Here is a 55,348-nt window from a genome sequence, read left to right on the forward strand (position 1 = left end):
GCCCGCCTGGCCGGCTCACCCTGCGTGGTTGGCGGCGTTTTTGAAGGTGTTGGGCACCCGTATCCTCTGACTCATCAGGCCGGCCAGTCCATGGGTCAGCCGACTTGCTCGACCCAATCGTTGAGGTTGTAGTAGTTGGTTACGCGGGCGATCTTGCCGCAATGGATATAGAAGAACGCGCCGGCCGGCAGGACATAGGTCTGGCCGGTGGCCGCAGGCAGGCCTTCGTCATCGGCCACATATTGCCCGTGCACGGTGAATTCCGCCGCCGCGCGACTGCCGTCGGCATTCTGCATCACCACGATGTCGGCCAGGCGCTCGCGGTAGCAGCGGTTCATCTTGTCCATGAAGGCGGCGAACCTGGCCTTGCCCATCTGCCGCTCACCCTGATTGATGTCGTGAATCACATCTTCGCTGAGCAGGGCCAGAAACCCTGGCATGTCACCTGCGTTGAACGCGGCGTAGTAAGCGTTTACCAATTCGGTAGCGGTCATGGAACATTACCTGTCGTGTAGGGAAAAGGCGTGTCGTTGGCCTGGATGATAGGGTTTCCCCTCAAGCCCGGCTTAGCCGAGCGCGTCATCCACATCGACAAAACGACCGCCAAGCATGCAAATACGCCTACTGCACGGCGCCGCCATCGCGCCCTATATCGATGACCTCGCTCGTCTGCGCCTAACTGTGTTCCGCGAGTTCCCCTACCTCTACGATGGCTCGCCCGAGTACGAAGCCGACTACCTGGCCGCCTATGCCCGTTCCGGGCGCAGCCTGGTGGTGCTGGCCATGGATGAGGACAAGGTAGTGGGCGCCTCCACGGGCCTGCCCCTGGTCGACGTTGCGCCCGAGTTCCAGGAGCCGTTCGTGGCCCAGGGCCGCGACCCGGCCAGCGTCTACTATTTCGGCGAGTCTGTGGTTCTGCCGCCATACCGAGGGCAGGGGCTTGGGGTACGTTTTTTCATCGAACGCGAATCCTATGCCCACAAACTGGCCGAGTTCGATTACTGCGCGTTCTGCGCCGTGGAGCGGCCCGGTGTACATCCGCGCCGCCCGGCCGACTACAAGCCTTTGCATGGGTTCTGGCGCAACCGCGGTTTCCTCCATGACCCATCACTGCGTACCCGGTATGCCTGGCGCGACCTGGACGAGCAGGAAAGCTCGGACAAGCTGATGTCGTTCTGGCTCAAGGAACTGCCCCTTTGATCCGTGTCGCGGCCTGCCAATACGCCATTGAGCTGCACGAAACCTGGGAGGCTTATGCCGACCACCTGCAGGGCTTGTGTGCAGAGGCGGTGGAGGCGGGCGCGCGCCTGCTGCTGCTGCCCGAATATGCAGGGCTGGTGCTCAGCGGGCAGCTGACACCCGAGCAGCGGGGGGACCTAAAGGCTTCCATTGCAGGCATCCAGCCTTTGATCGAGCCGTGGAAGGCCCTGTGTGCAGGCCTGGCCAAGCGTTGGGGCATCTACCTGCAACCAGGCACGCTTCCGGTACTGGACAGCGACGGCGCCTACCGCAACCGCGCCTGGCTGTTTGGCCCCAAAGGCGCGCTAGGGCATCAGGACAAGCTGATGATGACCCGCTTCGAGCGGGAACAGTGGGGCATTGCCGCAGGCCAAGGGTTGACCGTGTTCGACACCGATCTGGGGCGTCTTGGCATCCTGGTCTGTTACGACAATGAGTTCCCGCTCTTGGCACGCCGGTTGGCAGAGCGTGGGGCCGACCTGATCCTGGCGCCGAGCTGCACCGACACCGAAGCCGGCTATCACCGTGTACGGATCGGGGCTCAGGCACGCGCCTTGGAGAACCAGTTGGCCGTATTGCAGAGCCCGACCGTAGGGCTGGCACCCTGGTCGCCGGCATTGGACGAGAACCTAGGCCGGGCAGGGCTGTTCGTGCCGCCTGATCGTGGCATGCCGGGGGATGGGGTAATGGCACTGAGCGAATCGCTCGACCCGCAGTGCAGCCGTTGGCTGGTGTGCGATCTGGACCTGGAGGCCGTGCGCCGGGTCAGGCAGCAGGGGCAGGTATTTACCCGCAGGGACTGGCCCGAACAATTCGAACGTCTTTAAACGCAACGGCGGCGGACCCTGGTACCAAGGTCCGCCGCCGCAGGTTGGGCTGCGCATGGCTGCGCACGCGAGCGGCCCGTGAAAGCGCCGCCCGCTGTTGCCATGGGTTACTTCACTTCGACGGCCAGGCTCTGGGCAATCTTGCTCTGCCACAAGGCGGGGCCTGTGATGTGCACCGACTCACCGTTGCTGTCCACGGCCACGGTCACGGGCATGTCCTTGACCTCGAACTCGTAGATGGCTTCCATACCCAGCTCGGCAAAGGCCAGGACCTTGGATTTGCGGATGGCTTGCGCAACCAGATAGGCGGCGCCACCTACAGCCATCAGGTAGACGGCCTTGTTGTCCTTGATCGCTTCGATGGCGGTCGGGCCGCGCTCGGACTTGCCGATCATGCCCAGCAGACCGGTCTGCTCCAGGATCTGGCGGGTGAACTTGTCCATGCGCGTGGCGGTGGTGGGGCCAGCAGGGCCGACCACTTCGTCGCCTACCGGGTCGACCGGGCCGACGTAGTAGATGAAGCGGCCCTTGAGATCCACCGGCAGTGCTTCGCCGCGGTTGAGCATTTCGACCATGCGCTTGTGGGCTGCGTCCCGGCCGGTCAGCATCTTGCCGTTGAGCAGGATGGTTTCACCCGGTTTCCAGCTGGCCACTTCTTCGGGCGTGATGCTGTCGAGGTTGACACGTCGGGCGCTTGGGCCCGCTTCCCAGACGATTTCGGGGTAGGCGTCCAGCGAAGGCGCTTCGAGCTCCGCAGGGCCTGTGCCGTCGAGCACGAAGTGGGCGTGGCGAGTGGCCGCGCAGTTGGGGATCATGCACACCGGCAGCGAGGCGGCGTGGGTCGGGTAGTCCATGATCTTGACGTCGAGCACGGTGGTCAGGCCACCGAGGCCCTGGGCGCCGATGCCCAGTTGGTTGACCTTCTCGAACAGCTCCAGGCGGATTTCTTCAAGGCGGTTCTGCGGGCCGCGTGCCTTGAGCTCATGGATGTCGATGGACTCCATGAGCACTTCCTTGGCCATGACCGCGGCTTTTTCGGCAGTGCCGCCGATACCGATGCCCAGCATGCCAGGCGGGCACCAGCCAGCGCCCATGGTCGGAACGGTCTTGAGTACCCAGTCGACGATGGAGTCGGACGGGTTGAGCATGGCCATTTTGGACTTGTTTTCCGAACCGCCGCCCTTGGCTGCAACATCCACCTCGACCTTGTCGCCGGGGACGATGGAGTAGTGGATAACGGCCGGCGTATTGTCCTTGGTGTTCTTGCGGGCACCGGCCGGGTCGGCCAGGATCGATGCGCGCAGCACGTTTTCAGGCAGGTTGTAGGCGCGGCGCACACCTTCGTTGATCATGTCGTCGACGCTCAGGGTGGCGCCGTCCCAGCGCACATCCATACCCACGCGCACGAATACGGTGACGATGCCGGTGTCCTGGCAGATAGGCCGGTGACCGGTGGCACACATGCGCGAGTTGATCAGGATCTGGGCGATGGAGTCGCGCGCAGCCGGCGACTCTTCGCGCAGGTAGGCCTCGTGCATGGCCTGGATGAAATCGACGGGGTGGTAGTATGAGATGAATTGCAGGGCGTCGGCCACGCTCTGAATCAGGTCGTCTTGCTTGATCACGGTCATGCAGCGCGCTCCTCTTAAAGACGGGAACATTCAGTGAGACGTTCGACGGAGCCGACCAGCCTGTCGAAACGCCTTGCAAAGGCGCGCCGACAGCCTGCCGACGCAAAAAAGGCGCGGCAGTATAGCGCGCCTGCCCCTGTGAAACACCTGCGAGTGGTCAGGACCATGGTCTGGCCGGTAGCCGGCATCCTTTTTGCTGCTAGGCACAGGACAGGGCATTAGAATCGACGGGCGCGCGGTCGCGTCCATCGGCACAAGGGGTTTGAACAGGTGAGTGAACATGCCCGAAATTAGGGTGGGCACGCGTTGTTGGACGGTGCCGACGGGTGCCAACTTGCTCGATGCCCTGAACGAGGCAGGGCTCGGGGTGCCCTACAGCTGCCGCGCAGGGAGCTGCCATGCGTGCCTGGTACGGTGTGAGGACGGGTTGCCCCTCGACGCCCTGCCAGAAGCCCTGGCGCTGGACAGGCATGCCGTGGGCTGGCGCCTGGCTTGCCAGTGCCGCGTGGTCGAAGACCTGCGCGTGGAGGTGTTCGATCCGTTGCGCGACGGTGTAGGTGGCACTGTCAGCGAACTGGACTGGTTCGGTGATGTGCTGCGGTTGCGCCTGCGGACCGAGCGCAGCGTCCGCTACCAGCCGGGCCAGCACGCGGTGCTCTGGTTGGGTGGGGTGGCGCGGCCCTATTCGCTGGCCAGCCTGCCGGGTGAAGATGATTACCTGGAGTTTCATATCAATTGCCAGCACCCCGGTGCATTCTGTGACCGGGCGCGGGCGCTGGAAGTGGGGGATGTGTTGCGCGTTGGCGAGGTGAGGGGCGGGGCATTGCATTACGACCTTGACTGGCAGGACAGACCGTTATGGCTACTGGCTGCCGGTACCGGGCTTGCACCGCTGTGGGGCATCGTGCGCGAAGCCTTGCGCCAAGGCCATCAGGGGGAGATCAGGTTGCTGCACGTGGCCCGCGACCGCGCAGGACACTACTTGGCAGCGCCGTTGCAGCAGTTGCCAGGTGTAAACGTGGAATTGGTGATGATCGCGCAGCTGGAGGAGGCACTGGCTGCGCTGCGGCCTTCATCGAGACAGACTCTGGCCTTGCTGTGCGGCGCGCCCGCCAGCGTCGAACGGTTTGCCCGACGGCTGTTCATCGCTGGGGTGCCGAGGGGGCAGGTGTTTGCAGACAGCTTTGTCGAGCACGCCTGAGCCGACGTATCTGCGGTGCCTGCACAGGGCCGCTTGCGCACGGAGAACGCGCGCGAAGCGACCCTGGCTCGTCAGCCGATCAGCCGATCAGCCGACCAGCGGATCACCGACATGCAGGATCTTCATGCCGTTGGTCCCGCCGATGGTGTGGTAGCTGTCGCCCTTGGTGAGGATCACCCAGTCACCTTGCTCGACCAGCCCACGCTTGAGCAGTTCGTCCACGGCGGCCTGGCTGACCTTGTCGGCCGGCAGTGATGCCGGGTCGAAATCGATCGGGTAAACACCGCGGAACATCGAGGCACGGGCCTGGGTGGCGCGGTGCGGAGACAGGGCGAAGATTGGCACGTGCGAGCGCAGGCGCGACATGATCAGTGGGGTATAACCGCTCTCGGTCAGGGCGATGATCGCCTTCACACCCGGGAAGTGGTTGGCCGTGTACATGGCTGCCAGGGCGATGCTTTCGTCGCAGCGCTCGAACGTGGTGTGCAGGCGGTGGCTGGAGCGCTGGCTGGTCGGGTGCTTCTCGGCACCCAGGCAGATGCGCGCCATGGCCTGGACCGCTTCGATCGGGTATGACCCGGCGGCGCTTTCGGCCGACAGCATCACGGCATCGGTGTTGTCGAGCACGGCGTTGGCCACGTCGGACACTTCGGCACGGGTCGGCATCGGGTTCTGGATCATCGACTCCATCATCTGGGTCGCGACGATCACTGCCTTGTTGTTGCGGCGGGCGTGCTGGATGATCTTCTTCTGGATGGCGATCAGCTCGGCGTCGCCGATTTCCACGCCCAGGTCACCACGGGCAACCATGACGGCGTCGGAGGCTGCAATGAGCTTGTCGAGGGTTTCGTCGTCGGCAACCGCTTCGGCGCGTTCGATCTTGGCCACCAGCCAGGCGCTGCCACCGGACTCGTCACGCAGTTTGCGGGCGTATTCCATGTCGCTGGCGTCACGCGGGAAGGATACGGCCAGGTAGTCCAGGTCCATCTCGGCAGCCAGCTTGATGTCGGCCTTGTCCTTCTCGGTCAGGGCCGGTGCAGTCAGACCGCCTCCTTTGCGGTTGATGCCCTTGTGGTCCGACAGCGGGCCACCGATGATCACCACGCAGTGCAGGGCGTCGGCGGTGGCGGTTTCGACGCGCATGACCACGCGGCCATCGTCGAGCAGCAGTTCGTCGCCAACGCCACAGTCCTTGACCAGGTCGGGATAGTCGATACCGACGATGTCCTGGTTGCCTTCTGTCAGCGGATGAGCGGTCGAGAAGGTGAAGGTGTCACCGACTTTCAGTTCGATGCGCTTGTTGGCGAACTTGGCGATGCGGATCTTCGGACCCTGCAGGTCGCCGAGCAAGGCCACGTGACGGCCATTCTTGGCAGCGATTTCACGGATCAGGCGGGCGCGTGCCTTATGCTCGTCCGGAGTGCCATGAGAGAAGTTCAGGCGAGCCACGTCCAGGCCGGCGAGGATCAACTGTTCGATCACTTCCGGCGAATTGCTGGCGGGGCCAAGGGTGGCGACGATTTTGGTACGGCGGATGGTCATGCACAGACTCCTATAGTGAAGCGCAGCGAGAGGCTACTCCTGAATCGGGCTGTAGTCATCGTTAGGTTGCACTACCTGGCTTTGGAAAACTGTGCAGGTGACAGGGGCACGGGTTTGTTGGCTGGTATGTGTCGGTCAACAAACGCGGTAAGTGCCGATCGTTGAAGAATCCGATGGGTCGGCCGATATGCTGTTCAGCAAAGGAGAGTCCCATGCGCATGCTGATCGTTTTAGCCCTCGCGGCCAGTGCCGTCGGGTGTACCCGCTGGTCCATGGACCACCATCTCAACAATGCCTACCGCGCTTATGATCGGGGTGATTGCCAGCGGGTAATGCTGGAGCTGTCCCAGGTCGATCGTACCAGCCGCGCCCGGCCGTTCATCCACCCGGAAGTCGCGTTGCTGCGTGGGCAGTGCCTGGAGCGGCAAGCGTTGTATGTGGATGCCGCACAGACCTACCAGTACCTGATCCAGCGCTATCCGGGCAATGAATATGCCTACCGTGCCCAGGCGCGCCTGCAAACACTGGAGAAACTCGGCCACTACCGCGGCGGTGAGCCGGCCGTGACCAGGCCAGCGACGAGCGTACCTTGGCGCTAATGCCAAGGTGTGTTGTATTGACAGGGAGATTTGTCGCAGCGTGCGCTAACCTGTCACTCAACTGATACAACAACCGCCAGTACCAGGCATTCCTGGCATCGCGGACGGACTGCCCTTGACGCTATTCAATAAACGACTTATCGACCGCCACCAGCTGCCCTTTGTCCTGAAAGTGTTCAATCGCTTCAACGGCCAGGAGATGGGCCAGCTCGGCAACGCCTCCGAAAACGGCATGATGCTGATCAGCGAACTGCCGGTCATGGTGGGCCCCGATTACGAATTGCAGTTGCGCCTGCCGTTGACGGGGGGTGGGCATCAGTTCGTCAACCTTACGGCCAGTTGCCTGTGGTGCCGCGAGGACCAGACCCCTGGGTATTACGATTCGGGTTTCATGTTGTTGCAGGCCCCTCGCGAATACGATGGCTTTGTACGCTCCCTGCAGGAGTATTTCAGTTTTCGCGCTTCCTCTACCTCGGTTTGACAGGTCGGTATTGCCAACGCTGATGCCTGCCCATGGGACTGGCCCGCGCCAGTAGGGGCTGCATAGCACCCCCTACTGGCCCCAGGTAGCTTCATCGGCTCGACGTCAGGCCCGGCTCAACGCGTTAGAATCAGGGCGACCCTGCAACAGGACGGCCCTGTGACCTCAAGCATCTTCTGGCATGACTACGAAACCACTGGCATCAACCCGCGCTGCGACCGGCCCGTGCAGATGGCAGGGGTACGTACTGACCTTGACCTCAATGAAATCGACGATCCGGTCAACCTCTATTGCCGCCTATCGGACGATATACTGCCGCACCCTGCTGCCTGCCTGGTGACGGGCGTCACGCCGCAACAGTTGGCCGAAAAAGGCCTCGGCGAGGCCGAGTTCATGGCGCGGGTGCACGCCGAGCTGGCACAACCCGGCACCTGTGGCGCCGGCTACAACACGCTGCGTTTCGACGACGAGGTCACCCGCTACAGCCTCTACCGCAACTTCTTCGACCCTTACGCCCGCGAATGGCAGGGCGGCAACAGCCGCTGGGACTTGATCGATGTCGTTAGAGCGGCGTGCGCCTTGCGGCCCGATGGCATCCAATGGCCCCAGCAGGACGGGCGCACCCGTCTGCGCCTTGAGTTGTTGAGCAAGGCCAATGGCATCGAGCATGGCCATGCACACGAAGCGCTGTCCGATGTTCGGGCGACCATTGCCCTTGCTCGGCTGATACGCGAGAAGCAGCCCAAGTTGTACGACTGGTTGTTTCAGCTTCGCAGCAAGCATAAGGTCATGGAGCAAATACGGTTGCTACAGCCGATGGTGCATATTTCCGGGCGTTTCAGTGCCGCGCGTCATTACCTGGGCATTGTGTTGCCATTGGCCTGGCACCCTAAGAACCGCAATGCATTGATTGTTTGCGATCTGCATCAGCAAACCCTGCCGCTGGTTGAGGAAAATGCTGAAACTTTACGCCAGCGGCTCTATACCCGTCGAGAAACACTTGGCGAAGGCGAGCTGCCCGTACCGCTCAAACTCATTCAGATCAACCGCTGTCCGGTGGTCGCGCCCCTTTCTGTAATACGACCGGCCGATCAAGCGCGTCTTGGGATCGACCTGGATACGTTACAACGGCGCGCAGAGGCATTGGCCCGTCAACAGGATCAATGGCAGGAAAAACTGGCGCTTATTTATACACAAGACGGTTTTGCGGCCAATGAAGATCCTGAGCAGCAATTGTATGAGCGGTTTCTCGGCCAGCGTGACCGGCGGCTATGCGATCAAGTGCGTTCGCTGGCGCCCGCGCAGTTGGGCGCCGGGCAGTGGATGTTCGATGATCCACGCCTGCCCGAACTACTCTTTCGCTACCGTGCGCGTAACTTTCCGGACACCTTGAACGATGAAGAGCGCGCGCGATGGCAGGATTTTTGTAGGCAGCGTCTGGCTGACCCCCGCTGGGGTGCGCCCAATACCTTGGGTGATTTCGCCCATGCCTTGGCCGTAGCCTGGCCTGACGCGGATGAAGCAGGACGGCAAGTGCTGACTGCCTGGCAACTGCATGCCAACGCCTTGCAAACGCGGTTCGCCGTCAATTGAAAACCCATAAAAAAACGCCGGTTCTTAACCGGCGTTTTCTTTATGAATATCAAATAGCGGGCAACGGACAATCAGTCCAGCAGGGTTGCCCAGCTTTCTACCTCGTCACCGCCCCATTGAGCTTTCCACTCTTTCAGGGTTTTGTGGTTGCCACCTTTGGTTTCGATGACTTCACCGTTGTGCGGGTTCTTGTATTGCTTGACCTTGCGCGCGCGTTTAGTGCCAGTGGTTTTCACGGCGCCACGCGGCAGTTTGCTCATCTTGGCATCAGGGTCGAGCAGGGCAATGATGTCACGCAGCGATTTGGAATATTCGCCCATCAGGGTGCGCAGTTTGCCTTCGAACTCCAGTTCTTTTTTCAGCTTGTCATCCTGAGACAGGTTGGCCAGGCGGGCCTGAAGTTCCTTGATGGCTTCTTCGGTGGCACGGTACTCGTTGATCAGGGACATGGAGTGTTCCTTAATGCGTGTTCGGGAATGTGTGGAGCAATAGTAAACAGGCAACTCTCGCAAGTAAACATATGATTGATGTATTAACAGTTGGATAAGCTGTGACAGTATTTCTCCAAGTGAACAAAAATTTACCTAGGTTGCCGTTTCATCCATAAATCTTGTCAGAAGATTCCCAACGCGTAGGCCCAACGGCCCTATGCAGCACGTCGCAATCATTACTGCGTTTTTCTCAGCGTGCCGCTAGAATGAGCGCCTTTGCGAGTTCTGGAGTCTTATTCATGCGCACCTACCGTCTGGTGATCGCTTGCCCCGACCGTGTCGGCATCGTGGCGAAAGTCAGTAATTTCCTGGCCTTGTACAACGGCTGGATCACCGAAGCCAGCCATCACTCCGACGAGCAGACTGGCTGGTTCTTCATGCGTCATGAAATTCGCGCCGAGTCGCTGCCCTTCGGCATCGAGGCTTTTCGCGAGGCGTTCGCGCCCATCGCCGAAGAGTTCTCCATGACCTGGCGCGTGACCGATTCTGCCCAGAAGAAGCGGGTCGTGTTGATGGCCAGCCGTGAATCCCATTGCCTGGCTGACCTGCTGCACCGCTGGCACAGCGATGAGCTCGATTGCGACATTCCCTGCGTCATTTCCAACCACAATGACTTGCGCAGCATGGTCGAGTGGCACGGTATTCCGTTTTTCCATGTTCCAGTAGACCCCAAGGACAAGGCCCCGGCGTTTGCCGAAGTGTCACGCCTGGTGCAGGAACATGCAGCCGATGTGGTCGTGCTGGCGCGGTACATGCAAATTCTGCCGCCGCAACTCTGCCAGGACTATGCTGAGAAGGTGATCAACATCCACCATAGCTTCCTGCCATCGTTCGTCGGCGCCAAGCCGTACCACCAGGCGGCGCTGCGTGGCGTGAAACTGATCGGCGCGACTTGCCACTATGTGACCGAAGAGCTGGACGCCGGCCCTATCATCGAGCAGGACGTGGTGCGGGTTACCCACGCCGACAGCATCGAGGACATGGTCCGCTTCGGGCGTGACGTGGAAAAAATGGTCCTGGCCCGCGGCCTGCGCTATCACCTGGAAGATCGGGTTCTGGTGCACGGCAACAAGACAGTGGTGTTCGACTGATCGCAGGGCTACTCCCAGACCTGTCCAGCAACGTGAGGATCGACCCATGGGACGGCGCGGTACCCCTACAGCCTCACCTCCCCCTGTAGTGGGTCAGGGTTGCCTGGCCCGCTACGATCCCGACGCCTTGCAGGACACCGACGGTACCGACTTCCCCGGTGCCGCGGCGCTTTGGCAAGCGCTCAACCCACCTGACGGCGCCAGCGCTCCAGCAGCGGACGCGCCAGCAGGCACACGAACACCGGCCCTCCGGCGAGCAGATACAGGTAGTAAGTGATGGCACGCCAGATCAGGATCGCTGCCGCCGCCGTCGAGCTGCCCACCATGGGTGTCAGCAGGCTGGCCGAGGTCAGCTCGGCAGCGCCTGCGCCCCCGGGCATCATGCTGAACTGACCGGCGCTGAGCGATAGCATCTGGACCAGGAAGCTGGGAATCCAGGCCAGCTCCACGCCCAAGCCCCTGACCACGAGATACAGCACGCTAAAGCGCAGTCCCCAGTGGACGCATGTCAGGCTGAACACCAGAAACAAAGTGCGCTTGGGCAACTGCCAGGTTTGCGCCAAGGCCTGCACGAAACGAAGCAGCTTGCGTGCCCAGCGTCGTTTACGCGGTGCGCTGGTGCCCAGGCGCTGCAACAGCCGGCCGTTCAGACGCATCACCTTGCGCCGGTAGCGCAGCAACATCACCACGCCTGCCAGCGCCGCGCACAGCAGTGCTGCACTGCCCAGCAACATGCTTTCCTGGCTGCGCCCAAGGCTATGAAACAACGCATAGCCTGCGATCGCCAGCATGGCGCAGAAGAAAAACACCAAGTCATTGAGCTGATCCATCGCGAACACCGCGCCGCTGCGGGCTGCACTGATGCCCTCGCGGGCCAGCAAGGCCATCAGGGTAAAGGGGCCGCCGCCGCCACCTGGAGTGGTGCAGATGGCGAACTCGGTGGCCATGACCACACCCAATGTGCGCACCCGCGATACACGCGCTGCCTGATCGCCCAGCAGCAGGCGCATCCGGCAGGCGTTGATCACCCAGCACAGCAGGATCATGCCCACCAACGTCATCAGCAGCTGCGGATCGAAACGGCTCAGCTTGGGCAGCAGTTCGCTGCCGCCCAACAGTGCAGGCACCAACGCTGCGCCCAACAGCGCCAAGCCCAGCAGCAGCCAGCGGTTCACGCTGCCACCTGCCGCTCCAGCCAGGCTGACTTGGTCAAGGGTTCACGCCCGTCTTCGATCAGTTTTTCAAGGGTGCGCAACCAGTAGTCCCGTGAGTAGCGATGGCGCATGTCCACCGGATGCAACCCGAGGCGTAGGGTGTTGGCGCCTTGCCAACGTCGGCATTGCCAGTCACTGAGCACCCGCGACACGCCACGGCGCCAGGCGCTGCGCGCGCTCCAGACCAGGCCGGGTGCATCGATGGCGGTAAAGTCCGGCAGGCGATAGAGGTGCTGCGGGGTGCTGGTGTACTTCAGCGGCAGTTGGCGCAGTGCTTGTCGTGTGCCCTGGCTCATCAACCAGGCGGGGGCCACGAAGCCAGCCACGGGCCAGCCTTGACGGTCGAACAGCGCCAGGCCGTCTTGTAGTCGGGCGATGGCCTGGTGTTCGTCCAGCGCGTAGAACTCGCCTTCATGGGTATAAATCCGCCGCATGAAGTAGTCCAGGGGCGTGCGCGGCGTGGGACCTTCATCGGCATGGGCGTAACCATGCAGGGCCAGCTCGTCACCCGCGGCCAGACGGCGATCGAGCAACTGGCAGAAGCCGGGAGACTGAGTCAGCAGGTTACGTCGATGAAAATCGGGTACCACCAGCCAAGTCATGGGCACGTTACCCAATGCATCGACCGCCTGCACGAACGGCTCGTAGTCTGGCCAGGTCTCTGGGGCTACGTCATGCAGCACCAGCATCACGCTGCGGGAACGGAGAGAGGCCTCAAGCATGTGCCCGCACCTGCTGTTGGTGGCCCAGTACGGCCTGGTAATGCTCAAGCAGGCCGTTGACCACGTTGTCCCATGAGTAATGCTGCTCTACATGCCGCCTGGCCTGTGCACCGAGCTTGCGCGCACCCGCTTCGAACGCCTCGCGCACGGCCAGGGCCATTGCCCTGGCGTCGTTGGGTTGGCACAAGCGACCGCACTGGTCGTTGACGATTTCGCCGAAGGCGCCGGCACGCACTGCAACCACGGGCGTACCACTGGCCATGGCTTCGAGGATGACCAGGCCGAACGTTTCCTGGTCGCCGGCATGCACCAACAGGTCGGCGCTGGCCATCAGGCGAGCCACCTGGTCAGGTGGGCAGAACTGGCCGATCACGCTGACGTTGTCGGGCACATTGGCGGGCATGTTGGACCCCACCAGCAGCAGGTGATAACCGCGCCCCAACTGCCGCATGCACTCAAGCAGAACGGGCAGGTTCTTCTCCCGTGAGCCACGACCTGCATAGATCAGCAGCCGGCAGGTGTCGGCGACGCCCAGTTCGGCTCGCACCTGTGGATCGCGGCGTGCAGGATTGAAGGTTTCCAGGTCTACGCCCAAAGGCTGCACGTGGACATCACGTACTCCCAGGCGACGGAGCTTGTCTGCCATGACCTTGCTCGGTGCGAGCACCCGGTCGAAATTGCCATACAACTTGCTGACATAAGCCTCGACGTTGGGCGTGAACCAATTGCCCATGCGGTTGCTCACCAACAGCGGCAGGTCGGAGTGATAGAAGCCAATGACCGGCACGTCCAGCTGACGGCGAGCTTCCAGCGCCGCCCAGGCGGTCAGATACGGATCGCCGACTTCGATCAGGTCTGGCTTTAGCGTGCGCAGCGTGTTGCACCATGGCGCCAGGCGTACCGGAAAGCGGTAGCCTTTGCCAAAGGGCAGGGGTAGTGCAGGCACATGATAGACACCGCCTTCATGCCGAGCGCTGGCGCCGGGGATCAACAGGCTGTGACGGACACCTTGCACGGCATCCAGGCGGTGGTGTTTGGCATCAAGGTAAGTGCGTACGCCGCCGCTGGCCGGGGCGTAGAACATGGTGATGTCGGCAATGTGCACGATCTGCGTCCCTCCGGGATCGTCTTTCGGGTCTGTCATCGCGCGGTAACGAAACCGGCGTTGACATGCCATGAAGTTGACCTTTCAGAAGGGTAGTTTGTTCGATCAGCTTGTGCGGTTGGCCGCCCGGCAGCCGAGCGCTAGGCAATAGCGCTCGGTGGGTCGGTGCCGGGGCTGGGCCGGCTTCAGATACGGAAGGTGCCGACCAGGTGTTTCAGGCGGCTGGCCTGCTGCTCCAGGTCAGAACAGGCACGCAGCGTCGCCTGCAGGTTTTCCACGCCTTCCTGGTTGAGCATGTTGATTTCGTTGATATCCATGTTGATGGCTTCGACCACGGCCGTCTGCTCTTCGGTGGCCGTGGCCACGGACTGGTTCATGCCATCGATTTCGCCAATGCGCACGGTGACACTTTCCAGCCGCTCACCTGCCTGGTTGGCGATCTGCACGCTGTCCAGGCTGTGACGCTGGCTCTGGTCCATGGTTTCGACCGACTCGCGGGCACCCACTTGCAGCTCCTCGATCATGCCCTGGACCTGCTGCGCGGATTCCTGGGTGCGATGGGCCAGGTTGCGCACCTCGTCGGCCACCACTGCGAAACCACGACCTGCTTCACCGGCGCGCGCGGCCTCGATGGCGGCGTTGAGCGCCAGCAGGTTGGTCTGCTGGGAAATGCTGGTGATCACTTCGAGAATCTGGCCGATGTTGACGGTCTTGCTGTTGAGCGTCTCGATGTGGGCGCTGGACGTCACGATCAGGTCGGAGAGCCGGTTCATCGCGGCGATGTTGCGATCGACGACCTGCTGGCCTTCTTCTGCCAGGCGCCTTGCAGAGCTTGCGTGCTGGGACGCCTGCGCCGCGTTGCCGGCGATCTCCTGGGCGGCAGCGCCCAGCTCGTTGATGGCGGCCGCCACGCTGTTGGTGCGGTTGGACTGTTCGTCGGAATTGGTCATCGACGAGTTGGACGCACTGATGACACGCAACGCGACTTCGTTCACCTGCTCGGTGGCCGAGGACACTTCACGGATCGAGCCGTGGATACGCTCGACGAAGCGGTTGAAGGCGTTGCCCAGGATGCCGAACTCGTCGTGGTGGTGGATGCGCAGGCGCTTGGTAAGGTCGCCTTCACCCTCGGCGATGTCCTCCATGGCCCGTGTCATGGTGTGCAGCGGCTGCATCAGCACACGGATCAGCAGCCCCAGCAGGGCGATGATGATCACCACGGCCACCACGGTGGCAATCACGGCGGAAGTGCGGAATGTGCTGAGCATCGCGAAGGCCTTATCCTTGTCCAACGACAGGCCGATGTACCAGTTGGCCGAAGGCAAGCCGGTCACCGGTGTGAACGTCAGCAGGCGGGCCTGGCCGTCACTTTGCACTTCGGTGAGCTCGGACGTGAGCTTTGGTGTGCGCTCGGGGAACAGGTCTGACAATGATTTCATCACCAGGCCTTGATCCGGATGGACCAGGATCTTGCCTTGGTCATTTACCAGGAACGCATAGCCCATGCCGCCGAAATTCAGCGAGTTGATGATTTGCGCCAGGCCGTCCAGTGCCAGGTCACCCCCGACCACGCCCACCGAATCGGCCACCTTGTCGAGGATGCCGATGACCATCTTGTTGGTGGTCATGTCGATGTAGGGTTCGGTCAGCAGGGTGCCGCTGGCACTCATGCCATCCTTGTACCAAGGGCGTGTGCGGGGGTCGTAGCCGTCAGGCATCTTTGCATCCGGGCGTACGCTGAAGCTGCCATCGACCCTGCCCAGGTAGACGGTTAGGAAACTCGATATCAGCGCCTGCTGGCCCATCAGGGTTTCAGCGTTGGCCGGTTGCTGGGCAATATTCTGCGCCAGGTTTTCGACCAGTTTGATACGCCCCTCGAACAAACTGCGGATGTTGGTCGAAGTGGAAGCGCCCATCTCAGTCAGGTAGTCCTGAAGGTCCTCGCGAATCGCATTACGCTGCAGATAATCGTTGTAGAGGGTGAACAGGCTGAATGCGAGGATCACGATCAGTGATGCTGCCAGCAGAATCTTGTGGCTGAAACGAAGGCTTTTGTTCATGAAATCATCGGGTCCGCTAAGGTTTTGTATCAGGCGTTCGCAGCTGTAGGGCCCAGCCAGTGCAACATCCCGAAAAGTCCTTTTTCGGTTGTTCTCTCTGAGTAAGGCGAATATCACCCAGAGGTATCGGCCGGAGTAAGACAAAGCTTGAGCAGAGGATTAAAGAGATGTCGGAATCTTCATTTATCGTCGTAGGATCAAGCCCTGATGGCCAGCCCGTAGGGCAGGCGATGCGGCTTGTCAACCGGCACGGGCTGGTGGCAGGGGCCACCGGTACCGGCAAGACCGTGACCCTGCAACACTTGGCCGAAGCGTTCAGCGATGCCGGGGTGGCGGTGTTCGCGGCCGACGTCAAGGGCGACCTGTGTGGGCTGGGCGCCAAAGGCGCGCCCGAGGGCAAGGTGGCCGAGCGCATCGCCGGGATGCCTTGGTTGCGCCACCAGCCACAGGCCTATCCGGTGAGCGTGTGGGACATTGCGGGCCAGTCGGGTCATCCGTTGCGTACCACGATCAGCGAAATGGGGCCTTTGCTGCTGGGCAACCTGCTTGAGCTCACCGATAGCCAACAGTCAGCGCTATATGCCAGTTTCAAGGTGGCTGATCGCGAAGGCCTGCTGTTGCTGGACCTCAAGGACCTCAAAGCGCTGCTTGGCCACTTGAAGGACAACCCGCAGGTGTTGGGCGAAGACAGTGCGCTGGTGACCGGCGCGTCCGTTCAGGCGTTGCTGCGCAGGCTGGCCACCCTGGAGCAACAGGGGGCAGAGGCGTTGTTCGGTGAACCGGCATTGCAGCTCGAGGACATTCTACGGCCCGACCCGGATGGGCGAGGGCGCATCCATTTGCTCGACGCCAGCCGACTGGTGCATGAGGCACCCAAGGTCTATGCCACGTTTCTGCTGTGGCTGCTGGCCGAACTGTTCGAGCAACTGCCCGAGCGTGGCGATGCCGAAAAACCGGTGCTGGCGTTGTTCTTCGATGAAGCGCACCTGCTGTTCAAGGACACCCCCAAGGCATTGCAGGACCGCCTGGAGCAGGTGGTGCGGCTGATTCGCTCAAAGGGGGTAGGGGTGTATTTCGTCACCCAGTCCCCAGCGGATCTACCCGATGCAGTCCTGGCCCAACTGGGTTTGCGAATCCAGCATGGCCTGCGGGCTTATACGGCCAAGGAGCAGAAGGCGTTGCGTGCCGTAGCTGAGGGCTTTCGCCCCAACCCTTCATTCGATGCGTTGTCTTCGCTGACCGAACTGGGCATCGGGGAGGCCTTGGTCGGCACGCTTGAGGACAAGGGAACACCTGCCAGGGTGCAGCGGGTGCTGATTGCGCCCCCGCAATCGCGTATCGGCCCGTTGAGTGAGTCTGAACGCAGTGCGCTGATTGCGCGTTCACCCTTGGTTGGCCGTTATGACAAACCCATAGACCGGGACTCGGCTTACGAAAGGCTCAACCAGCGCAAAGGCGAAGCGGTGGAGCCCGCGCCGCAACCCAAGGCCGATGACAGCAGTTTTGCCGAAAAGGCGGGCGAATTCCTGCAAGGCGCGGCCGGGCAGGCGATCAAGTCGGCGGTGCGTCAGGCTGCCAATCAACTGGGGCGGCAGCTGGTGCGCGGGCTGATGGGCTCGTTGCTGGGCGGGAAGAAGAAGTAGCTGCGCGGTGTGAAGCCATCGCCCATAAAAAAGGCGCCCTACGGCGCCTTCTTATACGGGCTGAGGTCAGCCGATTGCCTTGGACGCCAACCAGAACAGGCCGGCTGCAAGACCCATCGAGGCAGGCAGGGTTAGCACCCAAGCCATCAGGATGGTCTTCACCGTGCCGCCCTGCAGGCCGCTTTTGTTGGCGACCATGGTGCCGGCAACGCCGGAAGACAGTACATGCGTGGTGGAAACCGGCAGCGCAAACACGTTGGCCATGCCAATGGCGCAGGCCGCGGTGATCTGCGCCGACATGCCCTGGGCGTAAGTCATGCCCTGCTTGCCGATCTTCTCGCCGACGGTCAACACCACGCGGCGCCAGCCAACCATGGTGCCCAGGCCCAGGGCCAGGGCAACGGCCACGATCACCCAGAACGGGGCGTACTCAGTGGTGGCGGTCAGGTCCTTGCGCAGCTTTTCAAGGTCGGACTTTTCACGCGCGTCCAGGCCTGGCAGCTTGCCAACCTTCTTCGCGGTGTCGTCCAGGCACAGCAGGTAACGGCGTACTTCGACACGCTTGTCCGCGTCCAGGGCCCGGTAGTCGGTCACGCCCTGCAGCGAGGATTGCAGCGCGGCGATGGTCGGCTCGGTCTGCTGCGGATTGCAGCTGAACTGCTCAGGCAGGTCACTGGCCTTGGCCTTGCCCAGCGCCAGGAATTCACCCAGCGTGGCAGCGTTGCGCTCGTAGAACTGGCTCATGTGCAACGTGGCATCACGGGTGCGTTCGATCTGGTAGGTGGTGCTGTTCAGGTCGAGCACGAACTTGGCCGGTACGATGCCGATCAATACCAGCATGATCAGGCCAATGCCTTTCTGACCGTCATTGGAGCCGTGCACGAAGCTCACGCCCATGGCCGAAATCACCAGCACCAGGCGATTCCAGAACGGCGGGTGCTTCTTGTCGTCCAGTTTGCGGCGTTGTTCAGGCGTCTTGTGCATCTTCGACAGCGGGCGCCACCATTTCAGGCCAAGCAGGACCAGCGCAGCCACGGCAAACCCGGCAATCGGCGAAACCACCAGGGACATGGCGATATCGATGGCTTTCTGCCAATTGACGCCGTCACCCAGCGGAATGCCGTTGATGAGCGCGTTGGCCAGGCCCACCCCCAGGATCGAGCCGATCAGGGTGTGCGAGCTGGACGCAGGAATACCGAAGTACCAGGTGCCCAGGTTCCAGGTAATGGCCGCGGCCAGCAGCGAGAAGACCATGGCCAGGCCATGCCCGGTGTTCACATTGATCAGCAACTCTACCGGTAGCAGGTGCACGATGGCGTAAGCCACCCCGACCCCACCCAGCAGAACGCCAAGGAAGTTGAACACGCCGGAGAAGAACACGGCCAGGTGTGGCGGCATGGCTTTGGTGTAGATGACGGTGGCTACCGCGTTGGCGGTGTCATGAAAGCCATTGATGAACTCGAAGGCGAGCACGAAGGTCAAGGCGAGCAGCAGGCTCACCAATACCCAGGCATCCAGTCCGCTGAATAAATCGATCATGAAGGTTGTCTGGCGGTCGTAGGGGGGCCGGATTATGCCAGAAAACGTTGGCAATCGATGCACCCACCGCAGCCGCTGATCATGTCGCGCAGGTCAGAAAACGCCATTCGCAGCCGCAGGTGGGCCGGCATCATCTAAGGCAAATGCATTCAACGTCAGCGAAAAATCAACAAAATACGCGAAAAGGTGATGCCTTTGTCGTTTTAAACGGCTGTATGAAATTTGTGAAATTCCGTTACAACCACTGCGCCAGAGCAGTCAGGCGCTTTGGGCACCCCTTGCGCAACTTGACGACTGGGCAAAGCACTCAGGGTGCGGCGCTGCGCAATTCCTTCTCCATGCGTTCCAGCTCCTGACTGAATGCCTGGTCGCGCATATTGGCACGTTTACGCCATGGTTTGCGTTCCGGTTCCGGCTGCGCCGCATAGGTGGTCACTTCGCCGCCATACACATCCTTGAAACGCTCGGCCTGGCGCTCGAGTTCTGCGCGCAATTCTTCTTTTGTCACATGCAGTACCTGAATTGATTTGAAAAGAGGACCGCCCTGTCGGCGTAACCGTTATGCGGTATCGACACGTTAACATGCCAGCGGGATCTACATCGGCGAGTCGTCCAACAAGACGATCGGAGTATATCAACACGCGAACAAGGCTAGCGCGATGGGATTGGCGCGATGGGCAATCAAACACATGTCGAAATTAAGAAAACCTCAACGTATGAAAGTTCGATACCCAACGATGCGAGTCGCACAAACAAAACGGCCCCACCAATTGGCAGGGCCGTTGCCTGGGACTTCTACGGTGGGTACCTGACCAGTCTCTCCAAAGAAGCCACAAGTGGCACTGGAAAGGTATAAGCAAACGTGTCGCCGGTCAATTGCGATTATCGGCCGGTTGTTCGATAATCGCACAAGTCGGCGATTTTTTTGAGGTGTGCGATGAAGGACGTTAAAACAGCCCGTGACGGTGGCCTGCCCGAAACAGCGCGCAGCCCGGCGCCAGCCCTGGCCCCGCCGATCGTGGCATCACCGGCCAAGCGCATTCAGGCGTTCACCGGCGATCCTGACTTCATGACCTCCTTAGCGCGCGGGCTTGCCGTCATCCAGGCATTTCAGGAACGCAAGCGGCACCTGACCATCGCGCAAATCAGCCACCGCACTGAAATCCCCCGGGCAGCCGTGCGCCGGTGCCTGCATACCCTGATGAAGCTGGGGTACGCGACCACCGACGGGCGTACCTACTCCTTACTGCCCAAAGTGCTTACGCTCGGCCATGCGTACCTGTCATCGACACCCCTGGCCATTTCCGCGCAGCCTTACCTGGACCGAATCAGCGACCAGTTGCACGAAGCGGCCAACATGGCGACCCTCGAAGGGGACGATATTCTGTACATCGCCCGCTCGGCGACAGTAGAGCGCCTGATCTCGGTGGACTTGTCTGTCGGTGGGCGCCTCCCGGCGTATTGCACGTCCATGGGCCGCATCCTCCTGGCGGCCATGGACGACACCAGCCTGCGCGAATACTTCGACCGCGCCGACCTCAAGGCGCGCACCAGCCGTACCCTGCACGACGCCCCGTCGCTGTTCGCCTGCATCGAGCAAGTGCGTAGCCAGGGATGGTGCGTGGTCGACCAGGAACTCGAACAGGGGCTGCGCTCGGTTGCCGTGCCCGTCTACGACGCCTCAGGCCAGGTGCTGGCGGCGTTGAACGTCAGTACTCACGTCGGGCGTGTGCCGCGCAGTGAACTGGAACAACGGTTTCTTCCTGTTCTGCTGGAGGCTAGCCAGGAGTTGAGCCATCAGCTGTTTGGTTGAGAACGCATGCTTGCCTGCGGATTATCGGCCCAGCCTACCTGACAAAAGCGTTCGATAATCGCCCATTTCAGTCTTGAGCCAATTGTGGTGGATCCGCCTTTGTCCCTAACCTGATGCCCATTCGGCGGACAGTTGCAGTAACCGATTGTGCCTCTGTCCCCGGCGCCCATGGCCATTGCAGGAGAGGCAAGATGCGCGAGGTGTATATCTGTGATGCCGTTCGTACGCCCATTGGCCGATTCGGCGGTGCCTTGGCCGGCATACGGGCTGACGATCTGGCGGCGGTACCACTCAGGGCGCTGATCGCACGCAACTCCAGTGTGGACTGGACGCAACTGGACGAGGTGTTTTACGGCTGTGCCAACCAGGCCGGCGAAGACAACCGGAACGTGGCGCGCATGGCGCTGCTGCTGGCCGGGCTGCCGGAATGCGTGCCGGGCGTCACCCTCAACCGCTTGTGCGCTTCAGGCATGGAGGCCGTTGGCGCGGCGTTCCGCGCCATCGCCTGCGGCGAGATGGAGCTGGCCATCGCGGGCGGCGTGGAGTCGATGTCGCGTGCGCCATTTGTCATGGGCAAGGCACAAAGCGCTTATTCACGCAGCATGCAACTTGAAGACACCACCATTGGCTGGCGTTTCGTCAACCCGCTCATGAAAGCGCAATACGGTGTGGATGCCATGCCGCAAACGGCCGACAACGTGGCTGACGACTACGGTATCTCCCGCGCCGACCAGGATGCGTTTGCCTTGCGCAGTCAGCACAAGGCCGCAGCGGCGCAAGCTGCCGGGTTCTTCGCCGAGGAAATCGTGCCGGTGTGCATCGCGCATAAAAAGGGTGAGACCTGGGTAGAGCATGATGAGCACTTGCGGCCCAATACCACCCTTGAGGCCTTGGCCAAGCTCAACCCCGTCAATGGCGTGGGCAAAACGGTCACGGCGGGCAATGCATCGGGGGTCAACGATGGCGCGGCAGCGATGATCCTGGCATCTGCCGAGGCCGTGCACACCCATGGCCTGACCGCTCGCGCCAAGGTGCTGGGCATGGCCAGTGCGGGGGTAGCCCCGCGGGTCATGGGCATCGGGCCGGTGCCTGCGGTGCGCAAGCTGATCGAGCGACTGGGCATTTCCATCAGCGCCTTCGATGTCATCGAACTCAACGAAGCCTTCGCCAGCCAAGGGCTGGCCGTTCTTCGCGGGCTGGGGGTGGCGGACGATGCGCCCCAGGTCAATCCCAACGGCGGGGCCATCGCCCTGGGCCACCCATTGGGCATGAGCGGTGCGCGCCTGGTGCTGACGGCGCTGCACCACCTTGAGCGCACAGGCGGGCGCAAAGGCTTGGCCACGATGTGCGTAGGTGTCGGCCAAGGGCTGGCGCTGGCAATTGAACGCCTTTGACGAAACCAGCCCGCAGGTGCCTCAGGGATCAGGGCAGCCTCCACCGCCTCGCTGCGCCGGATTGCACACCACGCGGAACGACTGTGTAACCAGGTATGTCTAGACTTACCTTGTATCCTCCAGGAGCACGACTGACATGACCACCCCTCACTACACCGGCGAGGAGCGTAGCAAACGCATCTTCGCCATCGTCGGCGCCTCTTCAGGCAACCTGGTGGAATGGTTCGACTTCTATGTCTACGCCTTCTGCGCCATTTATTTTGCCCCGGCGTTCTTCCCCTCCGATGACCCGACCGTGCAGCTGCTCAACACCGCCGGCGTGTTTGCCGCAGGCTTTCTGATGCGGCCTATCGGCGGCTGGATCTTTGGACGCCTGGCCGACCGCCACGGTCGCAAGAACTCACTGATGATCTCGGTACTGATGATGTGCTTCGGGTCCTTGGCCATCGCGTGCCTGCCCACCTACGTCAGCATTGGTACCTGGGCCCCGGCATTGCTGCTGCTGGCGCGCTTGATTCAAGGCCTGTCGGTGGGTGGCGAATACGGCACCACGGCGACCTACATGAGCGAAGTGGCTCTGCGTGGCCAGCGGGGCTTCTTTGCATCGTTCCAGTACGTGACCTTGATTGGCGGCCAGTTGCTGGCAGTATTGGTGGTGGTGATCCTGCAGCAGTTACTGACCGAAGACGAGCTGCGCGCCTGGGGCTGGCGAATTCCTTTCGTGGTCGGTGCGGTCGCTGCCGTTATCTCCTTGATGCTGCGCCGCTCGCTGCACGAAACCAGCAGCGCAGAGACGCGCCAGGACAAGGACGCCGGGAGTATTCGCGGTCTGTTCGGCAATCACCTGGCGGCCTTCATCACGGTGCTGGGCTATACCGCCGGCGGCTCGCTGATCTTCTACACCTTTACCACCTACATGCAGAAGTACCTGGTCAACACGGCCGGCATGACCGCCAAGCACGCCAGCTACGCAATGACTGGGGCGCTGTTCCTGTTCATGGTGATGCAGCCGTTCTTCGGCATGTTGTCCGACCGCATTGGCCGGCGTAACTCCATGCTGCTGTTCGGCGCGCTGGGCACGGTGTTCACGGTGCCATTGCTCATGGCGCTCAAGACGGTCAGCAGCCCATTCATGGCGTTCGTGCTGGTGAGCCTGGCGCTGTGCATCGTCAGCTTCTACACCTCCATCAGCGGCCTGGTGAAGGCCGAGATGTTCCCACCCCAGGTACGGGCATTGGGCGTGGGGCTTGCGTATGCGGTGGCCAACGCCATGTTTGGCGGGTCAGCGGAGTACGTGGCTTTGGGCCTCAAAACCCTGGGCATGGAGAACACGTTCTACTGGTACGTGACGGCAATGATGGCCGTTGCCTTCCTGTTCAGCCTGCGCTTGCCAAAACAAGCCAAGTACCTGCACCACGATCATTGAGGGCCGACACAGGACGTCAGGCTCGGTGGGCCGTCTGCTGTAACGGGACGGCCTGCCGGCGATGTCAGTGTCGCATGGCCTTACGCACCGCCACGGGGCCGGCGGCGCGCTCGACCTGACGCTTGAGCGAAGGGCACAGGCCCATCAGGAACGCCGCCTCGGCCACCACGAACAGCGGCCCGATGATCAAGCCGCTGATGTCATCGACGAACGCTGGCTTGCGCCCCTCGTAGTGGTGACCGACGAACTGAATGATCCAGCCCACCACGAACGCCCCCACGCCTATCGACAGCCACAGCGCCGTGGTCTGCACCGCCAGCAGGTGACCCAGCCACAGACACAGGCCCAGCAGGACGCCCATCACCAGCCCGAAGCGAAGCTCAAGACGCAGGTAGAACCAGGTAGCCGCCGCCGAGACAAACAGGGCAGGGGATAACCAGATGCCGCCCAGGGACACGCCTGGCCGCGACAACAGAATGGCCACGGACAGGACGATCAAGGGTATGCCGACGAAATGGGTGACGATATTGCGTGGGTCGCGGTGATAGCCCGCGTAACGGATCAGGTGCTCGGCGAGGGTGTTCATGGTGCTGCCTCCTGGTGGGCTTGCCGGGGTGTGCCCGATATAGCTCAGGATAGCTGTGGTCACCATCATCATCAGCCTGGCGAATGCCAAGGCCGCGCCTTGCTCACCACCCACCGCGTCTGTTGGGGCCTGGCCGGTGGTGAGCAAGCGGGCGGGTATCAGCCGCGGGGCGTCTGTACCGAAGCCTGTTGGCTGGCCTGTCCGGTGCGCTCGTACCAGCCACCACCGAGCGCCTTGTACAGGTTGACCTCGCTGGTCAACTGCGAAAGGCGGTCACCGATCAGCGCCTGCTGCGCACTGAACAGGTTGCGCTGGGCGTCGAGGAAGGTCAGGTTGCTGTCGATGCCGATACGGTAACGACGCTCGGCCAGGCGGTAGTAGTCCTGGTTGGCTTGCACCAGGTCTTGCTGGGCCTGCAATTGCTCCTCGAAGGTCTTGCGCGCGGCCAGCCCGTCGGACACTTCCTGGAACGCAGTTTGAATGGACTTCTCGTAGCGGGCGACGTTGATGTCCTTCTGGATTTTGGCGTAATCCAGGCTCGCTTTCAGGCTCCCGGCGGTGAAGATCGGCAGGTTGATCTGCGGCTGGAACAGCCAGGTGCCCGACCCCCCCTTGAACAGCCCGTCCATGTCAGTGCTCAAGGTGCCTGCATTGGCCGTGAGGCTGATGCTGGGGAAGAAGGCCGCGCGGGCAGCGCCGATGTTGGCGTTGGCCGCCTTGAGCAGGTGCTCGGCCTCCTGGATGTCAGGGCGGCGCTGCAACAGGTCCGACGGCAGGCCCGCCGGTACCTCGGCCAGCTGATCGGCATCCAGGCGCAGCGGCTCAGGCAGGTTGGTGGGGATGCTGGTACCCAGCAGGACGGTCAGGCTGTTCACGTCCTGGGCAACCAGGCGCTGGTACTGCGAGTACTTGACCCGGGCACCTTCGACAGCCGTGCGGGCCTGGCTCAGGTCCAGCGCCGACGCCACGCCCACCTCGTTGCTGCGGCGGGTGAGGTTGTAGCTTTCCTGATAGTTCTTCAGGGTTTCCTCGGTCAGCTTGAACAGCGCCTGGTCGGCCTGCCAGGTGTAGTAGGCGTTTGCCACGCTCGCTACCAGGCTGATCTGGGTGGAGCGACGCGCCTGCTCGCTGGACAGGTAGGTCTCCAGCGCCTGCTCCGACAGGCTGCGCACGCGGCCGAACAGGTCGAGTTCATAGGCACTGACGCCCAGGGTCGCCGAATACTGGCTGGTGATGTCCGACTGGCCCGTCTGCGACATGTTCGCCGGGATGCGCTGGCGGCTGCCGCTGCCGTTGGCCGATACCGCCGGGAACAGGTCCGCACGCTGGATGCGGTACTGAGCGCGGTAGGCGTCGATGTTCAGCGCCGCGACGCGCAGGTCCCGGTTGTTGACCAGTGCGGTCTGGATCAGTTGCTGCAGCGCCGGGTCGTTGAAGAACTGCCGCCAGCCCTGTTCGGCGGCAGCGACGTCCGCCGATTGGGTAGGCGAGTAGGCCGGGCCTTGCGGCCACTGGGCAGCCACCGGTGCTTCCGGGGTCTGGTAGTCGGGGATCAGCGAGCAGCCGCCGAGAATCAAAGCGGTGACTGCCAGGGACAACAAAGACTTGGTCATTGCCCAGCCTCATAACGTGGAGTTTCAGGGGTGTCATCTTTTTTCGGCTCTTTGCTGCCGAACAGCGACGACACTGCGACGAAGAACAACGGTACCCAGAAGATGGCCAGTACGGTCGCACTGATCATGCCGCCGATCACGCCGGTACCAATGGCGTGCTGGCTGCCGGCGCCGGCGCCGCTGGCGATGGTCAACGGTACCACGCCGAGGATGAAGGCCAGCGAGGTCATGATGATCGGACGCAAACGCATGCGGCACGCCTCGATCGCCGCGTCGTACAGGCTGCGGCCCTGCTCGTGCAATTCCTTGGCGAACTCGACGATCAGAATGGCGTTCTTGGCCGCCAGGCCGATGGTGGTCAAAAGGCCGACCAGGAAGTACACGTCATTGGACAGCCCGCGCAGGCTGGTAGCGATCAACGCACCAATGATGCCCAGTGGCACCACCAGCACCACGGCGATCGGGATCGACCAGCTTTCGTACAGCGCTGCCAGGCACAGGAACACGAACAGCAGCGACAGGGCGAACAGGGCCGGCATTTGCGAACCGGAGAGCTTCTCCTCGTAGGACATGCCCGTCCAGGAGAACCCTACGCCGCTTGGCAGTTCACCCGCGATGCGCTCGACCTCGGCCATGGCCTCACCGGTACTGTAGCCAGGTGCAGGGGCACCGAGGATTTCCATGGCTTCCACGCCGTTGTAACGCGAAAGCTTGGGCGAGCCGTAGGTCCATTCACCTTTGGTGAAGGACGAGAACGGCACCATTTCGCCGTCGGCGTTGCGCACATACCACTTCTGCAGGTCTTCCGGGCTCATCCGGGCATTGGCTTCGCCCTGGATGTAGACCTTCTTGACCCGGCCGCGGTCGATGAAGTCGTTGACGTAGCTGGCACCGAAGGCAATCGACAGGGTGTTGTTGATGTCCGAGATGGTCACGCCCAGGGCGCTGGCACGCTCGTCATCGATGGTCAGCTGGTACTGCGGCTCGTCGTTCAGGCCGTTGGGGCGTACACCGCTGAGCACCTTGCTCTGCGAAGCCTTGGCCAGGAACTGGTTGCGAGCCTCCATCAGCTTGGCATGGCCGACACCGCCGCGGTCTTGCAGGAATACGTCGAAGCCGGTGGCGTTACCCAGCTCGAGCACCGCTGGCGGGGCGAACGCGAAGACCATGGCGTCGCGGAAGCTGAAGAAGTGCTGCTGCGCCCGCTGAGCGAGACCGAATACGCTATTTTCCGCCGTACGCTCACCCCAGGGCTTGAGCATGATGAACGCCATGCCCGAGCTCTGGCCGCGGCCGGCGAAGTTGAAGCCGTTGACGGTGAACACCGAGGACACCGTGTCGGCTTCGTCCTTGAGCAGGTATTCGCGCATCTGGTCGACCACAGCCTGGGTACGCTCGGCACTGGAACCGGCCGGCGTCTGGACCTGGGCAAACAGTACACCCTGGTCTTCCTCGGGCAGGAACGCAGTCGGAATGCGGGTGAACAGGAAAATCATGCCAGCCACGATCAGGGCATAGGCCAAGAGGAACGGAATCTTGTTGCGCAGGATGGCCCCCACGCTGCGCTCGTAACCGTTGACGGTGCGATCGAAGTTGCGGTTGAACCAACCGAAGAACCCGCCCTTGGCCTCATGGTGCTGGCCCTTTTTCAAAGGTTTGAGCATGGTGGCGCACAGCGCCGGGGTGAAGACCAGCGCCACCAGCACCGACAGGCCCATGGCCGAGACGATGGTGATGGAGAACTGACGGTAGATCACACCGGTGGAGCCGCCGAAGAACGCCATGGGCAGCAATACGGCCGACAACACCAGGGCGATACCCACCAGCGCGCCCTGGATCTGCTCCATGGAGCGCTTGGTGGCCTCCTTGGGTGGCAGCCCTTCTTCGGACATCACCCGCTCGACGTTTTCCACCACCACGATGGCATCGTCCACCAGCAGGCCGATGGCCAGCACCATGGCGAACATGGTCAGGGTGTTGATGCTGAAACCAGCGGCGGCAAGGATGCCGAATGTGCCCAGCAATACCACCGGTACGGTCATGGTGGTGATGACGGTGGCGCGGAAGTTCTGCAGGAACAGGTACATCACCAGGAACACCAGCACGACGGCTTCGATCAGGGTATGGATAACCCCGCTGATCGATTCGGTGACCACCGGCGTGGTGTCATACGGGAATACCGCCTTGACCCCTGGCGGGAAGAACGGCTCCAGGTCGGCAATGGTCTGGCGCAAGGCCTTGGCCGTGTCCAGTGCGTTGGCGCCCGTGGCCAGCTTGACGGCCAGGCCCGAGGCGGGCTTACCGTTGAACTGGGCGCTGACGGCGTAGTTCTCGCCGCCCAGGCTGACCTGGGCGACATCACCCAGGCGGACCTGGGAGCCATCGTTGTTGACCTTGAGCAGGATCTTCTCGAACTGCTCGGCAGTCTGCAGGCGGGTCTTGCCGATGATGGTGGCGTTGAGCTGCGTCCCAGGCATGGCAGGCAGGCCGCCGAGCTGGCCGGAGGACACCTGTACGTTCTGGGCTGCCACGGCGGTCTTGACGTCCACCGGGGTGAGTTGGAACTTGTTCAACTTGGCCGGATCGAGCCAGATGCGCATGGCGTACTGGGCGCCGAACACCTGGAAGTCACCCACACCGGCCGTCCGCGAGATCGGGTCCTGCATGTTGGAGACGATGTAGTTGGCCAGGTCGTCCTTGGTCATGCTGCCGTCTTCGGATACCAGGCCGATCACCATCAGGAAGTTCTTCACGGCCTTGGTGACGCGGATACCCTGTTGCTGCACTTCCTGCGGCAGCAGGGGGGTGGCCAGGTTGAGCTTGTTCTGCACCTGAACCTGGGCGGTGTCGGGGTTGGTACCCTGCTCGAAGGTGGCGGTAATGGTCATGCTGCCATCGGAGTTACTTTCCGACGACACATAGCGCAGGTTGTCGATACCGTTGAGCTGCTGCTCGATCACCTGCACCACGGTGTCCTGCACGGTTTGCGCCGAAGCGCCCGGGTAGGTCACGGCAATGGCGATGGCCGGTGGGGCAATGCTGGGGTACTGGTTGATCGGCAACTTCAGGATCGACAAGGCGCCGACCAGCATGATCACCAAGGCGATCACCCAGGCGAAGATCGGGCGATCAATAAAGAACTTCGACATGGTTTACTCCGCTTTGGCGTCTGCTTTCGCTGCGTTGCCCTGGTTCGGGCTGTCCGGCTTCTTGACGTTGGTGGCTTCGCTGACCTTGACCTCGGCGCCTGGCCGCACGTACTGCAAGCCTTCGGTGATCAGGCGGTCGCCTGGGTTGAGGCCTTCCTCGATCAGCCAGTCGCTGCCCACGGTCCGGCTGGCCTTGAGCTGGCGCAGTTCGACCTTGTTGTCCTTGTTGACCACCAGCGCGGTAGGGGCGCCCTTGAGGTCGCGCGTCACGCCCTGCTGCGGTGCCAGGATGGCGTTGGCGTTCACGCCGGCCTTGAGCCGTGCATGCACGAACATGCCAGGCAGCAACGTGTGGTCAGGGTTGGGGAAAATGGCACGCAGGGTGACCGAGCCGGTGGTTTCGTCCACGGCCACTTCGGAGAACTCCAGGCGGCCTTCCTGCTTGTACAGGGTGCCGTCTTCGAGCACCAGTTGCACGGACGCTGCGTTGTCGCCGGCGCGCTGCAGTTGGCCGCTTTCCAGCTCGCGCCGCAGCTTGAGCAGCTCGGCGGTGGATTGGGTCACGTCCACGTAGATCGGGTCCAGTTGCTGGATGGTGGCCATGGCATTGGTCTGGCCGCTGTTGACCAGCGCACCTTCGGTTACCGCCGAACGACCGATGCGGCCACTGATGGGGGCCAGGACCTTGGTGTAGCGCAGGTCGATCTGCGCACTCTTGAGCGAGGCCTCGGCTTGCAGGCGCTTGGCATTGGCGTCGTCGTATTCCTGCCGGGAAACCGCCTGCTCCTCGATTAGCTGCTTGTAGCGATCAGCCAGAGAGCGGGTAGCCTGCAGGTCCGCCTGGGCCTTGCTCAGGTTGGCTTCATACACGGCCGGGTCGATCTGATACAGCTGCTGGCCCTGCTTGACCTCGCTGCCTTCCTTGAACAGGCGCTTGAGGATGATCCCGTTGACCTGTGGACGAACTTCGGCGATCCGGTAGGCATTGGTGCGGCCCGGCAGCTCGGTGGTCAAGGTGAAGGCTTGCGGCTGTAGGGTCACTACACCGACTTGAGGCGCCTGCTGCTGCTGTTGCTGCTGCTGCGCGGCTTGGTCTTCTTTATTGCAGCCACTGAGCAGGGTTGCGAGGGCTACGGCTGAAACCAGGGCGGTAACGGCTGGCTTGAATTGCATGAGAATCCTCGGATCGCAGGAGCAGGGAGACGCTCAAGAGTAATGGAATGTCTTGATCTGGATAAATGGCTATCCGGTGGATAAATAGCTTGCTAAGGAATATACTTACATTCATGGTTGTTTGTAAATACCGCCGGGTTGTCCATGGCTACCGCCACAGCCCTTGATTAGCTTGATCCGCCAGGTGCCCCCAAGAGGCGCCCCGGAGCCTTCCCGCACGCGTCGCCGCGTTCGGGCCAGATGAGGTTGTACTGCCATGGTCCGTCGAACCAAAGAGGAAGCCCAGGAAACCCGCGCCCAGATCATCCAGGCGGCGGAAAGGGCTTTCTACAAGCGCGGGGTTGCGCGAACCACCCTCGCGGACATCGCCGAACAGGCGGGCGTCACGCGAGGTGCAATCTACTGGCACTTCAATAACAAAGCCGAACTGGTGCAGGCACTGCTCGACAGCCTGCATGAAACCCATGACCATCTTGCACGCGCCAGCGAAAGCGAAGACGAACTCGACCCGCTCGACTGCATGCGCAAATTGCTGCTGCAAGTGTTCAACGACCTGGTGCTCGACGCCAGGACACGCCGTATCAATGAGATTCTGCATCACAAGTGCGAGTTCACCGATGACATGTGCGAAATCCGCCAGCAGCGCCAGGTGGCGGTAGTGGACTGCCATACAGGCATTACCCTGGCCTTGGCCAATGCCGTGCGCCGCGGCCAACTGCCGGTGGAGCTGGATGTGGAGCGGGCCGCGGTGGCCATGTTTTCCTACGTCGACGGGTTGATCAGGCGTTGGCTGTTGCTGCCCGACAGCGTGGACCTGCTGGGCAACGCCGAGAAATGGGTCGACGCCGGGCTGGATATGCTGCGCTTGAGCCCGGCGATGCGCAAATGAGACTTTGTGAAGGTTTGTGAGGGCTTGATTCTCAGGGGACGGGCCAGTGATCCGCACCTGAGCCTACCTGCGTGCCACCTCAGTGCCCGCGCAGTGGCCGATCAGGCAGCAACACCGCCACCACCAGTGCAATGACGCCAACCCCTGCGCTGGCCATCAACAGATGCCGGAACGTGACCGCCAGGTGTGCCTGCAGTTCGGGGCTCACCGGGTTGGCCTTGAAAGTCCCTATCAGCGGATTGTCCAGCAACGCCAGCCCGCCTTGGTGCAGCAAGGCCAGCAACAGGCTCGACATGCACGCCACGCCCATGGCGCCACCGAGGGACCGAAACAGGTTGGTGGTGCTGGTGGCGACCCCCATGTCCTGGATCTGCACGGCATTCTGTGTGCCTACCAGTGACGTCGGGAACTGCATCCCGCACGCGATTCCTGTCAGCAGCATGAACAGTGCACTGGCCAGTCCGGCCTGTGGCGGGGTGATCGCCAAGGCCAAGATAGACACGGGCATCAGCAGGGCGCCCACCAGGATCTGCGGCTTGTAGCGGCCAAGCCGCGTTGTCAGTCGTCCTGCGGTAAAAGCACCGATGGGTAGCCCCATGGCCAACGGCAGCAGATGCAAGGCGGCGCTGTCGGCACCGGCACCGGTGAGGCCTTGGTAGCGCAAGGGCATCAGCATGGTCAGGGAAATGGCCTGGAAACTGGCGAAGAAAATCACCCCCCAGCACAGCACCGCGGCGCGATTATTGAATAGCTTCAACGGCAGCAGTGGCTCGTCGCAGCGACGCTCCTGGAGGATGAACATGGCCATGGCGACCACGGTGCAGGTGAACAGGCCCAGCACGCTGGGGGCCGTCCAGGCCTGCCCCTGGCCGACCAGGGTGATGCCGAGCAGCAGGCTGCCCAGCCCCACGATCAGCAGCAGCGCGCCCGGGTAATCCACTTGTGCGGGCCGATGCTGCACGGGCAGACCGGCCAGAGCGCGCTGGATAGCCCACAGCGCGGCGATGCCCAGCGGCAGGTTGATCCAGAACACCCAGCGCCAGGACAGGTACTCGGTCAGCCAGCCGCCCAGTACCGGCCCCGCCACGCTGGCCAGGGCATACATGCTGCTGAAATAGCCCTGATAACGCCCACGTTCGCGCGGGGGCACGAAGTCGCCGATGATCGCCTGGCTCACCGATACCATGCCGCCGGCGCCGATGCCTTGCAGCACTCTGGCCAGGACCAGTTGCGGCATGTCCTGAGCCAGCGCACAGCCGATCGAGGCGACGGTGAACACGCCAATCCCGGTCAGGATCATGCGACGCCTTCCATAGAGATCGCCCAGCTTTCCGTAGATCGGCACGGCCACGGTCATGGCTACCATATAGCCGGAAATGACCCAGGCCAGCAGACCGACATCGTTGAACTGCGCGGAAATCGCAGGCAATGACACTGCCACGATGGTTTGATCCAGCGCGCCGAGAAAGATGGCCAGCATCAAGGCGGTCAGGATCTGGCGCAGGGCAATCGCGGGCAGGGCAGGGGGCACGGCAATTCCTTGTTTTTGAGCAGTTAAAGCATGGCAGTGTAACCTGAGTTACGTAGCTTCCTATGTACTCTGGGCATTGCCTATGCACGATCGGCATCAGAGCATTCATCCAGCAAAGGCTGGCCCCGTGATATCTTTGGTATGCCAATCCCGCTCTAAACCCCTGTTTGCACCAGCTTGGTGCGACCTCTCGGGGGTTAATCGGATTCCCCTGGCTCCTACACCTTTATTCCTCTGCCTGCATGTGGAGCATGACCCCGAATTGAGTGGTCCATGAATTGTGCAGGTACGCCTGATACAGAGGCCGGTAGTTACCGTTCAGAAATTTCTACAATTGCGGAGTGATCATGCCCAAGGCTTCCCACCAAGATCTGCGTATTGCCTTCCGCGAGCTGCTCGCTTCAGGTTCTTGCTACCACACCGCCTCGGTGTTCGACCCCATGTCTGCGCGTATTGCCGCAGACCTGGGTTTTGAGGTCGGCATCCTTGGAGGGTCGGTGGCATCGTTGCAGGTACTGGCTGCGCCGGATTTTGCCCTGATCACACTCAGCGAATTCGTCGAGCAGGCCACGCGAATTGGTCGCGTAGCCCAATTGCCGGTACTGGCAGACGCTGACCACGGATACGGCAATGCGCTTAACGTGATGCGCACGGTCACGGAGCTGGAGCGCGCCGGTGTGGCGGCGTTGACGATCGAAGATACGCTCTTGCCGGCCCAGTTCGGCCGCAAGTCCACCGACCTGATATCGGTAGAAGAAGGCGTGGGCAAAATTCGCGCGGGGCTTGAGGCGCGCGTCGATTCGTCCCTGTCGATCATCGCCCGTACCAACGCTGGCGTGCTGAGCACCGAGGAAGTGATCGTGCGGACCCAGAGCTACCAGAAAGCGGGTGCTGACGGCATCTGCATGGTAGGGGTGAAGGACTTCGACCAGCTCGAACAGATCGCCAGCCACCTGACCGTACCCTTGATGCTGGTGACCTACGGTAATCCCAACCTGCACGACGACGAGCGCCTGGCAAGCCTTGGCGTGCGCATCGCCGTCGACGGTCACGCGGCTTACTTCGCCGCCATCAAGGCGACGTACGACTGCCTGCGCCAGCAGCGTGGCCAGCAGCACAAGTCCGATAACTTGAGCGCCACCGAGCTTTCGCATACCTACACCCAGCCCGAGGACTACATCCGCTGGGCCAAGGAATACATGAGCGTCGAAGAGTAAGCGGGCGCTTACAGGTCCCGGTCCCAGGCCGGTTCCTCCTCAAAGCGCTGGACGAGAAAGTCCAGCAGGGTGCGCAAGGTCGCCGGCATGTGCTTGCGCGAGGTATAGACCGCCGTCAGGTCCAGGGCCTGCGGCCTGGCCTCGGGAAGCAGGCGCACCAGTTCTGCGCTGCGCAGGGCGGCGGCCGCCTGGTAGGACGGGAGCAAGGCGATGCCGGCCCCTGCTGCTACGGCCCTTTGCAAAGTCAGGGATTCGTTGGCACTGATGTTGCCCTTGACCGGCACCGCAACCGGTTGGCCGTCGACCTCGAATTGCCACACGCCATTGCCGTAATAGCTGTGTGTCAGGCAATTGTGGTGCGCCAGGTCCTCGACCCGCTCGGGCGTGCCGTGTTCGGCCAGGTAGGCGGGCGCGGCGCAGATCACCGAGCGGCATACGCTCAGGCGGCGGGCAACCAGGCTGGGGTCCAGGTCATTGCTGTTGCGGATGGCCAGGTCGATGCGTTCGTCCACCAGGTTCACGGTGCGATCGAGCATCTGCAGATCGACTTTTACCAAGGGGTACTGGCGCACGTAGGCGGCCACGGCATCGGCCAGCTGCGCCTGTCCAAATGACGTACTGACGCTGATACGCAATGTCCCTCGCGGTGTCTGGTCTTGCTGTTGTACGGCCCCCTGCAGTTCGCTGGCCAGCTCCAGCAATTGCCTGCAGCGCGGCAGGATGTCCTGGCCCGCGGCAGTGAGGCTGAGCCGGCGCGTGGTGCGCTGCATCAACCGCGCCCCCACCCACGCTTCAAGCTGTGCCAGGTACCGAGAGATCACGGGCCGCGAGAGCAGCAGGTGCTCGGCCGCCGCCGACTGACTGCCAAGGTCCACGACCGTGACGAAAACGCGCATAGCGGTTAGACGATCCATCATTTGCCCGATTTTAGAAACAAACCATGTGCAAGCATGGCATTTTTCTGCAGGGTATCGCCCCTTAAGCTCCCAGGCATTCCCATTCTGACGGATGCCTGCGATGACACTGCTTTCTCCCTTGCGTGGCCTGGTGCTCGGATGCCTGGCCTGTGCCGCCCCACTGCTGGCAGCCGCTCCCCTGCAACTGGACGTCTACAACCCTGGCGCCGATGCGCCGTTCGCAGTCAGCTCCGTGATCGTAAGCGGTCAACGTGACGCCTTGTTGATCGATGCACAATTTGGCAATGACCACGCCCGGCAACTGGTGCAGCGACTGCGCGCCATTGGCAAGCGCCTGACGACGATCTACATCAGCCAGGGCGACCCCGATTACTACTTCGGCCTGGCAACCCTGACCCAGGCGTTCCCGGACGCCGAGGTAGTGGCCTCGGCCGCCACTGTCGAACACATCCGCAACACCATGGAGGCCAAACTGGCGTACTGGGGGCCTGAAATGGGGGCGGACAAACCTGAACGGCTGGTGCTGCCCAAGGCGCTGGCAGGCAACCGTCTGCTGCTCGAGGACCAAGTGCTGGAGGTGCGCGGCCTCGAAGGACCGCAGCCAGACCGCAGCTTTGTCTGGATACCTTCGATCAAGGCAGTGGTTGGCGGCGTCGTGGTTTCGCAGAACATTCATGTGTGGATGGCCGACACACAATCGGCACCCTCGCGTGCCCATTGGCTGCAAACCCTGGCGGACATCCAGGCACTTGCGCCGCAAACCGTGGTGCCCGGCCACTTTGTCGGTGCCAGTGATTACTCACCGCAGTCCGTTGGCTTTACCGCCGATTACATCCGCACCTTCGAGGCGCAGGCGCGAGTGGCAAGGGATGCGGCGGCGCTGGTCGAGGCCATGAAACGACACTATCCGGGGTTGGGCGATCAGAGTGCGCTTGAGCTCAGCGCCAAGGTGGCCAAGGGCGAGATGCAATGGCCGCTTCAGTGACTGTGCGCGTTACGCTATGCAGCGCTGCGGTGATCTCGTTGTCGCTACACCGCGCTTGACCGCAGCCGGGCCATGTCACGAATAGGCGGGGCGCCGTAGAGGCGGCTGTACTCACGGCTGAATTGCGAAGGGCTCTCGTAACCCACCCGATAGGCCGCCACAGCGGCCTCCAGGCCATCGTTGAGCATCAGGCGCCGGGCTTCCTGCAAGCGCAGTTGCTTCTGATACTGCAGCGGGCTCATCGAAGTTACCGCCTTGAAACGATGGTGCAGGGTAGAAACACTGAGGTTGACCTCGCGGGCCAGGTCCTCGATGCGCAGTGGCCGCTGATAGTTGTCGTTGAGCCAGCTGATGGCCTGGCACACGCGGTGGGTCTGGCTATTGGCCAAGGCAATTTCGTACAGCCGATAGCCCTGCGGGCCGCGCAGCAGGCGGTAGAAAATCTCTCTGCGCACCAGCGGGGCCAGCATGGCGATGTCGCGTGGCGTGTCGAGCAGGCGCAGCAGACGCAGCAAGGCATCGAGCAGCGCGCCGTCGGTTTTTTCCACATACAGGCCGCGCCCATAGGGGCGATTGGGTACCAGCATCGGACCGCTGTCGGCGATCAGCTGGCTGATCTCGGCAGGGTCCAGGTCCATGCGCAAACCCAGGCTCGGGCTCTGCGGGCTGGCGTCGAGCTTGACCGCGCTCAGGGGCAAGGTGACCGACACCACCATGTAGTGCAGCGGGTCGTAGGCGTACTGTTCGTCCCCGAGAAACAAGCTCTTGCTGCCTTGGGCCAGAATGCACAGCGCAGGTTGCGCCAGGGTGGGTACGGAACGAATGTTCTCGGTGTAGCGCACCAGGAAAAGGTTGTCGATGGCTGAGGCCGGCCCATAGGGGTCGCCTGCATGGCGAGCGATCAAGTCGGCCAGCTCCTGGCGCTGAACCTCCAGGTGCGGATCTAGGGACGGGGCGATGGGCATGGGGCTTTCCTCTGCTGACCGACGCAGCATAGGTTTGGGCAATCGTCGAAGCTAGTCGAATACTGCAGATCGATTGCCTGATCCTGCCGCGTTGCAGAATCAGGCAATCGGTGTGCAGTAATGGCCTAACGCGCAGACGCGCCCAGGCCCTAGCCTTGCAAGCCAGGTATTGGACTGCTTGAGGGAGATTGTGCAATGAGGCTACAACAACCGGTCACCCACCTTGCCTTGATTCGGGCCAGCAGCGGGCGCTCGGCCGAACTCGGCGCACGCTTGCGCGACCTGTTGGTGCCGTCGCTGGATACCCCGGGTTGCCTGAGCTTTTCGGTGCAGCGCTCGCAGGCCGATGACGACTTGTGGTTATTGAGCGGTAGCTGGCAGGATCAGCAGGCGATGAATGGTTACTTCGCTTCGCCAACGCTCAATGTGTTCGGTGAGTTGGTGCAAGCCCAGGTGGTGAGCAGCCTGGATCTGCACACGTTCGGCTGAGCCGGTGCTGCGGGCGCCCAGGCCAGTGATTGGCGCGTCAACGAGCCAGTGGGTACCATCTCGGTTTCACTCACAAGGCGTATGGCAAAGATGGCACGTAGAGAGTTTCCCCAGTACGAAGCCGTGTCGGCAATGGTGCCGGCCGAAGGCGGTGGCTACCACGCAGCCATTGCCGTGAAGGCCATTGGCATGGGCGGCGCACCGCGCTTTCACAAGGTGCTCGATGGGCAAGTATTCAAGGGCGCCGTGGCTGCCGACGAGGCGGCCACGGGCCAGTTGCAACGCCTGCAAGGGGTCAGCGAGGCGGGTGAGCTGATCTGGTGATCAGGCTTTGGGCCTGGGCATCTTGAACAGGTTGCCCAGCTCGAAGTAGTCCGCCGGCCCACCGCCACGCAGGATGGGCTCGGCTGCCGCGGTGTCGTAGATGCCGTCCTTGAGCAGGCGCTCGGCGATGTGCACCGCCACCACCTCGCCCAGGATCAACCAGCTGGGTACCAGTGCCTGGTCGGCGCGCTGCAGTTGCACGATCTGCGTCACCTTGCATTCGAACGCCACGGGGGTTTCCCCTACCCGTGGCACCTTCACCACGCTCGAGGGTGTGGCCGTCAGACCGCTGAGGTCGAACTCGTTCACCTCCGGCGCTACAGCAGAGCAGCTCAGGTTCATCTGATCGGCCAGAGGGCGGGTGGCCAGGTTCCAGACGAACTCACCGGTTTGCTCGATATTGTTCAGGCTGTCTTTGCGCCCGACGCTGCAGAAACCGATGATCGGTGGAATGTAGTTGAAGGCGTTGAAGAAGCTGTAAGGCGCGAGATTCAGACGGCCTTGCTGGTCCTGCGAGGATATCCAGCCGATCGGGCGAGGGCCGACGATGGCGTTGAACGGATCATGGGGCAGGCCATGGCCTTTGGCGGGTTCGTAGTAATACATCTGCGCTGGGCTTGCCGGCCCACCTCCTGGTTTGAGAGGCGACCAGTGTGCCAAGGCTGAGGCCAACTGGGAATGCTGGAGCCCGGCGAAAGCCGGGCTGGATACGCATGGTTGCTATCAGCTGATGCGATGAGCGTTGGTGCGGTCGAAGCCGTCTTCGGCGAAGCGCTGGCCGCCGGTGCGGTCGAAGCCGTCTTCGGCGAAGCGCTGGCCGCCGGTGCGGTCGAAGCCGTCTTCGGCGAAGCGCTGGCCGCCGGTGCGGTCGAAGCCGTCTTCGGCGAAGCACTGGCCGCCGGTGCGGTCGAAGCCGTCTTCGGCGAAGCGCTGGCCACCGGTGCGGTCAAAGCCATCCTCGGCATAGCCGGTGGCTTGAGCGGGCGCCGCCGCGAAGGTATGCGCATGGGTGCGATCGAATCCGTCCTCGGCGGATGCGCCTGCGGCAAATGCGCAAAGGGCGAGGGTCAGGATGAGTTTGCTTTTCATGTGGATGCTCCAGAGGTAGTGGGTTGTTTCGATAAATTCAATGTTACGCCGATTAATACGATTAAAAAGCGCTAAAAATCGTACTTAATGATCGGATTATTCGATTATTTGGGGTGCGCAGCTGGATTTGTAGGTAGCCAATCGGCGGGTTTCGCGGAGCAGGTGCTGGCGCTGTTGCTGAGGGATGCAATGTGCCGGAGTGTGATTAATAGGCCATTAAGCCAAGCGCGTCAGATGAACGTCGTGCCAGTGCGGGCGGTGCGAAGGTGCAAGCTGGGCTTGCAGGGGGAGGGCTGGCACCTAGGTAATCCCGTCAGGCTCGGGGTGTCCAAACGAAGTCGGGCGCCCTCTAGGCGCCCGAAGCAGTGATAAGCGTGGGATGGCTTAGTCAGTGGTGATCCGCGAATGCTGCTTGGTGTCCTTCATGGTGGCATACACCAGCAGCGAGCAGGCGATGCAGCCTGTGACGTACCAGTAGAAGCCGCTTTCCATGCCGGCGCTTTTGAACCACAGGGCCACGTATTCGGCCGTACCGCCGAAGATGGACACGGTCAGGGCGTAGGGCAAGCCAACGCCCAGGGCACGGATTTCGGTCGGGAACAGTTCAGCCTTCACCACTGCGTTGATCGAGGTGTAGCCGCTGACGATGATCAACGCCGCCATGATCAGGAAGAACGCGCCCCACCAGGTTTGGATGGTATGCAAGGTGCTGAGGATCGGCACCGTGAACAGCGTACCGAGCACCCCAAAGGCAATCAGAATAGGGCGCCGGCCGATCTTGTCCGACAGCCCACCCACCAAAGGTTGCAGGCACATGAACAGGAACAGCGTCGCGGCAGAGATGGTGGTCGAATCGCTGATGCTCATCCCGACTGTATTGACCAGGTATTTCTGCATGTAGGTGGTGTAGGTGTAGAAGGCCAGGGTACCGCCCATGGTCAGGCCGACCACGGTCAGCAGTTCCTTGGGGTGGCGCATCAAGGTGCGCATCAGGCTTTCCTTGGCTTTCTCCTTCTTGGTGAACGACGCGGTTTCTTCCATGCCCCGTCGCAGGTAGAGGGCAACCACCGCACACAGGGCACCGATCACGAACGGCACACGCCAGCCCCAGGCGTACAGTTGCTCGGTGGTCAGCGTCTGTTGCAGAACGATCAGGACCGCCAGGGCGATGAGCTGGCCCGAGATCAGCGTCACGTACTGGAAGCTGGAGAAGAAGCCCCGACGCTCCTTGCTCGCCATTTCGCTCAGGTAGGTGGCCGAGGTGCCGTATTCACCCCCCACCGACAACCCTTGCATCAAGCGTGCGACCACCAGCAGGACCGGCGCTGCTACACCGATGGTTTCATAGCCGGGGGTGAGGGCAATCACCAGCGAGCCTGCGCACATCAGCAGCACCGAGGCCATCAGTGCAGCCTTGCGCCCCTTGCGGTCGGCATACATGCCCATCAGCCAGCCACCAATCGGGCGCATCAAAAAGCCCACGGCAAAGATGGCAGCGGTATTGAGCAGTTGAGCCGTGGAATCGCCGGCCGGGAAGAAAGCCTTGGCGAAATACAGCGAGAACGCTGCATAGACGTACCAGTCGTACCATTCGACCATGTTGCCGATCGAACCGCTGAAGATCGATTTGAGGCGACTGGCGGTGGTTCTTGGCGCGGCAGGCGTTGCGGCCGCCCCGTTAGGCAGGGAGGTAGCGTTATCCATCAGGGACACCTTCTCATTGTTGTTGTGAAAGCGCGCAGGGCGCAGCTTGCAGGGGCTTTTGCAGAAGGTGTGCCAAAACGAAGCGCGATTGCTTCATCCGGGTGCACGCTGACGTGGAACCCGTATGGATCATGGCGTTGAGCAGAAGTTGAGATGCACTCAGTACGGCGTGCGCGCAAAGGCGGTTCACCTATATAAGCAAGATTCCGCTCATCAGTGCGTAGATGTAGGCGAGTTTCCGCTTATGGCGCGTTGACGAATTCGTCCCGCACCAGCCCATGGCGCTGCATTTTCTCGTTCAAGGTACGGCGGGGCATTTGCAGGTCCTGCATCACCGCCTTGATCTCGCCGGCATGTTGGCGCAGGGAAGCACGCAGGCACTGCGCCTCGAATGCTTCCACGCGCTCAGCCAGCGACTGCCCGACAGGCGCCTGTTCTGGCATGGGCGAACCGAGCCCCAGCACGTGGCGCTCCGCCGCGTTGGCCAGTTCACGCACGTTGCCTGGCCAATCATGGGTCAGCAGTTGCGCCAACTGCTGACCCGACTGGGGCAGGGCTGTGCGGCCGATTCGGGACGCGGCTGCCTGCGCGAAGTGCTCGAATAACAGGACGATGTCTTCCCGTCGTTCGCGCAAAGGCGGCAGGCGCAACTCTGCAACATTCAGGCGGTAGGCCAAGTCCTCGCGAAAGCGGCCGGCCCGGGCTTCATCGAACAGGTCGGGCTTGGTGGCAGCGATGATGCGCAGGTCCACGCCGATGCTCTGGTTCGCGCCCAGGCGCTCGATCTTCTGGTCCTGGATCACGCGCAGCAATTTGGCCTGTTGCGCCAGGGGCATGCTTTCGATTTCATCGAGAAAGACCGTGCCGCCATCGGCGTATTCCAGCCTGCCGATGCGTTTGCCCTGGGCGCCGGTGAAGGCGCCGCTTTCATGGCCGAACAGCTCGGCCTCGAACAAGGCTTCGGGAATGGCGGCGCAGTTGAGCGCGACGAAAGGTTTGCTGGCGCGTGGGCCAAAGTCGTGCAGGCAGCGGGCGACCTGCTCCTTGCCGCTGCCGGTTTCGCCGCGAATCAGCACGTTCACCGGCAAGGCGGCCAGGTCCAGCACTTGCCGGCGCAACTGCTGCATACCCGGTGATACCCCAAGCAGCGTGGCTTCAAGCCGCGTCCTGAGGTCTGCCTGCTGATGCAGGCGTCGATTTTCCAGCACCAGCTGGCGCTTTTCCAGCGCGCGGCGAAGGCTGCCGAGCAGGTGCTGTGGAGTGAAGGGCTTTTCCAGGAAGTCGTAGGCGCCGCTGCGCATGGCCTCGACCGCCATGGGTACATCACCGTGACCGGTCAGCAGGATCACGGGCAGGTCCGGATCGTTGGCCTGCAGCCGTTCGAGCAGTTGCAGGCCGTCAATGCCAGGCATGCGCACGTCGCTGATGATCACGCCTGGATAGTCCTGGCCGATGTGCGCCATGCCCTCATCGGCACGGGCAAAGACCTGGACTTCGAAGCCCGACAGGCTCAGCCATTGCTCGACGGCCGTACGAATACTGGCTTCATCGTCTATGACCATCACTGAGTTCAACATGCAGGCTCCTGATCGCGAGGCAAGGTGATGCTAAGGCGCGCGCCGCCCGGTACGTTTTCGGCCAGCAGCTGCCCACCGGCGTCGTGCACGATGCCATAGGAGATCGCCAGGCCCAAGCCCAGGCCATCACCTACGGGCTTGGTGGTGAAGAAAGGGTCGAAGATCCTGGGCAGGTCCTCGGCCGCGATACCACCCCCCGAATCGAGCACGCTCAGGCGCCAATGCTGCGCATCGGGCTCGATGCGGATTTCCAGCCGCCGGTAGCGCCTGTCTGCCATCGCGTCCAACGCGTTGCTCAGAAGGTTGATCAGCACCTGTTCCAGGCGGATGGCGTCGCCGCGCACCCACGCCGGACGTGCCAGGTACAGGGCCAACTGCACGTCCAGGGCATGCAGGCGCGCCTGCAACAGGTCCAGCGCCTGGTCGACCACGCCGGCCAAGTCCAGGCGCTCGCGCAAGCCGCCTGGGCTGTTACGGGCAAACGTCTTCAGGTGCCCGGTCAGCGATGCCATGCGCGTCAACATCTGCTCCAGTGGTTCCAGGGCCTGACGAGCCTCGTCGTAGCGCCCGTGGTCCAGCAGCAGCTTCAGGGTTTCCAGCTGCATGCGCTGGGTCGTGAGGGGCTGGTTGATTTCGTGCGCCATGGCGGCGGACATCTGCCCCAGGGCCGCCAGCTTGGCCGTTTGCACTAGCCCCTCCTGAGCCGTGCGCAGCTCGCGGGTGCGTTCCTCGACCTGGCGCTTGAGCTCCTCGCGGCTGCGTTGGCGCAGGCGTGACAGGCGCAGGCGCTGGCTGACCAGCAAGGCGGCGAATACCAGGCTCAGCCATACCGCTGCAGCACCCAGGCCGGCATTGCGCGCGTCGGTTCCCACCTGGGGCTTGCGCAGCAGGTGCAGGGTCCATTGCTCGCTTTCCAGCGGCAGGCTTTCCCACAAGAACTCGGTCTCGCCTTGTGGGGCCTGCACCCGGCTGAGGGTGCTGTTTTCAGCGAAACGCGTCAGCACCTGGTGCATCAGCGGTATCAACGGGTGCTTGTCGTACTGACGGGTCTGCGCCAGTTCGGCCCGGTCAGCGCCATCCAATGGGCGCAGTTCCCGGTAACGCCAGCCGTCCTGGTTGGCGATGAAGGTAATGCCACGGGCATCGCTGACCAGCAATATGTCGCTGCCCTGGCGCCACTCGCGCTCAAGCTCGGGAAATTCCAGCTTGACCACCATGGCGCCGAGAAAGCGACCCTGTTCGTCGTTCACCGCGCTGGACAGAAAGTAGCCGGGTACCCCGCTGGTCACGCCTACGGCATAGAAGCGGCCATTACCCAGGCTGCGGGTTTGCTTGAAATAAGGGCGAAAGCCGTAGTTGGAACCCACATAGCTGGTGGGTAGCCGCCAATTGCTGGCTGCCACCGCCAGCCCGTTGCGGTCGAGCAGTTCGAGGGTGGAAGAGTTGGCTGCACCGTTGATGCGCTCGAGCTTGCGGTTCAGGGCATCCTGGGTTCGCGCCTGGATCGGGCCGCGCAAAGCGTCGATCAGTTCCGGGTCCAGGGCCAGTACTGCAGGCAGGGCCCGATAGCGGTCGATGAGGGTGTGCAAGGCATTGGCATACAGCCCCAGTTGCTGGCTGGCCTGGCGGGCGTCCGCTTCCATGGCCTGGCGTTTGGCCTGGTGCATGGCCCAGCTGGCGCAGAGGACGGTACCCAGCACGATCACCAGGGTGATCAGCCCCAGACGCAGGGCGCGAAAGGAAAAAGGCATTGGGAGCAGATCCGCGTGGGTGGGGAAGGAGCCTGCTTTGGCGAAACCGGAGCGCTGCACCGCCGCCCCAGTCTGTCCGCGAAAAGGCCGTCAAGGATCGACACTCACAGCAGTTCGAAGCCCTGCTGTTGCACCGCGTCGGAGTCCAGGCCCACCTGGACGTTGAACGCCCCGGGCTCGGCCACGCGCTGCAGCTGGCCATTATAGAACTTCAGGTCTTCTTCGCTAATGCTGAAGGTCACGGTCCGTGTTTCGCCGGGCTTGAGCATGAGCTTCTGGAAGTTCTTCAGCTCCTTGACCGGGCGGCTCATCGAGGCGGACACATCCTGCACGTACAACTGCACCACCGTCTCGCCGGCCACCTTGCCGGTATTGCGCACCACGATGCTGGCTTGCAACGTGTCCCCGCGCTTGAGCTTGTTGCCAGAAAGCGCGAGCCCCGACAGTTCGAACGTGCTGTAGCTCAGGCCGTAACCGAAGGGATACAGCGGCCCGTTGGGTTCTTCGAAGTACTGGGAGGTGTAGTTGCCGGGTTTGCCAGGTGTGAACGGACGGCCAATACGGGTGTGGTTGTAGTACATCGGAATCTGCCCGACCGAGCGTGGGAAGGTGATCGGTAGCTTGCCGGAGGGGTTGTAGTCGCCGAACAGCACATCGGCAATGGCGTTGCCACCTTCGGTACCGGCGAACCAGGTTTCGAGCAGGGCATCGGCCTGCTCGCGCTCCCAGCCGATGGACAGCGGCCGGCCATTCATCAGCACCAGCACCAGCGGCTTGCCGGTGGCCTTCAAGGCCTCGATCAGTGCACGCTGGTTGGCCGGTACCTGCAGCGTGGTGCGGCTGGAAGATTCATGGGACATGCCGCGCGATTCGCCGACCACCGCCACGACCACGTCCGCCTGCTGCGCGGCCTTGACCGCTTCGTCGATGAGCACCGCAGGTGGGCGAGGGTCGTCGACGATTTCCGGCGCATCGAAGTTGAGGAAGTTCAGGTAGTCGAGAATGGCCTTGTCACCGGTGACGTTGGAGCCCTTGGCGTAGACCAGCTTGCCCTTGCCCTCGATGGCGCGGCGCAGCCCTTCGCGCACCGTGACCGAGTGGGTGGGGCGCCCGTCTGCTGCCCAGCTGCCCATCATGTCGATCGGTGCGTCGGCAAGAGGACCGACCAGGGCGATGGTGGCATCTTTACTGAGCGGCAGCGTCTGCCTGCGGTTTTCCAGCAGCACCAGGCTGCGGCGCGCCACGTCGCGCGCGGCGTCGCGGTGCAGGCGGTCCTCGCCGTAGTAGTCCTTGAGGTCGTTCTGCGCCGCGCCGATGCGCACGTAGGGGTTCTTGAACAGGCCCATGTCGTATTTGGCGCCCAGCACTTCGCGCACGGCCTGATCCAGCTCTGCCTGGCTCACGTCGCCCGCCTTGAGCAACCCTGGTAGCTCCTCGCCGTACAAGGTGTCGTTCATGCTCATGTCGATGCCTGCCTTGATCGCCAGCTTGGCCGCCTCGCGACCGTCGCGCGCCACGCCATGGCGGATCAGCTCCTGGATGGCGCCATGATCGCTGATGGTCACGCCCTTGAAGCCCCACTCCTTGCGCAGCACGTCGTTCATCAGCCAGGTGTTGGAGGTGGCCGGCACGCCGTTGATCGAGTTCAGCGCAACCATCACACCACCGGCGCCGGCATCGATCGCGGCGCGGTAGGGCGGCAGGTAATCGTTGTACATCTTCGGCAGGCTCATATCGACCGTGTTGTAGTCACGCCCGCCTTCCACTGCGCCGTAAAGGGCGAAATGCTTGACGATGGCCATGATGCTGTCCGGGTTGGCCGGGCTGCTGCCCTGGAACGCGCGGACCATTACCTGGCCGATTTTCGCGGTAAGGTACGTGTCTTCGCCAAAGCCCTCACTGGTGCGACCCCAGCGCGGATCCCGGGCGATGTCGACCATCGGCGCAAAGGTCATGTCCAGTGCGTCGGCAGCCGCTTCGATGGCCGCTGTGCGGCCGACCTTGGCGACGGCGTCCATGTCCCAGGTGGCGGCCATGCCCAGGCCGATGGGGAATATGGTGCGCTCGCCATGTACCGTGTCATAAGCGAAGAACATCGGGATCTTCAGCCGGCTGCGCATGGCCGCGTCCTGCATCGGCCGGTTTTCTGGTGCCGTACGCGAATTGAAGGTGCCGCCGATGCGTCCGGCGGCGATCTCCTCGCGGATCTTCTCCCGGGGCATTTCAGGGCTGATGCTGATCAGGCGCAACTGCCCGATTTTTTCGGCCTCGGTCATCTGGCTGATCAGATGGTCGATGAATGCCTGTTTGTTCTCGAGCGGCGGCGCGGAAGTGGCGGCGACAGCCGCCTGGCTGACGAGGCCCATGGCCAGGCCCAGCAGAGACAGTTTCATCATGAATTCCGTAAGGGGGCCGATGCATGGTCAACGGTGACACACGCATGGGCGAGGTTTTCGGGCGGCTGTTGTTGTACGATTTGCACGCAGATCTTCCTGCGGCGGATTATGCCTGAATCGGCCGCGTGCTGACGAAGCCCCGTACACCGGGAAAACAACTATAAGAACGCTCACGAGAACACGGCATGACTCCGCTTGAACCCTACCAGCAGCGTCAGCTCGCTGAAGCCATGGCCGGTGTTGGCCGGCGCACGGATGTCGCGTTGCTGGCAGTGCTCGCCCGCCGCGCCGATGATTACGCCTATTTCCCACTATTCTGGTCCGCCGTGCTGGCGCTGGCGCTGCCAGGCGTGCTGCACGCGGTGCTGGGCTGGCCCAGCGTGCGCGGCCTGATCGTTGCCAATGTACTGCTGTTCGTAGGCCTCTGCGTGCTGTTGCGCAACCCGCGCCTGGAACGCTGGACCGTACCGCGGGCTTGGCGCCGCTGGCGAGCGTCGCGCCTTGCCACTCGTCAGTTTCTCGACCTCGGCGCTCAGGCCTTTACAGGCGCCGGATGCGTAATGATCTTCGTCAGCGAGGCCGAGCAGTACGCACAGCTGCTGATGGACAAGCAGGCCGCACTCTGCCTTGACGACGCGCTGCGCGTCACGCTCACTGACCGTCTGGCCAGCCAGGTTCGCCAGGGGCAAGCGCTGCAGGGCATGATCGAGTGCGTCGAGGCGTGCGGCCATCGCCTTGGCCAGCAGGCGCCACGCGCACTTGCGTGCAGGCATCTGCCCCAGCCGCTGGTAATCCTCGACTAACGCAACCCTGGCCGACTGTGCGGGGGTGTAGAATACGGCCCCCGCTATTGGAGGTACCGTTTGCCCATGTCTGCCCTTTCTACTTCACCGGATGCGCGCGTCCAGTTTCTCGACCTGCTTCGCACCGGCCTGCAGGGCAACACCGTGGTCAAGCTGGTACTGGCGCGGCCTGTCGGCACCGACCCGACCCTGCAACGCATCATCGCCAAGCCCTTGCTGGTCAAGGGGCAGGCGAACCTGTCCCTGGTCTACCGCCACCAGACCCGCGACATCACCCGCAACCTGCCGCTCGATGATGCTCTGCAGTGCATCGCCGAACTGTTGCCAGAAGGCTTTCGCAATGCCCACCTGTTCGATGCAGAGGGTGAGCTGCAACTGACCTTCAGCAAGAAGGGCAAGCCCATGCTGCAGCGCCATGGCGCCCAGGCGCCCCGGGAAACCGTTGGCAGCAACGGGCATGACCGCGAGAAAAAGCGCTACCTGGACATTGCCCGACCGTTTCTGCGTGACCTTGGCGTAACGGACGCCCAGGGCGCACTGATCCCGTCGATGTCGCGCAAGTGGAAGCAGATCAACAAGTTCATCGAGGTCTTCGACCACGCCCTGGCCAATGCCCCCTTGTCGAGCGAGCAACGCCTGCGGGTGGCCGACTTCGGCTCGGGCAAGGGTTATCTGACCTTCGCCATGCACGATTACCTGCGCAATACGCTGGGCCGCGATGCCCAGGTAACGGGCGTTGAGCTGCGCCAGGACATGGTCGAGCTGTGCAACGCCGCCGCCGCGCGGCTCGAACACCCAGGGCTGGAGTTTCAGTGCGGCGATGTGCGCAGCGTGGTGCCCGATGCCATCGAGGTAATGATCGCGCTGCACGCCTGCGACGTGGCGACCGACTACGCCATCCATACCGGTATCCGCTGCAACGCGGCAATCATCATGTGCTCACCGTGCTGCCACAAGCAGATCCGCCCGCAGCTGCACAGCCCGGGCCTGCTGCAACCGATGCTGCAATATGGCCTGCACCTGGGCCAGCAGGCCGAAATGCTCACCGACAGCCTGCGTGCACTGTACCTGGAGGCCTGCGGCTACGAGACCAAGGTGTTCGAGTTCATATCCCTGGAGCACACCAACAAGAACAAGATGATCCTGGCCGTCAAACGGCGCCAGCCAGCGGATCAGTCAGCCTTGCTGGAGAAGATAGAACAGCTCAAGGCGTTCTACGGGGTGAAGGCGCATTGTCTTGAAACGTTGCTGCGGGCGGATGGGTTGCTTTGAACCTGATGCGCCCCAGCCTTGGATATGCTCATCCTTGCTTCGCTGCTCATGAGCGCGTTTTTATGCTGCAGCCATGCTTGATCAACCAGCTTGGGCAATCAATCACACAGTCGTGCTTGCCAGCCCCAGCGGATGCGTCTGGGCGTCGAAGAAGTGCAGGGCCGTGTCCGGCATATCTTCGAAGCGGCTGGTGAAATGACGCTTCTGGTTGATGACCGATGCCTCTCCCAAAGGGCGTATGGCAATCGCCAGGTGGCTGGGCCGGGCTGAGCGGATGGCGTCGAGCAGGTGCCGGTCGTTGCTGTCCAGGTGCTGACCGAACAGGCACATGCCCCGGTGTTCACTGGCCAACTGGCCCAGGCTCCAGCTCAGGTAGTCCGAACTACGGATGGCACGCAGCTTTTCGTCGCTGCGCTCTTCGTTGACGAACAGCGGCACTTCACCTGGCACATTCACGGCGAACCCTTCGAGCATTTCAACGCTGCTGGCACTGCGTTGCCGGGTAGTGCCGTCAGGCAGCTTGAGCAGGTGCATGCCACCGTGCAGGTGCAGCACCCGCGTGCCTTGACCCGCCGTTCGGCGCACGTCGAAAAAACCCTGCTCGTCGAACAGTTCGGCAAAGCCCTTCGGATCGTGCTGCACGGCCCAGACCAGCAGCAGGTCATAGTTGCTGGTATAGACGTTGCGGTAGCCGCGCAGGGCCTGGTTGAGGGTGCTCAGGGCGGCTTCGGGCATTGCCGACCAAGGCATGTGCACGGTGCGCACGGCGTGGATCAGCGCCTCCTTGATGGAGTAATAGCGGTTCAGCGGCGCGGTCGAGTTGATGGCCAGCGCAGCGTTGGTACGCACCGTGGTGTTGAGGGCGGTCAGCACTGGTTCGAACAGCTCGGAGCTCAATGACTTGAACAAGGCCTGATCGCTGATGGCCAAGCCCTTCTTACGCCCGGCCCGTTGCGCCTCCTCGTACAGCGAGAAATACCCGAACGGCTTCCAGAAGGCCCGGCTTGCGCCGTTACCGACCATGAGGGTTTCACAGGGGTACTGGTCGGCAAGGCCTGACCAGGGGAGAAGAGTGGCATCTAGTGCGGGCATGCTGGAGTCCGTAAAGCGGGATCCGACAGACTTTACCACGTCAAGCCTAGGCCATGAGTGCGCCGCGCCAGCGCTGGCAGCGCGGTGCAGGCTGCATCGCTGATGCTTGACGGCAACTGCAGGGGATTGAAAGTGAACACGAGCGGACTTGAATCCCTCCAAGGTCTTGAGTGGCCACGGGGCAGCGCCTAGCCAGCACCGGCCACACCGACACGTAGATCGTCATGTCTTTACCTGAACAGGAGATCTGTCATGGACACCTATCATGTAAGCCCTGCCAATGACGGGTGGGAACTGAAGAAGGCAGGTGCTGCGCGCGCTTCAAAGCACAGCGCGACCAAGCAAGAACTGGTGGGGTCGCTGGCCACATTCTTCGAGGGCAAGACAGCCTCGGTGAAGATTCACAAGGCCGATGGCACCATCGAGCAAGAGCGCACCTACCCTCGCTCCGCTGACCCGCGGCGCACCAAGGGTTGATACTGGTCAGCGCCGCGCTGCTTGGCATCGACATACACCAGTGCCATGGGCGCGGCCTCTATAAGTGGTTGCTTGCCAGCTTTCTGATCGGCAAGCGCATTCGTGCCAGTGTCGCGATCCAGGCCTACCGGCTGCTGGTCGATACCCATGGCCTGGACACCCCAGGCAAGCTGGCGAGGTGCCCGCATCACACACTGGTGAAGCTTCTGGGTCAGGCCGGTTACGCACGCTACGACGAATCCACGGCCCGGCGGCTGCATTGCTTGGGCAGTGGGCTTGAAGCGGAAATGGATGACGTGTTGCTCAATGCGGCGGTGGACATGGCGCACGCCAATACATGGCTGCTGGGATTTGAAGGCGTGGGGCCCAAGACGCTCGAGATTTTTATGCGGGAAGCGGCGGTGGTACTGCAGCATCAACGTGTGCAGTGAGGATGGGCGGTAGAGGAAGCGTAAGCCATGTGAACGCTGGCTTGAAGATGGAGCGGGTAGAGGGAATCGAACCCTCAACTAAAGCTTGGGAAGCTTTCGTTTTGCCACTAAACTATACCCGCATCTGAGCTGCACTTTTTACCAGAACGTTCGGCAAATTAGAAGCCCGCGTTATAAAAAATGTCTTTTCCCTCCGCGCTCCTGCGCCTTTTCCCTACGTCACAAGGCTCACCTATACGGCAGCGATTTCCTCGAGCGTGAGTTCTCGGTATGCCCCCGGCGGCAGGTCCATGTCCAGCGCGATCGCGCCCATGCGCTCCCGGTGCAGCTTGACCACCTTGTTGTCATAGAACCCGAACATGCGTTTGACCTGGTGGTAGCGCCCTTCGACGATGGCGAGCCGGGCCAGGCGCGGCCCGAGGATCTGCAGGTCGGCCGGTTGGGTCGTCAGGTTTTCGAAAGCAAAGTGAAACCCCTCCTGAAACCGGGCCACATAGTGCTCGCCGATTTCGTCCTGGGTTTCGACCAGGTAATGCTTGGGCAGCTTGGTGGCCGGTTGGGTCAGGCGCCGGGACCACTGCCCGTCGTTGGTCAGGATCATCAGCCCGGTGGTATTGAAGTCCAGGCGCCCGGCGATATGCAGGCCCTGCGCGAGCGCGTCGGGCAGCAAGTCCATGACGGTTGGATGCTGGGGGTCGTGGGTGGCGCTGACGCAACCGGGCGGCTTGTGCAGCATTAGGTAGCGTGGCGGGAGGCCCGCCTGCAGCACCTCATCGTCCAGCTCAACCCGGCTGAACGCCCGTACTTCCGTTAGCGGGTCGCTGGCCACTTGGCCATCGAGCCGCACGCGACGTTGAGCCAGCATCAGGCGCGCTTGCTGGCGGTTGCAGGTCGGTAGGTTGGCAAGAAAACGATCAAGGCGCATGGTCGTCACCTGCGGGCGATGCCAATTGGGCCTCGACGCCTGCGCAGCTTGGGCACAGGCAGGCACGGTCGCGCAGTTCGGCAGGCAAGGCCTGCAATACCGCCGGGTCGATGCGCACGTTGTAGCACCAGCAAGCCTGGGTGGCCTGCGCAGGATCGGCCAGGGTGCACCGGTTGAGGGCACCGCAGGCGGGGCAACGTTGATCGTCGTTCATTTCAGGTTTCACTGCAGACACGGTTGCGGCCAGCCTGTTTGGCACGATAGAGGGCGCCGTCGGCGCGGGTCAGTAGGGTGTGCAAGGTATCGCCTGGCTGCAGGTGACTCACCCCGATGCTGGTGGTCAGGCGCAGCGGCTGGTCCTCGTAACTGAAGGTCAGTTGCTCGGCGCGCCGCCGGATCTTTTCGGCAGCCTCGTTCGCCTGGCGGGCATCGGCCTCACGCAGCAGCACGATGAACTCCTCGCCTCCCCAGCGGCAGAGTATATCGGACTGGCGAATGCTGCCTTGCAGGACATTGGCAAATTGGCGCAGCACTTCGTCGCCTGCCAGGTGACCATAAGTGTCGTTGAGGGCTTTGAAGTGGTCCAGGTCGATCAGCAACGCCACCAGCGGACTGTTGTCACGCTGGGCCTCGCGCAGCGCCTGGGCGGCCAGCAGGTCGAAGCTGCGCCGATTGGGCAGCCCGGTCAGGCTGTCGAGCGTGGCCAGGGCTTCGGTGCTGGCCTGGTGGCGGCGCACCATCGCATGCATCAGGGCTACCACCACAAGGGTGATCATGGCGCAGATCGCCAGGTTCAGGTACAGCGAATGACGGATCCGGTCCAGCGCCCCGGTCTCGCGTTTGTCCACCAGCAGGTACCAATCCAGTTCCGGCAAGTGGCGCACGTTCAGAAAATGGCTGTGGCCTTCAAGGTCGCGGTATTCATGACTGCCTTCGCCAGGCACCGGCTGGCGTGCCAGCACGCCGCCCAGGTCCGGGCTGTCGACCAGCGACTGGCCGACGCGCAGGCCCTGCGGGCCACCGCCTGAGCCTGTCATCAACACCTTGCCCTGGGCGTCGACGAAGACCACGGATCGCTGATAGCGGTGTTGGTACTGATCGATCATCCTGACCACGGTGGAAACGCTCAGCCCCACCCCTGCCGCGCCGATGAAGCGATCCTGGTAGTCGTGCACCTTGTAGTTGATGAACACGGTCAGGTTGTCCTGGTTGGCCATGTCCAGGTCTACATTGATCTCGTAAGGTGCCGCCTGGTCGCGCAGGCGAAAGTACCAGGCATCGCGCCAGGCCTGTGGCTGGACCTGCTTGAGCACGCCCTTGGCCTGGTAGTAGGTCAGCGTGTGTTCGGAGACGAAAAAGGACGTGAAGATGCCCTGCTTGCCCGTTACCTCGCCCAGGTAGCGGGTCATGCGCTGGGCATCCTGCTCACCGGCCAACACCCAGTCTCGAAGGAAAGTGTCCTGGGCCATCATCGAGGCGATCAGAACAGGGCGGATCAGGTCTTTCTGGATTTCCGAATAGACCGTGTCGGAGGTCAGCGGCAATTCGGTATTGATGATGCCGTCACGTATGGCGCTGCGCGAGGAGAAATAACTCAGCAGCGACGTGGCGAGGAAACCGCAGGCCAGCAGCATCAGCAGGGCGGCGATTAACGAACGCTGCGATGACGGAGCGGAGCGTGAAGGCATGATCTTCCCATGATGTGTGCCGGGCCGCACATTCTAGTGTTCCGGGCTTTAAATGACTGCAAGATTTTGTCCAGAAGCCGCAGCTGTATCAAATTATTACCAGTATGGCACTGCACGGGTTGACGCTTGTCTTATTCCATGTCGATCAACGTGTCGTGCATCGACGCTCGGCAGCGTTCGCTGCGCGGGCACCTCAGCGGTCCGGGAGGCCGCCTATGTCCTATCGAATTCTGCTTGTGGCCCTGCTCGGGCTGACGCTTGGCGCCTGTGCGCCGTACGCTGGTCGGTCGACCTACTACCGCTCCGACTATTACGTCACTGACCGATATGTCTCGCCTGGTTACGCGCCCGGCTACTACCGGTACGGTCGTTATCCGGTGGCGCCCCAGCCGCGCTACTACTACCAACCGGTGCCTCGTTACCATGCGCCGCCCGGCTACCGACCGTTGCCGCCGCCCGACGTGCGCCGCTGGCACGGCAACCCGCGCTACGATTACGGTCATCGCCAGCGCTGGGACTACAGGCGCGACCGCGATCGACACGACTACCGCAACGATGGCCCGCGCTTCCAGGATGGAGGTCGGCATCAAGGCGGCTGGGGTGACAGGCGTGGGCGAGGCCATTGATCAGGTGAGGAGCGCCCTGCGCCCGACGCGCCGCTAGTGCAGGTCCGCCAGCGGATGATGGCCTTCCCACGTCGCTTGAAAGTGTGCCTGCACCACGGCTGCGGGCACGTGGTCCACATCCGGCCAGTGCCAGCGCGGTTGGTGATCCTTGTCCAGCAGGCGGGCACGCACCCCTTCGCTGAACTCCGGATGACGACAGCAGTTCAGGCTCATCGCGTATTCCATCTGCAACGCCTGCGCCAGTGACAGGTGTCGGGCCCGCTGAATTTGCTCCCACACCAGATGAGCCGTCAGCGGACAGCCGCCCAGCATGCGCTCGGCGGCTGCCGACAGCAGCGGGTCGTCGTGCTGGCGCAGGCTCGCCACTGCCCGCCAGGCAGCGCCCGCGCAGGTGACATCCAGCAGCGCGTCGATAAGCACGCGCCGCGGCAACCACTGGGCCGCCGGCAGTGCCCGGCGGGCGCAATGCTCCTCAGCCCTGAGCAGGCTGTTGAGTTGCAACGCGGTCTGCTCCTGCCAGTTCATCTGCAGCAGTTCGTCGATCAACGCCGCTTGCCGGTCTTCACCCATGAAACGGTCAGCCAACCCCAAGTCCAGCGCATCGCGCGCATTGATAGGCGCACCGGTGAGCCCCAGGAACAACCCCAGCTTGCCCGGTAAGCGGGCCAGGAACCAGCTGGCCCCCACGTCAGGGTACAGACCAATGCTGATCTCAGGCATGGCCAGTGCGCTGCTGGGGGTCACGATGCGTACGTTGGCACCTTGGAGCAAACCCATGCCGCCGCCCAGCACATGGCCATGGCCCCAGCACAGCAGTGGCTTGGGGTAGGTGTGCAAGGCATGGTCCAGGCGATATTCGGCGGCGAAGAACGATGCAGCCAGCGGTGGCACGCTGCCAGGCTGCTCGCGGCACGCCTGGGCCAGCGCCCGCACGTCGCCCCCGGCGCAGAATGCCTTGGCGCCATTGCCGCGCAGCAGCACACAGGCGATGCCTGGGTCTTGCGCCCAGCTGTGCAACTGCTCGGCCAGCGTCTCTATCATCGGCAGGTCGAGGGCATTGAGCGCCCTTGGCGCATCAAGGGTAGCGATGCCCAGGCGAGCGCCATCGGCGCCTGTCAGTACTTGGCAATGAATGCTCATGGCTTACCTCATTCAAGTCACCGCTCAAGTATGGCCTGCCTGGTCGATCCCGCCGGGCACTGGTCGGATCGTTTGACAAGCGTCGGTGTCACCCCTAGTGTCGCCCCATTGTTTACGGAAGCCCCCATGACTGACGACGATCGCATCAAACTCGAACCCAGTTGGAAAGCCGCCTTGCGTGCCGAGTTCGAGCAGCCCTACATGCAGCAGTTGCGCGAGTTCCTGCGCGGTGAATATGCCGCCGGTAAACAGATCTACCCGCCTGGCCCGCTGATCTTCAATGCACTCAACTCCACCCCCCTGGATCAGGTCAAGGTGGTGATTCTCGGCCAGGACCCCTACCACGGCCCAGGGCAGGCCCATGGCCTGTGCTTCTCGGTGCAGCCTGGCGTGCCCACGCCGCCGTCGCTGGTGAACATCTACAAGGAGCTGCACCGCGACCTGAACATTCCCATCCCCAACCATGGCTACCTGCAAAGCTGGGCCGAGCAGGGCGTGTTGCTGCTCAACACCACCATGACCGTGGAGCGGGGCAACGCGGCCTCCCATGCCAAGAAAGGCTGGGAATTCTTCACCGACCGTATCATCGAGGTGGTCAGCGAGCAGTGTGAGCATGTGGTGTTTCTGCTGTGGGGGGCTCATGCGCAGAGCAAACAGAAGCTGATCGACGGCACCAAGCACTTGGTGCTCAAGTCGGTGCACCCCTCGCCGTTGTCGGCGTACCGTGGGTTTCTTGGCTGTGGGCATTTCAGCCGTGCCAACGGCTTTCTCGAGCAGCGCGGGCTGGCGCCCATCAACTGGGCGTTGCCACCGCTGTGAGCCAGACGGGGCCGTCAGGCCCCGACAGGTCATGCGGGCCGCTTGCTCATCCAGTAACGGAACAAGGGCTCGGCCAGGAACAGCACGAAGAGCAGGCGCATCACTTGCA

Annotated in this window: 52 protein-coding genes, 1 tRNA gene and 1 pseudogene (2 of these 54 only partly in view); 23 read left to right on the forward strand and 31 right to left on the reverse strand. The window is 62.4% G+C overall.

Going from position 1 to position 55,348, the window contains the following annotated elements; translation table 11 throughout:
- Nucleotides 1-70, forward strand: partial view of a DJ-1/PfpI family protein gene (locus ACF8E5_RS20065; protein ID WP_058637230.1) — the end only. 509 nt of this gene lie to the left of the window's left edge; the window shows 70 of its 579 coding nt (coding positions 510-579); its start codon lies off the left edge, out of view; its stop codon occupies nt 68-70.
- Between the two features lie 25 nt (nt 71-95).
- Here the strand turns inward: ACF8E5_RS20065 and ACF8E5_RS20070 are convergent, their stop codons facing one another.
- Nucleotides 96-494, reverse strand: a complete 399-nt coding sequence (locus ACF8E5_RS20070; protein ID WP_027914521.1) for a nuclear transport factor 2 family protein — start codon at nt 492-494, stop codon at nt 96-98.
- A gap of 115 nt (nt 495-609) precedes the next feature.
- Here ACF8E5_RS20070 and ACF8E5_RS20075 point away from each other — a divergent pair, with 115 nt between their 5' ends.
- Nucleotides 610-1,200, forward strand: a complete 591-nt coding sequence (locus ACF8E5_RS20075) for a GNAT family N-acetyltransferase (RefSeq protein WP_058603257.1) — start codon at nt 610-612, stop codon at nt 1,198-1,200.
- Nucleotides 1,197-2,066, forward strand: coding sequence for a carbon-nitrogen hydrolase family protein (locus ACF8E5_RS20080; protein WP_392475705.1), 870 nt, complete (start codon nt 1,197-1,199; stop codon nt 2,064-2,066). The genes ACF8E5_RS20075 and ACF8E5_RS20080 overlap by 4 nt, the downstream gene beginning before the upstream one ends.
- A 107-nt stretch (nt 2,067-2,173) precedes the next feature.
- Here the strand turns inward: ACF8E5_RS20080 and ACF8E5_RS20085 are convergent, their stop codons facing one another.
- Nucleotides 2,174-3,697: a fumarate hydratase gene (locus ACF8E5_RS20085; protein ID WP_058603255.1), complete on the reverse strand. Its 1,524-nt coding sequence runs from the start codon at nt 3,695-3,697 to the stop codon at nt 2,174-2,176.
- Nucleotides 3,698-3,977: 280 nt separating this feature from the next.
- Here ACF8E5_RS20085 and ACF8E5_RS20090 point away from each other — a divergent pair, with 280 nt between their 5' ends.
- Nucleotides 3,978-4,898, forward strand: a complete 921-nt coding sequence (locus tag ACF8E5_RS20090) for an iron-sulfur-binding ferredoxin reductase (RefSeq protein ID WP_392475706.1) — start codon at nt 3,978-3,980, stop codon at nt 4,896-4,898.
- Nucleotides 4,899-4,985: 87 nt separating this feature from the next.
- On the opposite strand, the gene pyk is transcribed toward ACF8E5_RS20090, so the two are convergent.
- Nucleotides 4,986-6,440: a pyruvate kinase gene (gene pyk / locus ACF8E5_RS20095; RefSeq protein WP_027914526.1), complete on the reverse strand. Its 1,455-nt coding sequence runs from the start codon at nt 6,438-6,440 to the stop codon at nt 4,986-4,988.
- A gap of 212 nt (nt 6,441-6,652) precedes the next feature.
- On the opposite strand from pyk, the gene ACF8E5_RS20100 reads away from it, so the two are divergent.
- The 3 genes from ACF8E5_RS20100 (at nt 6,653) to sbcB (ending at nt 9,113) form a co-directional block, all read left to right on the forward strand.
- Nucleotides 6,653-7,039, forward strand: a complete 387-nt coding sequence (locus ACF8E5_RS20100) for a hypothetical protein (protein WP_023534272.1) — start codon at nt 6,653-6,655, stop codon at nt 7,037-7,039.
- Nucleotides 7,040-7,154: 115 nt separating this feature from the next.
- Entirely contained in the window at nt 7,155-7,520 is a 366-nt protein-coding gene (locus tag ACF8E5_RS20105) for a PilZ domain-containing protein (protein WP_196185186.1), read from the forward strand.
- Between the two features lie 159 nt (nt 7,521-7,679).
- On the forward strand, nt 7,680-9,113 hold the full coding sequence (gene sbcB, locus ACF8E5_RS20110; RefSeq protein WP_392475707.1) for an exodeoxyribonuclease I: 1,434 nt from the start codon (nt 7,680-7,682) through the stop codon (nt 9,111-9,113).
- Nucleotides 9,114-9,184: 71 nt separating this feature from the next.
- Here sbcB and mvaT read toward each other — a convergent pair whose 3' ends face one another.
- Complete coding sequence (mvaT, locus tag ACF8E5_RS20115) at nt 9,185-9,562, reverse strand: histone-like nucleoid-structuring protein MvaT (protein WP_023534419.1); 378 nt, start codon at nt 9,560-9,562, stop codon at nt 9,185-9,187.
- Between the two features lie 281 nt (nt 9,563-9,843).
- Here mvaT and purU point away from each other — a divergent pair, with 281 nt between their 5' ends.
- Nucleotides 9,844-10,695, forward strand: a complete 852-nt coding sequence (gene purU / locus ACF8E5_RS20120) for a formyltetrahydrofolate deformylase (protein ID WP_023534293.1) — start codon at nt 9,844-9,846, stop codon at nt 10,693-10,695.
- A 182-nt stretch (nt 10,696-10,877) separates the two neighbouring features.
- On the opposite strand, the gene ACF8E5_RS20125 is transcribed toward purU, so the two are convergent.
- The 5 genes and pseudogenes from ACF8E5_RS20125 to ACF8E5_RS20145 form a co-directional block, all read right to left on the reverse strand.
- A complete protein-coding gene (locus tag ACF8E5_RS20125; protein ID WP_196185188.1) occupies nt 10,878-11,870 on the reverse strand; it encodes a lysylphosphatidylglycerol synthase transmembrane domain-containing protein in 993 nt (330 codons plus the stop codon).
- On the reverse strand, nt 11,867-12,631 hold the full coding sequence (locus ACF8E5_RS20130) for a DUF2334 domain-containing protein (RefSeq protein WP_058637123.1): 765 nt from the start codon (nt 12,629-12,631) through the stop codon (nt 11,867-11,869). The genes ACF8E5_RS20125 and ACF8E5_RS20130 overlap by 4 nt, the downstream gene beginning before the upstream one ends.
- Nucleotides 12,624-13,775 (reverse strand): glycosyltransferase family 1 protein, encoded by a 1,152-nt coding sequence (locus ACF8E5_RS20135; protein ID WP_326383659.1) that lies wholly within the window; start codon nt 13,773-13,775, stop codon nt 12,624-12,626. The genes ACF8E5_RS20130 and ACF8E5_RS20135 overlap by 8 nt, the downstream gene beginning before the upstream one ends.
- 146 nt (nt 13,776-13,921) lie before the next feature.
- Entirely contained in the window at nt 13,922-14,686 is a 765-nt protein-coding gene (locus ACF8E5_RS20140) for a methyl-accepting chemotaxis protein (protein WP_392475722.1), read from the reverse strand.
- Nucleotides 14,687-14,779: 93 nt separating this feature from the next.
- A pseudogene (locus tag ACF8E5_RS20145) lies at nt 14,780-15,796 on the reverse strand (cache domain-containing protein); the annotation flags it as partial.
- A 167-nt stretch (nt 15,797-15,963) separates the two neighbouring features.
- Between ACF8E5_RS20145 and ACF8E5_RS20150 the strand changes: the two are divergent.
- Complete coding sequence (locus ACF8E5_RS20150) at nt 15,964-17,439, forward strand: helicase HerA-like domain-containing protein (protein ID WP_392475708.1); 1,476 nt, start codon at nt 15,964-15,966, stop codon at nt 17,437-17,439.
- Nucleotides 17,440-17,505: 66 nt separating this feature from the next.
- Here the strand turns inward: ACF8E5_RS20150 and ACF8E5_RS20155 are convergent, their stop codons facing one another.
- The gene (locus ACF8E5_RS20155) at nt 17,506-18,978 is read right to left on the reverse strand and encodes an inorganic phosphate transporter (RefSeq protein ID WP_058603246.1); all 1,473 of its coding nucleotides are present in this window, start codon (nt 18,976-18,978) and stop codon (nt 17,506-17,508) included.
- Between the two features lie 307 nt (nt 18,979-19,285).
- Nucleotides 19,286-19,486, reverse strand: a complete 201-nt coding sequence (locus ACF8E5_RS20160; RefSeq protein WP_196141401.1) for a hypothetical protein — start codon at nt 19,484-19,486, stop codon at nt 19,286-19,288.
- Between the two features lie 429 nt (nt 19,487-19,915).
- Here ACF8E5_RS20160 and pcaR point away from each other — a divergent pair, with 429 nt between their 5' ends.
- The 3 genes from pcaR (at nt 19,916) to ACF8E5_RS20175 (ending at nt 23,611) form a co-directional block, all read left to right on the forward strand.
- Complete coding sequence (gene pcaR / locus ACF8E5_RS20165; RefSeq protein WP_230375064.1) at nt 19,916-20,791, forward strand: pca regulon transcriptional regulator PcaR; 876 nt, start codon at nt 19,916-19,918, stop codon at nt 20,789-20,791.
- Between the two features lie 191 nt (nt 20,792-20,982).
- Nucleotides 20,983-22,185 (forward strand): 3-oxoadipyl-CoA thiolase, encoded by a 1,203-nt coding sequence (pcaF, locus tag ACF8E5_RS20170; RefSeq protein ID WP_078478062.1) that lies wholly within the window; start codon nt 20,983-20,985, stop codon nt 22,183-22,185.
- A 136-nt stretch (nt 22,186-22,321) separates the two neighbouring features.
- Nucleotides 22,322-23,611, forward strand: a complete 1,290-nt coding sequence (locus tag ACF8E5_RS20175; protein ID WP_196126413.1) for an MFS family transporter — start codon at nt 22,322-22,324, stop codon at nt 23,609-23,611.
- A gap of 64 nt (nt 23,612-23,675) precedes the next feature.
- Here the strand turns inward: ACF8E5_RS20175 and ACF8E5_RS20180 are convergent, their stop codons facing one another.
- The 4 genes from ACF8E5_RS20180 to ACF8E5_RS20195 all read right to left on the reverse strand — a co-directional run bounded on the left by ACF8E5_RS20180 (nt 23,676) and on the right by ACF8E5_RS20195 (nt 30,132).
- Nucleotides 23,676-24,197: a DUF962 domain-containing protein gene (locus ACF8E5_RS20180; protein WP_196126414.1), complete on the reverse strand. Its 522-nt coding sequence runs from the start codon at nt 24,195-24,197 to the stop codon at nt 23,676-23,678.
- 158 nt (nt 24,198-24,355) lie between these two features.
- Nucleotides 24,356-25,810, reverse strand: a complete 1,455-nt coding sequence (locus ACF8E5_RS20185) for an AdeC/AdeK/OprM family multidrug efflux complex outer membrane factor (RefSeq protein ID WP_392475709.1) — start codon at nt 25,808-25,810, stop codon at nt 24,356-24,358.
- Complete coding sequence (ttgB, locus tag ACF8E5_RS20190; RefSeq protein WP_392475710.1) at nt 25,807-28,959, reverse strand: multidrug efflux RND transporter permease subunit TtgB; 3,153 nt, start codon at nt 28,957-28,959, stop codon at nt 25,807-25,809. The genes ACF8E5_RS20185 and ttgB overlap by 4 nt, the downstream gene beginning before the upstream one ends.
- 3 nt (nt 28,960-28,962) lie before the next feature.
- Nucleotides 28,963-30,132 carry an efflux RND transporter periplasmic adaptor subunit gene (locus tag ACF8E5_RS20195; protein WP_058603240.1) on the reverse strand — a complete coding sequence of 390 codons (1,170 nt, stop codon included), beginning with the start codon at nt 30,130-30,132 and terminating at the stop codon, nt 28,963-28,965.
- Nucleotides 30,133-30,388: 256 nt separating this feature from the next.
- On the opposite strand from ACF8E5_RS20195, the gene ttgR reads away from it, so the two are divergent.
- A complete protein-coding gene (gene ttgR / locus ACF8E5_RS20200) occupies nt 30,389-31,021 on the forward strand; it encodes an efflux transport transcriptional regulator TtgR (protein WP_058603239.1) in 633 nt (210 codons plus the stop codon).
- 79 nt (nt 31,022-31,100) lie between these two features.
- On the opposite strand, the gene ACF8E5_RS20205 is transcribed toward ttgR, so the two are convergent.
- Nucleotides 31,101-32,552, reverse strand: coding sequence for an MDR family MFS transporter (locus ACF8E5_RS20205; protein ID WP_392475711.1), 1,452 nt, complete (start codon nt 32,550-32,552; stop codon nt 31,101-31,103).
- 347 nt (nt 32,553-32,899) lie between these two features.
- Here ACF8E5_RS20205 and ACF8E5_RS20210 point away from each other — a divergent pair, with 347 nt between their 5' ends.
- Entirely contained in the window at nt 32,900-33,769 is an 870-nt protein-coding gene (locus ACF8E5_RS20210) for an oxaloacetate decarboxylase (RefSeq protein WP_058603237.1), read from the forward strand.
- A gap of 8 nt (nt 33,770-33,777) precedes the next feature.
- Here the strand turns inward: ACF8E5_RS20210 and ACF8E5_RS20215 are convergent, their stop codons facing one another.
- Nucleotides 33,778-34,683, reverse strand: coding sequence for a LysR family transcriptional regulator (locus tag ACF8E5_RS20215; RefSeq protein WP_058637225.1), 906 nt, complete (start codon nt 34,681-34,683; stop codon nt 33,778-33,780).
- A 103-nt stretch (nt 34,684-34,786) separates the two neighbouring features.
- Here ACF8E5_RS20215 and ACF8E5_RS20220 point away from each other — a divergent pair, with 103 nt between their 5' ends.
- A complete protein-coding gene (locus ACF8E5_RS20220) occupies nt 34,787-35,671 on the forward strand; it encodes an MBL fold metallo-hydrolase (protein ID WP_392475712.1) in 885 nt (294 codons plus the stop codon).
- Nucleotides 35,672-35,715: 44 nt separating this feature from the next.
- On the opposite strand, the gene ACF8E5_RS20225 is transcribed toward ACF8E5_RS20220, so the two are convergent.
- Complete coding sequence (locus ACF8E5_RS20225; protein ID WP_392475713.1) at nt 35,716-36,636, reverse strand: AraC family transcriptional regulator N-terminal domain-containing protein; 921 nt, start codon at nt 36,634-36,636, stop codon at nt 35,716-35,718.
- Nucleotides 36,637-36,831: 195 nt separating this feature from the next.
- On the opposite strand from ACF8E5_RS20225, the gene ACF8E5_RS20230 reads away from it, so the two are divergent.
- Together ACF8E5_RS20230 and ACF8E5_RS20235 are read left to right on the forward strand one after the other, a co-directional pair.
- Nucleotides 36,832-37,125 carry an antibiotic biosynthesis monooxygenase family protein gene (locus ACF8E5_RS20230; RefSeq protein WP_058637112.1) on the forward strand — a complete coding sequence of 98 codons (294 nt, stop codon included), beginning with the start codon at nt 36,832-36,834 and terminating at the stop codon, nt 37,123-37,125.
- An 81-nt stretch (nt 37,126-37,206) separates the two neighbouring features.
- Nucleotides 37,207-37,449: a hypothetical protein gene (locus ACF8E5_RS20235; RefSeq protein ID WP_058637111.1), complete on the forward strand. Its 243-nt coding sequence runs from the start codon at nt 37,207-37,209 to the stop codon at nt 37,447-37,449.
- Here the strand turns inward: ACF8E5_RS20235 and ACF8E5_RS20240 are convergent, their stop codons facing one another.
- From ACF8E5_RS20240 to bglX, 6 genes are all read right to left on the reverse strand, one after another.
- Nucleotides 37,450-38,055 (reverse strand): flavin reductase family protein, encoded by a 606-nt coding sequence (locus ACF8E5_RS20240; protein ID WP_058637110.1) that lies wholly within the window; start codon nt 38,053-38,055, stop codon nt 37,450-37,452.
- 117 nt (nt 38,056-38,172) lie between these two features.
- The gene (locus ACF8E5_RS20245; protein WP_392475714.1) at nt 38,173-38,538 is read right to left on the reverse strand and encodes a heme utilization protein; all 366 of its coding nucleotides are present in this window, start codon (nt 38,536-38,538) and stop codon (nt 38,173-38,175) included.
- Between the two features lie 384 nt (nt 38,539-38,922).
- On the reverse strand, nt 38,923-40,242 hold the full coding sequence (locus tag ACF8E5_RS20250; RefSeq protein WP_058603230.1) for an MFS transporter: 1,320 nt from the start codon (nt 40,240-40,242) through the stop codon (nt 38,923-38,925).
- A gap of 242 nt (nt 40,243-40,484) precedes the next feature.
- Nucleotides 40,485-41,819 (reverse strand): sigma-54 dependent transcriptional regulator, encoded by a 1,335-nt coding sequence (locus ACF8E5_RS20255; RefSeq protein ID WP_196121570.1) that lies wholly within the window; start codon nt 41,817-41,819, stop codon nt 40,485-40,487.
- Entirely contained in the window at nt 41,813-43,570 is a 1,758-nt protein-coding gene (locus tag ACF8E5_RS20260; protein ID WP_145256062.1) for an ATP-binding protein, read from the reverse strand. The genes ACF8E5_RS20255 and ACF8E5_RS20260 overlap by 7 nt, the downstream gene beginning before the upstream one ends.
- A gap of 104 nt (nt 43,571-43,674) precedes the next feature.
- A complete protein-coding gene (bglX, locus tag ACF8E5_RS20265; RefSeq protein WP_196185199.1) occupies nt 43,675-45,966 on the reverse strand; it encodes a beta-glucosidase BglX in 2,292 nt (763 codons plus the stop codon).
- 185 nt (nt 45,967-46,151) lie between these two features.
- Here bglX and ACF8E5_RS20270 point away from each other — a divergent pair, with 185 nt between their 5' ends.
- The gene (locus tag ACF8E5_RS20270; protein WP_392475716.1) at nt 46,152-46,769 is read left to right on the forward strand and encodes a hypothetical protein; all 618 of its coding nucleotides are present in this window, start codon (nt 46,152-46,154) and stop codon (nt 46,767-46,769) included.
- A 66-nt stretch (nt 46,770-46,835) separates the two neighbouring features.
- The gene (locus ACF8E5_RS20275) at nt 46,836-48,041 is read left to right on the forward strand and encodes an SAM-dependent methyltransferase (RefSeq protein ID WP_196185200.1); all 1,206 of its coding nucleotides are present in this window, start codon (nt 46,836-46,838) and stop codon (nt 48,039-48,041) included.
- Between the two features lie 102 nt (nt 48,042-48,143).
- Here the strand turns inward: ACF8E5_RS20275 and ACF8E5_RS20280 are convergent, their stop codons facing one another.
- A complete protein-coding gene (locus ACF8E5_RS20280) occupies nt 48,144-49,133 on the reverse strand; it encodes a DUF4917 family protein (RefSeq protein ID WP_392475717.1) in 990 nt (329 codons plus the stop codon).
- Between the two features lie 252 nt (nt 49,134-49,385).
- Here ACF8E5_RS20280 and ACF8E5_RS20285 point away from each other — a divergent pair, with 252 nt between their 5' ends.
- Together ACF8E5_RS20285 and ACF8E5_RS20290 are read left to right on the forward strand one after the other, a co-directional pair.
- On the forward strand, nt 49,386-49,610 hold the full coding sequence (locus ACF8E5_RS20285; protein ID WP_078478074.1) for a DUF2188 domain-containing protein: 225 nt from the start codon (nt 49,386-49,388) through the stop codon (nt 49,608-49,610).
- Nucleotides 49,607-50,041: a DNA methylase gene (locus ACF8E5_RS20290; RefSeq protein ID WP_326383654.1), complete on the forward strand. Its 435-nt coding sequence runs from the start codon at nt 49,607-49,609 to the stop codon at nt 50,039-50,041. The genes ACF8E5_RS20285 and ACF8E5_RS20290 overlap by 4 nt, the downstream gene beginning before the upstream one ends.
- 48 nt (nt 50,042-50,089) lie before the next feature.
- On the opposite strand, the gene ACF8E5_RS20295 is transcribed toward ACF8E5_RS20290, so the two are convergent.
- From ACF8E5_RS20295 to ACF8E5_RS20310, 4 genes are all read right to left on the reverse strand, one after another.
- Nucleotides 50,090-50,163 (reverse strand) — tRNA-Gly (locus tag ACF8E5_RS20295).
- Nucleotides 50,164-50,273: 110 nt separating this feature from the next.
- On the reverse strand, nt 50,274-50,966 hold the full coding sequence (locus ACF8E5_RS20300; protein WP_182139194.1) for a pseudouridine synthase: 693 nt from the start codon (nt 50,964-50,966) through the stop codon (nt 50,274-50,276).
- Entirely contained in the window at nt 50,956-51,180 is a 225-nt protein-coding gene (locus ACF8E5_RS20305) for a cysteine-rich CWC family protein (protein WP_058603200.1), read from the reverse strand. Before ACF8E5_RS20305 ends, ACF8E5_RS20300 begins: the two co-directional genes overlap by 11 nt.
- A 1-nt stretch (nt 51,181) precedes the next feature.
- A complete protein-coding gene (locus ACF8E5_RS20310) occupies nt 51,182-52,654 on the reverse strand; it encodes a diguanylate cyclase domain-containing protein (RefSeq protein ID WP_196127505.1) in 1,473 nt (490 codons plus the stop codon).
- Between the two features lie 215 nt (nt 52,655-52,869).
- On the opposite strand from ACF8E5_RS20310, the gene ACF8E5_RS20315 reads away from it, so the two are divergent.
- The gene (locus tag ACF8E5_RS20315; RefSeq protein WP_078478075.1) at nt 52,870-53,280 is read left to right on the forward strand and encodes a hypothetical protein; all 411 of its coding nucleotides are present in this window, start codon (nt 52,870-52,872) and stop codon (nt 53,278-53,280) included.
- Between the two features lie 33 nt (nt 53,281-53,313).
- Here the strand turns inward: ACF8E5_RS20315 and ACF8E5_RS20320 are convergent, their stop codons facing one another.
- Nucleotides 53,314-54,420 (reverse strand): enoyl-CoA hydratase/isomerase family protein, encoded by a 1,107-nt coding sequence (locus tag ACF8E5_RS20320; protein WP_078478076.1) that lies wholly within the window; start codon nt 54,418-54,420, stop codon nt 53,314-53,316.
- A gap of 126 nt (nt 54,421-54,546) precedes the next feature.
- Between ACF8E5_RS20320 and ung the strand changes: the two genes are divergently transcribed.
- A complete protein-coding gene (ung, locus tag ACF8E5_RS20325) occupies nt 54,547-55,239 on the forward strand; it encodes a uracil-DNA glycosylase (protein WP_023534412.1) in 693 nt (230 codons plus the stop codon).
- Between the two features lie 29 nt (nt 55,240-55,268).
- On the opposite strand, the gene ACF8E5_RS20330 is transcribed toward ung, so the two are convergent.
- A protein-coding gene (locus tag ACF8E5_RS20330; RefSeq protein WP_392475718.1) for an AbrB family transcriptional regulator crosses the window boundary here: on the reverse strand, nt 55,269-55,348 show its final stretch. The gene runs 955 nt beyond the window's last position; 80 of the gene's 1,035 nt are visible here — the last part of the coding sequence; the start codon falls outside the window, past its right edge — the gene reads right to left on this strand; the stop codon is at nt 55,269-55,271.

It is taken from the genome of Pseudomonas sp. WSY_20 (genome assembly GCF_043104335.1).
GTDB classification, from domain to species: domain Bacteria; phylum Pseudomonadota; class Gammaproteobacteria; order Pseudomonadales; family Pseudomonadaceae; genus Aquipseudomonas; species Aquipseudomonas parafulva_B.

What these genes read in the sequence shown, in the direction of transcription:
- ACF8E5_RS20070 (WP_027914521.1), bottom strand. Translation starts at nt 494, where the DNA reads ATGACCGCTACCGAATTGGTAAACGCTTACTACGCCGCGTTCAACGCA.
- ACF8E5_RS20075 (WP_058603257.1), top strand. Translation starts at nt 610, where the DNA reads ATGCAAATACGCCTACTGCACGGCGCCGCCATCGCGCCCTATATCGAT.
- ACF8E5_RS20085 (WP_058603255.1), bottom strand. Translation starts at nt 3,697, where the DNA reads ATGACCGTGATCAAGCAAGACGACCTGATTCAGAGCGTGGCCGACGCC.
- ACF8E5_RS20090 (WP_392475706.1), top strand. Translation starts at nt 3,978, where the DNA reads ATGCCCGAAATTAGGGTGGGCACGCGTTGTTGGACGGTGCCGACGGGT.
- pyk (WP_027914526.1), bottom strand. Translation starts at nt 6,440, where the DNA reads ATGACCATCCGCCGTACCAAAATCGTCGCCACCCTTGGCCCCGCCAGC.
- ACF8E5_RS20100 (WP_023534272.1), top strand. Translation starts at nt 6,653, where the DNA reads ATGCGCATGCTGATCGTTTTAGCCCTCGCGGCCAGTGCCGTCGGGTGT.
- mvaT (WP_023534419.1), bottom strand. Translation starts at nt 9,562, where the DNA reads ATGTCCCTGATCAACGAGTACCGTGCCACCGAAGAAGCCATCAAGGAA.
- purU (WP_023534293.1), top strand. Translation starts at nt 9,844, where the DNA reads ATGCGCACCTACCGTCTGGTGATCGCTTGCCCCGACCGTGTCGGCATC.
- ACF8E5_RS20130 (WP_058637123.1), bottom strand. Translation starts at nt 12,631, where the DNA reads ATGCTTGAGGCCTCTCTCCGTTCCCGCAGCGTGATGCTGGTGCTGCAT.
- ACF8E5_RS20135 (WP_326383659.1), bottom strand. Translation starts at nt 13,775, where the DNA reads ATGACAGACCCGAAAGACGATCCCGGAGGGACGCAGATCGTGCACATT.
- ACF8E5_RS20140 (WP_392475722.1), bottom strand. Translation starts at nt 14,686, where the DNA reads ATGACCAATTCCGACGAACAGTCCAACCGCACCAACAGCGTGGCGGCC.
- ACF8E5_RS20150 (WP_392475708.1), top strand. Translation starts at nt 15,964, where the DNA reads ATGTCGGAATCTTCATTTATCGTCGTAGGATCAAGCCCTGATGGCCAG.
- ACF8E5_RS20155 (WP_058603246.1), bottom strand. Translation starts at nt 18,978, where the DNA reads ATGATCGATTTATTCAGCGGACTGGATGCCTGGGTATTGGTGAGCCTG.
- pcaR (WP_230375064.1), top strand. Translation starts at nt 19,916, where the DNA reads ATGAAGGACGTTAAAACAGCCCGTGACGGTGGCCTGCCCGAAACAGCG.
- pcaF (WP_078478062.1), top strand. Translation starts at nt 20,983, where the DNA reads ATGCGCGAGGTGTATATCTGTGATGCCGTTCGTACGCCCATTGGCCGA.
- ACF8E5_RS20175 (WP_196126413.1), top strand. Translation starts at nt 22,322, where the DNA reads ATGACCACCCCTCACTACACCGGCGAGGAGCGTAGCAAACGCATCTTC.
- ACF8E5_RS20180 (WP_196126414.1), bottom strand. Translation starts at nt 24,197, where the DNA reads ATGAACACCCTCGCCGAGCACCTGATCCGTTACGCGGGCTATCACCGC.
- ACF8E5_RS20185 (WP_392475709.1), bottom strand. Translation starts at nt 25,810, where the DNA reads ATGACCAAGTCTTTGTTGTCCCTGGCAGTCACCGCTTTGATTCTCGGC.
- ttgB (WP_392475710.1), bottom strand. Translation starts at nt 28,959, where the DNA reads ATGTCGAAGTTCTTTATTGATCGCCCGATCTTCGCCTGGGTGATCGCC.
- ACF8E5_RS20195 (WP_058603240.1), bottom strand. Translation starts at nt 30,132, where the DNA reads ATGCAATTCAAGCCAGCCGTTACCGCCCTGGTTTCAGCCGTAGCCCTC.
- ttgR (WP_058603239.1), top strand. Translation starts at nt 30,389, where the DNA reads ATGGTCCGTCGAACCAAAGAGGAAGCCCAGGAAACCCGCGCCCAGATC.
- ACF8E5_RS20210 (WP_058603237.1), top strand. Translation starts at nt 32,900, where the DNA reads ATGCCCAAGGCTTCCCACCAAGATCTGCGTATTGCCTTCCGCGAGCTG.
- ACF8E5_RS20215 (WP_058637225.1), bottom strand. Translation starts at nt 34,683, where the DNA reads ATGGATCGTCTAACCGCTATGCGCGTTTTCGTCACGGTCGTGGACCTT.
- ACF8E5_RS20220 (WP_392475712.1), top strand. Translation starts at nt 34,787, where the DNA reads ATGACACTGCTTTCTCCCTTGCGTGGCCTGGTGCTCGGATGCCTGGCC.
- ACF8E5_RS20225 (WP_392475713.1), bottom strand. Translation starts at nt 36,636, where the DNA reads ATGCCCATCGCCCCGTCCCTAGATCCGCACCTGGAGGTTCAGCGCCAG.
- ACF8E5_RS20230 (WP_058637112.1), top strand. Translation starts at nt 36,832, where the DNA reads ATGAGGCTACAACAACCGGTCACCCACCTTGCCTTGATTCGGGCCAGC.
- ACF8E5_RS20235 (WP_058637111.1), top strand. Translation starts at nt 37,207, where the DNA reads ATGGCAAAGATGGCACGTAGAGAGTTTCCCCAGTACGAAGCCGTGTCG.
- ACF8E5_RS20240 (WP_058637110.1), bottom strand. Translation starts at nt 38,055, where the DNA reads ATGTATTACTACGAACCCGCCAAAGGCCATGGCCTGCCCCATGATCCG.
- ACF8E5_RS20245 (WP_392475714.1), bottom strand. Translation starts at nt 38,538, where the DNA reads ATGAAAAGCAAACTCATCCTGACCCTCGCCCTTTGCGCATTTGCCGCA.
- ACF8E5_RS20250 (WP_058603230.1), bottom strand. Translation starts at nt 40,242, where the DNA reads ATGGATAACGCTACCTCCCTGCCTAACGGGGCGGCCGCAACGCCTGCC.
- ACF8E5_RS20255 (WP_196121570.1), bottom strand. Translation starts at nt 41,819, where the DNA reads ATGTTGAACTCAGTGATGGTCATAGACGATGAAGCCAGTATTCGTACG.
- ACF8E5_RS20260 (WP_145256062.1), bottom strand. Translation starts at nt 43,570, where the DNA reads ATGCCTTTTTCCTTTCGCGCCCTGCGTCTGGGGCTGATCACCCTGGTG.
- bglX (WP_196185199.1), bottom strand. Translation starts at nt 45,966, where the DNA reads ATGATGAAACTGTCTCTGCTGGGCCTGGCCATGGGCCTCGTCAGCCAG.
- ACF8E5_RS20270 (WP_392475716.1), top strand. Translation starts at nt 46,152, where the DNA reads ATGACTCCGCTTGAACCCTACCAGCAGCGTCAGCTCGCTGAAGCCATG.
- ACF8E5_RS20275 (WP_196185200.1), top strand. Translation starts at nt 46,836, where the DNA reads ATGTCTGCCCTTTCTACTTCACCGGATGCGCGCGTCCAGTTTCTCGAC.
- ACF8E5_RS20280 (WP_392475717.1), bottom strand. Translation starts at nt 49,133, where the DNA reads ATGCCCGCACTAGATGCCACTCTTCTCCCCTGGTCAGGCCTTGCCGAC.
- ACF8E5_RS20285 (WP_078478074.1), top strand. Translation starts at nt 49,386, where the DNA reads ATGGACACCTATCATGTAAGCCCTGCCAATGACGGGTGGGAACTGAAG.
- ACF8E5_RS20300 (WP_182139194.1), bottom strand. Translation starts at nt 50,966, where the DNA reads ATGCGCCTTGATCGTTTTCTTGCCAACCTACCGACCTGCAACCGCCAG.
- ACF8E5_RS20305 (WP_058603200.1), bottom strand. Translation starts at nt 51,180, where the DNA reads ATGAACGACGATCAACGTTGCCCCGCCTGCGGTGCCCTCAACCGGTGC.
- ACF8E5_RS20310 (WP_196127505.1), bottom strand. Translation starts at nt 52,654, where the DNA reads ATGCCTTCACGCTCCGCTCCGTCATCGCAGCGTTCGTTAATCGCCGCC.
- ACF8E5_RS20315 (WP_078478075.1), top strand. Translation starts at nt 52,870, where the DNA reads ATGTCCTATCGAATTCTGCTTGTGGCCCTGCTCGGGCTGACGCTTGGC.
- ACF8E5_RS20320 (WP_078478076.1), bottom strand. Translation starts at nt 54,420, where the DNA reads ATGAGCATTCATTGCCAAGTACTGACAGGCGCCGATGGCGCTCGCCTG.
- ung (WP_023534412.1), top strand. Translation starts at nt 54,547, where the DNA reads ATGACTGACGACGATCGCATCAAACTCGAACCCAGTTGGAAAGCCGCC.